The organism is Stutzerimonas balearica DSM 6083 (assembly GCF_000818015.1).
GTDB classification, from domain to species: Bacteria; Pseudomonadota; Gammaproteobacteria; order Pseudomonadales; family Pseudomonadaceae; genus Stutzerimonas; species Stutzerimonas balearica.
Genome location: NZ_CP007511.1, coordinates 854640 through 909845, shown reverse-complemented (window position 1 = coordinate 909845; position 55206 = coordinate 854640). Strand labels below are relative to the sequence as shown.

At 64.3% G+C, this 55206-nt stretch carries 58 protein-coding genes (2 of these 58 running past the window's edge); 22 read left to right on the top strand and 36 right to left on the bottom strand.

Annotation, left to right across the window (positions count from 1 at the left end; genetic code table 11):
* Positions 1 to 37: the beginning of an SdiA-regulated domain-containing protein gene (locus tag CL52_RS04105; protein WP_043218691.1), read on the bottom strand. 884 nt of this gene lie to the left of the window's left edge; 37 of the gene's 921 nt are visible here — the first part of the coding sequence; the start codon lies at positions 35 to 37; its stop codon lies beyond the left edge, outside the window.
* 218 nt (positions 38 to 255) lie between these two features.
* On the opposite strand from CL52_RS04105, the gene CL52_RS04100 reads away from it, so the two are divergent.
* From CL52_RS04100 to CL52_RS04090, 3 genes are all read left to right on the top strand, one after another.
* Positions 256 to 549: a hypothetical protein gene (locus CL52_RS04100; RefSeq protein ID WP_041103862.1), complete on the top strand. Its 294-nt coding sequence runs from the start codon at positions 256 to 258 to the stop codon at positions 547 to 549.
* 67 nt (positions 550 to 616) lie between these two features.
* Positions 617 to 1996 carry an MATE family efflux transporter gene (locus CL52_RS04095; RefSeq protein WP_043218690.1) on the top strand — a complete coding sequence of 460 codons (1380 nt, stop codon included), beginning with the start codon at positions 617 to 619 and terminating at the stop codon, positions 1994 to 1996.
* A 1-nt stretch (position 1997) separates the two neighbouring features.
* Positions 1998 to 2456, top strand: a complete 459-nt coding sequence (locus CL52_RS04090) for a DUF2214 family protein (RefSeq protein ID WP_041103859.1) — start codon at positions 1998 to 2000, stop codon at positions 2454 to 2456.
* A gap of 29 nt (positions 2457 to 2485) precedes the next feature.
* Here the strand turns inward: CL52_RS04090 and speA are convergent, their stop codons facing one another.
* The 9 genes from speA to CL52_RS20540 form a co-directional block, all read right to left on the bottom strand.
* Positions 2486 to 4399, bottom strand: a complete 1914-nt coding sequence (gene speA / locus CL52_RS04085; RefSeq protein WP_041103857.1) for an arginine decarboxylase — start codon at positions 4397 to 4399, stop codon at positions 2486 to 2488.
* Between the two features lie 109 nt (positions 4400 to 4508).
* Complete coding sequence (locus CL52_RS04080) at positions 4509 to 4880, bottom strand: translation initiation factor Sui1 (RefSeq protein WP_041104563.1); 372 nt, start codon at positions 4878 to 4880, stop codon at positions 4509 to 4511.
* 104 nt (positions 4881 to 4984) lie between these two features.
* Positions 4985 to 6076 carry a glycine oxidase ThiO gene (gene thiO, locus CL52_RS04075; protein ID WP_043218689.1) on the bottom strand — a complete coding sequence of 364 codons (1092 nt, stop codon included), beginning with the start codon at positions 6074 to 6076 and terminating at the stop codon, positions 4985 to 4987.
* Between the two features lie 63 nt (positions 6077 to 6139).
* Positions 6140 to 6556, bottom strand: a complete 417-nt coding sequence (locus CL52_RS04070) for a type IV pilin protein (RefSeq protein WP_043218688.1) — start codon at positions 6554 to 6556, stop codon at positions 6140 to 6142.
* On the bottom strand, positions 6553 to 9789 hold the full coding sequence (locus CL52_RS04065; RefSeq protein WP_043218686.1) for a pilus assembly protein: 3237 nt from the start codon (positions 9787 to 9789) through the stop codon (positions 6553 to 6555). The genes CL52_RS04070 and CL52_RS04065 overlap by 4 nt, the downstream gene beginning before the upstream one ends.
* A gap of 8 nt (positions 9790 to 9797) precedes the next feature.
* Positions 9798 to 10286, bottom strand: a complete 489-nt coding sequence (locus CL52_RS04060) for a pilus assembly PilX family protein (protein WP_043218683.1) — start codon at positions 10284 to 10286, stop codon at positions 9798 to 9800.
* Between the two features lie 4 nt (positions 10287 to 10290).
* The gene (locus tag CL52_RS04055; protein ID WP_052264514.1) at positions 10291 to 11313 is read right to left on the bottom strand and encodes a PilW family protein; all 1023 of its coding nucleotides are present in this window, start codon (positions 11311 to 11313) and stop codon (positions 10291 to 10293) included.
* Positions 11310 to 11747 (bottom strand): type IV pilus modification protein PilV, encoded by a 438-nt coding sequence (gene pilV, locus CL52_RS04050; RefSeq protein ID WP_043218680.1) that lies wholly within the window; start codon positions 11745 to 11747, stop codon positions 11310 to 11312. Before pilV ends, CL52_RS04055 begins: the two co-directional genes overlap by 4 nt.
* On the bottom strand, positions 11747 to 12244 hold the full coding sequence (locus tag CL52_RS20540; RefSeq protein WP_074519917.1) for a GspH/FimT family pseudopilin: 498 nt from the start codon (positions 12242 to 12244) through the stop codon (positions 11747 to 11749). Before CL52_RS20540 ends, pilV begins: the two co-directional genes overlap by 1 nt.
* Positions 12245 to 12376: 132 nt before the next feature.
* Here CL52_RS20540 and CL52_RS20535 point away from each other — a divergent pair, with 132 nt between their 5' ends.
* A complete protein-coding gene (locus CL52_RS20535; RefSeq protein WP_082041972.1) occupies positions 12377 to 12889 on the top strand; it encodes a GspH/FimT family pseudopilin in 513 nt (170 codons plus the stop codon).
* Here CL52_RS20535 and ispH read toward each other — a convergent pair.
* The 6 genes from ispH to murJ all read right to left on the bottom strand — a co-directional run bounded on the left by ispH (position 12886) and on the right by murJ (position 20266).
* Positions 12886 to 13830, bottom strand: coding sequence for a 4-hydroxy-3-methylbut-2-enyl diphosphate reductase (gene ispH / locus CL52_RS04045; RefSeq protein ID WP_041103839.1), 945 nt, complete (start codon positions 13828 to 13830; stop codon positions 12886 to 12888). The genes CL52_RS20535 and ispH overlap by 4 nt on opposite strands.
* Before the next feature lie 50 nt (positions 13831 to 13880).
* Positions 13881 to 14318 carry an FKBP-type peptidyl-prolyl cis-trans isomerase gene (gene fkpB / locus CL52_RS04040; protein ID WP_043218677.1) on the bottom strand — a complete coding sequence of 146 codons (438 nt, stop codon included), beginning with the start codon at positions 14316 to 14318 and terminating at the stop codon, positions 13881 to 13883.
* Positions 14311 to 14814: a signal peptidase II gene (lspA, locus tag CL52_RS04035; protein ID WP_041103835.1), complete on the bottom strand. Its 504-nt coding sequence runs from the start codon at positions 14812 to 14814 to the stop codon at positions 14311 to 14313. Before lspA ends, fkpB begins: the two co-directional genes overlap by 8 nt.
* A gap of 39 nt (positions 14815 to 14853) precedes the next feature.
* Positions 14854 to 17685 (bottom strand): isoleucine--tRNA ligase, encoded by a 2832-nt coding sequence (ileS, locus tag CL52_RS04030; protein ID WP_043218672.1) that lies wholly within the window; start codon positions 17683 to 17685, stop codon positions 14854 to 14856.
* A gap of 1 nt (position 17686) precedes the next feature.
* Positions 17687 to 18637, bottom strand: a complete 951-nt coding sequence (ribF, locus tag CL52_RS04025) for a bifunctional riboflavin kinase/FAD synthetase (RefSeq protein ID WP_043218669.1) — start codon at positions 18635 to 18637, stop codon at positions 17687 to 17689.
* 81 nt (positions 18638 to 18718) lie between these two features.
* Complete coding sequence (gene murJ / locus CL52_RS04020) at positions 18719 to 20266, bottom strand: murein biosynthesis integral membrane protein MurJ (RefSeq protein WP_041103830.1); 1548 nt, start codon at positions 20264 to 20266, stop codon at positions 18719 to 18721.
* Positions 20267 to 20483: 217 nt separating this feature from the next.
* Between murJ and rpsT the strand changes: the two genes are divergently transcribed.
* Positions 20484 to 20759, top strand: coding sequence for a 30S ribosomal protein S20 (rpsT, locus tag CL52_RS04015; protein WP_041103828.1), 276 nt, complete (start codon positions 20484 to 20486; stop codon positions 20757 to 20759).
* Positions 20760 to 20835: 76 nt separating this feature from the next.
* On the opposite strand, the gene CL52_RS04010 is transcribed toward rpsT, so the two are convergent.
* The 5 genes from CL52_RS04010 to rplU all read right to left on the bottom strand — a co-directional run bounded on the left by CL52_RS04010 (position 20836) and on the right by rplU (position 24462).
* Positions 20836 to 21294, bottom strand: a complete 459-nt coding sequence (locus tag CL52_RS04010) for a CreA family protein (protein ID WP_043218667.1) — start codon at positions 21292 to 21294, stop codon at positions 20836 to 20838.
* A 7-nt stretch (positions 21295 to 21301) separates the two neighbouring features.
* On the bottom strand, positions 21302 to 22420 hold the full coding sequence (proB, locus tag CL52_RS04005; protein WP_041103826.1) for a glutamate 5-kinase: 1119 nt from the start codon (positions 22418 to 22420) through the stop codon (positions 21302 to 21304).
* Positions 22421 to 22499: 79 nt separating this feature from the next.
* Positions 22500 to 23717, bottom strand: a complete 1218-nt coding sequence (gene cgtA, locus CL52_RS04000; RefSeq protein WP_043218664.1) for an Obg family GTPase CgtA — start codon at positions 23715 to 23717, stop codon at positions 22500 to 22502.
* Positions 23718 to 23857: 140 nt separating this feature from the next.
* Positions 23858 to 24115 (bottom strand): 50S ribosomal protein L27, encoded by a 258-nt coding sequence (rpmA, locus tag CL52_RS03995; RefSeq protein ID WP_041103817.1) that lies wholly within the window; start codon positions 24113 to 24115, stop codon positions 23858 to 23860.
* A 35-nt stretch (positions 24116 to 24150) separates the two neighbouring features.
* Positions 24151 to 24462 carry a 50S ribosomal protein L21 gene (gene rplU, locus CL52_RS03990; RefSeq protein ID WP_041103815.1) on the bottom strand — a complete coding sequence of 104 codons (312 nt, stop codon included), beginning with the start codon at positions 24460 to 24462 and terminating at the stop codon, positions 24151 to 24153.
* Positions 24463 to 24703: 241 nt separating this feature from the next.
* On the opposite strand from rplU, the gene CL52_RS03985 reads away from it, so the two are divergent.
* Complete coding sequence (locus CL52_RS03985; RefSeq protein ID WP_043218662.1) at positions 24704 to 25672, top strand: polyprenyl synthetase family protein; 969 nt, start codon at positions 24704 to 24706, stop codon at positions 25670 to 25672.
* 114 nt (positions 25673 to 25786) lie between these two features.
* Positions 25787 to 26014, top strand: coding sequence for a PA4570 family protein (locus CL52_RS03980; RefSeq protein WP_043218659.1), 228 nt, complete (start codon positions 25787 to 25789; stop codon positions 26012 to 26014).
* 15 nt (positions 26015 to 26029) lie between these two features.
* Here the strand turns inward: CL52_RS03980 and bamJ are convergent, their stop codons facing one another.
* The 5 genes from bamJ to CL52_RS03955 all read right to left on the bottom strand — a co-directional run bounded on the left by bamJ (position 26030) and on the right by CL52_RS03955 (position 30589).
* Entirely contained in the window at positions 26030 to 26647 is a 618-nt protein-coding gene (bamJ, locus tag CL52_RS03975; protein ID WP_041103810.1) for a BamJ family beta-barrel-assembly machinery protein, read from the bottom strand.
* A gap of 66 nt (positions 26648 to 26713) precedes the next feature.
* On the bottom strand, positions 26714 to 27022 hold the full coding sequence (locus CL52_RS03970; protein ID WP_043218658.1) for a DUF6482 family protein: 309 nt from the start codon (positions 27020 to 27022) through the stop codon (positions 26714 to 26716).
* A gap of 40 nt (positions 27023 to 27062) precedes the next feature.
* The gene (locus tag CL52_RS03965) at positions 27063 to 27551 is read right to left on the bottom strand and encodes a TIGR00645 family protein (RefSeq protein ID WP_041103806.1); all 489 of its coding nucleotides are present in this window, start codon (positions 27549 to 27551) and stop codon (positions 27063 to 27065) included.
* A 110-nt stretch (positions 27552 to 27661) separates the two neighbouring features.
* Positions 27662 to 27997, bottom strand: a complete 336-nt coding sequence (locus CL52_RS03960) for a PA4575 family protein (protein WP_043218656.1) — start codon at positions 27995 to 27997, stop codon at positions 27662 to 27664.
* Between the two features lie 162 nt (positions 27998 to 28159).
* Positions 28160 to 30589 (bottom strand): Lon protease family protein, encoded by a 2430-nt coding sequence (locus CL52_RS03955; protein ID WP_043218654.1) that lies wholly within the window; start codon positions 30587 to 30589, stop codon positions 28160 to 28162.
* Positions 30590 to 30807: 218 nt separating this feature from the next.
* Between CL52_RS03955 and CL52_RS03950 the strand changes: the two genes are divergently transcribed.
* Entirely contained in the window at positions 30808 to 31836 is a 1029-nt protein-coding gene (locus CL52_RS03950; RefSeq protein WP_043218652.1) for a cytochrome-c peroxidase, read from the top strand.
* A gap of 57 nt (positions 31837 to 31893) precedes the next feature.
* Here CL52_RS03950 and mscL read toward each other — a convergent pair whose 3' ends face one another.
* Entirely contained in the window at positions 31894 to 32310 is a 417-nt protein-coding gene (mscL, locus tag CL52_RS03945; RefSeq protein ID WP_043218651.1) for a large-conductance mechanosensitive channel protein MscL, read from the bottom strand.
* A gap of 220 nt (positions 32311 to 32530) precedes the next feature.
* Between mscL and CL52_RS03940 the strand changes: the two genes are divergently transcribed.
* Complete coding sequence (locus CL52_RS03940) at positions 32531 to 32800, top strand: HP1242/YdcH family protein (protein ID WP_043218650.1); 270 nt, start codon at positions 32531 to 32533, stop codon at positions 32798 to 32800.
* Positions 32801 to 32859: 59 nt separating this feature from the next.
* Here the strand turns inward: CL52_RS03940 and CL52_RS03935 are convergent, their stop codons facing one another.
* Positions 32860 to 33294, bottom strand: coding sequence for a CopD family protein (locus CL52_RS03935; RefSeq protein ID WP_043218649.1), 435 nt, complete (start codon positions 33292 to 33294; stop codon positions 32860 to 32862).
* 115 nt (positions 33295 to 33409) lie between these two features.
* Here CL52_RS03935 and radA point away from each other — a divergent pair, with 115 nt between their 5' ends.
* On the top strand, positions 33410 to 34771 hold the full coding sequence (radA, locus tag CL52_RS03930) for a DNA repair protein RadA (protein WP_043218647.1): 1362 nt from the start codon (positions 33410 to 33412) through the stop codon (positions 34769 to 34771).
* 4 nt (positions 34772 to 34775) lie between these two features.
* On the opposite strand, the gene CL52_RS03925 is transcribed toward radA, so the two are convergent.
* The 3 genes from CL52_RS03925 to glyA all read right to left on the bottom strand — a co-directional run bounded on the left by CL52_RS03925 (position 34776) and on the right by glyA (position 36974).
* Positions 34776 to 35138: a PilZ domain-containing protein gene (locus CL52_RS03925; protein WP_043218646.1), complete on the bottom strand. Its 363-nt coding sequence runs from the start codon at positions 35136 to 35138 to the stop codon at positions 34776 to 34778.
* Positions 35139 to 35162: 24 nt separating this feature from the next.
* Positions 35163 to 35624, bottom strand: coding sequence for a methyltransferase family protein (locus CL52_RS03920; RefSeq protein ID WP_041103791.1), 462 nt, complete (start codon positions 35622 to 35624; stop codon positions 35163 to 35165).
* A gap of 96 nt (positions 35625 to 35720) precedes the next feature.
* Positions 35721 to 36974 (bottom strand): serine hydroxymethyltransferase, encoded by a 1254-nt coding sequence (glyA, locus tag CL52_RS03915; RefSeq protein WP_043218643.1) that lies wholly within the window; start codon positions 36972 to 36974, stop codon positions 35721 to 35723.
* 243 nt (positions 36975 to 37217) lie between these two features.
* Between glyA and ettA the strand changes: the two genes are divergently transcribed.
* From ettA to gdhA, 6 genes are all read left to right on the top strand, one after another.
* Positions 37218 to 38885, top strand: a complete 1668-nt coding sequence (ettA, locus tag CL52_RS03910; RefSeq protein WP_041103788.1) for an energy-dependent translational throttle protein EttA — start codon at positions 37218 to 37220, stop codon at positions 38883 to 38885.
* 157 nt (positions 38886 to 39042) lie between these two features.
* Complete coding sequence (siaA, locus tag CL52_RS03905; protein WP_043218642.1) at positions 39043 to 41031, top strand: biofilm regulation protein phosphatase SiaA; 1989 nt, start codon at positions 39043 to 39045, stop codon at positions 41029 to 41031.
* Between the two features lie 22 nt (positions 41032 to 41053).
* Positions 41054 to 41596 carry a biofilm regulation protein kinase SiaB gene (gene siaB, locus CL52_RS03900; protein ID WP_041103784.1) on the top strand — a complete coding sequence of 181 codons (543 nt, stop codon included), beginning with the start codon at positions 41054 to 41056 and terminating at the stop codon, positions 41594 to 41596.
* Between the two features lie 19 nt (positions 41597 to 41615).
* Positions 41616 to 41993: a biofilm regulation phosphoprotein SiaC gene (siaC, locus tag CL52_RS03895; protein ID WP_043218639.1), complete on the top strand. Its 378-nt coding sequence runs from the start codon at positions 41616 to 41618 to the stop codon at positions 41991 to 41993.
* A gap of 10 nt (positions 41994 to 42003) precedes the next feature.
* A complete protein-coding gene (siaD, locus tag CL52_RS03890) occupies positions 42004 to 42789 on the top strand; it encodes a biofilm regulation diguanylate cyclase SiaD (RefSeq protein WP_043218637.1) in 786 nt (261 codons plus the stop codon).
* A gap of 356 nt (positions 42790 to 43145) precedes the next feature.
* Positions 43146 to 44483 (top strand): NADP-specific glutamate dehydrogenase, encoded by a 1338-nt coding sequence (gene gdhA / locus CL52_RS03885; RefSeq protein WP_043218634.1) that lies wholly within the window; start codon positions 43146 to 43148, stop codon positions 44481 to 44483.
* 233 nt (positions 44484 to 44716) lie between these two features.
* Here the strand turns inward: gdhA and CL52_RS03880 are convergent, their stop codons facing one another.
* The gene (locus CL52_RS03880) at positions 44717 to 45493 is read right to left on the bottom strand and encodes a ferredoxin--NADP reductase (RefSeq protein ID WP_043218632.1); all 777 of its coding nucleotides are present in this window, start codon (positions 45491 to 45493) and stop codon (positions 44717 to 44719) included.
* An 86-nt stretch (positions 45494 to 45579) separates the two neighbouring features.
* Between CL52_RS03880 and CL52_RS03875 the strand changes: the two genes are divergently transcribed.
* The 4 genes from CL52_RS03875 to CL52_RS03860 all read left to right on the top strand — a co-directional run bounded on the left by CL52_RS03875 (position 45580) and on the right by CL52_RS03860 (position 48835).
* Positions 45580 to 46707, top strand: coding sequence for a methyltransferase (locus CL52_RS03875; protein ID WP_043218629.1), 1128 nt, complete (start codon positions 45580 to 45582; stop codon positions 46705 to 46707).
* Positions 46704 to 47081: a MerR family transcriptional regulator gene (locus CL52_RS03870; protein ID WP_080773309.1), complete on the top strand. Its 378-nt coding sequence runs from the start codon at positions 46704 to 46706 to the stop codon at positions 47079 to 47081. Before CL52_RS03875 ends, CL52_RS03870 begins: the two co-directional genes overlap by 4 nt.
* Positions 47082 to 47139: 58 nt before the next feature.
* Complete coding sequence (locus CL52_RS03865; protein ID WP_043218627.1) at positions 47140 to 47544, top strand: carboxymuconolactone decarboxylase family protein; 405 nt, start codon at positions 47140 to 47142, stop codon at positions 47542 to 47544.
* A gap of 64 nt (positions 47545 to 47608) precedes the next feature.
* Positions 47609 to 48835, top strand: coding sequence for an MFS transporter (locus CL52_RS03860; RefSeq protein ID WP_043222928.1), 1227 nt, complete (start codon positions 47609 to 47611; stop codon positions 48833 to 48835).
* Positions 48836 to 48865: 30 nt separating this feature from the next.
* On the opposite strand, the gene CL52_RS03855 is transcribed toward CL52_RS03860, so the two are convergent.
* From CL52_RS03855 to CL52_RS03840, 4 genes are all read right to left on the bottom strand, one after another.
* Positions 48866 to 51070: a xanthine dehydrogenase family protein molybdopterin-binding subunit gene (locus tag CL52_RS03855; RefSeq protein WP_043218624.1), complete on the bottom strand. Its 2205-nt coding sequence runs from the start codon at positions 51068 to 51070 to the stop codon at positions 48866 to 48868.
* Positions 51067 to 52053 carry an FAD binding domain-containing protein gene (locus CL52_RS03850; RefSeq protein ID WP_043218622.1) on the bottom strand — a complete coding sequence of 329 codons (987 nt, stop codon included), beginning with the start codon at positions 52051 to 52053 and terminating at the stop codon, positions 51067 to 51069. The genes CL52_RS03855 and CL52_RS03850 overlap by 4 nt, the downstream gene beginning before the upstream one ends.
* Positions 52050 to 52568: a (2Fe-2S)-binding protein gene (locus tag CL52_RS03845; RefSeq protein ID WP_043218620.1), complete on the bottom strand. Its 519-nt coding sequence runs from the start codon at positions 52566 to 52568 to the stop codon at positions 52050 to 52052. The genes CL52_RS03850 and CL52_RS03845 overlap by 4 nt, the downstream gene beginning before the upstream one ends.
* Positions 52569 to 52664: 96 nt before the next feature.
* The gene (locus tag CL52_RS03840; protein WP_043218618.1) at positions 52665 to 53627 is read right to left on the bottom strand and encodes an XdhC family protein; all 963 of its coding nucleotides are present in this window, start codon (positions 53625 to 53627) and stop codon (positions 52665 to 52667) included.
* 194 nt (positions 53628 to 53821) lie between these two features.
* Here CL52_RS03840 and CL52_RS03830 point away from each other — a divergent pair, with 194 nt between their 5' ends.
* Together CL52_RS03830 and CL52_RS03825 are read left to right on the top strand one after the other, a co-directional pair.
* Entirely contained in the window at positions 53822 to 54901 is a 1080-nt protein-coding gene (locus tag CL52_RS03830) for an efflux RND transporter periplasmic adaptor subunit (protein WP_041103758.1), read from the top strand.
* A gap of 4 nt (positions 54902 to 54905) precedes the next feature.
* On the top strand, positions 54906 to 55206 hold the 5' end (the start) of the coding sequence (locus CL52_RS03825) for an efflux RND transporter permease subunit (protein WP_043218614.1). Its footprint extends 2750 nt past the window's final position; the window shows 301 of its 3051 coding nt (coding positions 1-301); it begins with the start codon at positions 54906 to 54908; its stop codon lies off the right edge, out of view.

The window sequence follows — 55206 nt, the reverse complement described above, 5'->3', positions numbered from 1 at the left end:
GGCCCGCATGTTCGCGCAAGCGTGCAATCGCCTTCATCGTTCGCTCTCCGGTTCGGTCTTGCAGCCTGCCTGTCGGCAGTTGCATTTGGATGACGCAGGCAAGACGTCCCGAGAGCGACACGCATGGCCAAGCCGAGTACGGACCCCGTCAGGCAAGGCGGGTTCCCCCGACGTGACGGAACTCGCCTGCACCGCCGTAGCCAAAGTGACGAATGGCGCTGCGCTGCAGCGTCGCGATCGTCCAGGGAGAGCAAGATGCGGGTAGAAGGCGTTTTCGAATGGCTGGGGCAGGCGATCGGTACTCTGATTCGCTACGTGGTCGAGGCGCTCAGCGGATTCTTCGCATTTTTCGCCAACGCCGGCCACGAGTTCCTCGAGGGGCTGTCCCGCACCCTGGGCATGGACCGCTCGCTGCTCAGCCTGGCGGCGCTGGTGCTGGGCCTGATGCTCTTGGCGGCGGCCGTCAGTGCCTTTGTGCGCCGCTCGTTCATCTCCGGTCTGATCTGGCTGTTTCTCGGCCTTTGGCTACTGAGTTGGCTGATCCACTGAGACGGGGCCGGCAGGGCTGAATCGCGGCGCCGGCGGCCGTATAGTAGCCGGCTGACTGGAGACCGCGATGAACCGCATGCTCGCTGCCTGGCGCCACGCCCCCACTCATCACCGGGTATGGGCGCTGGCCGCCCCGATGATTCTGTCGAACCTCTCCGTGCCGCTGGTGGCGCTGGTCGACAGCGCGGTGATCGGCCATCTGCCGCATGCCCACCAGCTGGGTGCGGTGGCGGTCGGCAGCAGCCTGTACACGCTGATGGTCTGGGTAATGGGCTTCCTGCGCATGGGCACCACCGGCTTCGCGGCCCAGGCCAGCGGCCGCGGTGACGGCGGCGCACTGCGCCAGGTGCTCCTGCAAGGGTTGCTGCTGGCTCTGCTTTGCGGGCTGGCGCTAGCCCTCGCGGCCATCCCGCTCAAGTCCTGGGCACTGCAGCTGATGCAGCCATCCACGGCGCTCGACGATCTGACCCGCGAATATTTCCATACCCGCTTGCTGGGCCTGCCGGCAGCACTGGCCAGCTACGCCCTGATCGGCTGGCTGCTCGGCGCGCAGAACGCCCGGGCGCCGCTGGCAATCCTGCTGACAACCAACCTGACAAACGTCGTGCTCGATCTCTGGTTCGTGCTCGGCCTGGAATGGGGCGTGGCCGGCGCCGCGCGCGCCTCGGTGATCGCCGAATGGAGCGGCGCCCTGCTGGGCCTGCTGCTGGCACGGCGGGTGCTGGCACGGCATCCGGGCCGCATCGATCGTGCGGCGCTACGATGCTGGTCGAGCTGGCGACCGCTACTGGCGGTCAACCGCGATATCTTCCTGCGCTCGCTGGCGCTGCAGCTGGTGTTCTTTCTGGTCACGGTGCAAGGCACCCGGCTGGGCGATGCCACGGTTGCCGCCAACGCCCTGCTGCTCAATGGTCTGCTGCTGACGGCGCACGCCTTGGACGGGTTGGCACATGCGGTCGAGGCACTCAGCGGTCACGCGATCGGCGCGCGCGCGCCACTGCAGCTGCGCCGGATCATGGTGGTGGCGTGCGGCTGGTCGGTGCTGGCGAGCCTCGCCTTCGGACTGTTCTTTCTCTTCGCCGGCGGCTGGTTCATCCGTTTGCAGACCGACATCGCCGAGGTACGCCAGCTCGCACTGCAATTCCTGCCCTACCTCGCCGCCCTGCCCCTGATCGCAGTGTGGAGCTATCTGCTCGACGGGCTGTTCATCGGCGCCACCCGTGCCCGCGAAATGCGCGACAGCATGCTGCTGGCCGTGGCCGTGGCGCTGCCGCTGGGCTGGTGGCTGCAGGGCCTGGGCAACCATGGGCTTTGGCTGGCGTTTCTCGCTTTCATGTTGCTGCGCGGGATCTTTCTCGGCACGGTAGCGTTCCGTCTGCAACAATCGGGCGCCTGGTTCCCAGGCACATGCCCATCGTCACCCGGAAAAACCGTTACAGGACACTGAAATGGCCTACGCCATCGCAGCCTATCTGCACTTTCTCAGCCTCTTTCTGTTGTTCGGCCTGCTGCTGCTGGAACACCAGTTGTTCCGCCAGCCGATCACGCTGGAGCGCGCGCGCAGCCTGTTTCGCACCGACATCCTGTTCGGCATCGCCGCCGGGCTGGTGCTGCTGACCGGCGCCGCGCGGGCGATCTTTTATGGCAAGGGCCTGGCCTATTACCTGAACAACAGCCTGTTCCACGCCAAGATCGGCCTGTTCGTCGGCGTCGCACTGCTGTCGATCTATCCGACCGTCACCTTTCTGCGCTGGCGGCCGGCCTTGCAGGCCGGGCACGCCCCGCAGGTCAGCCCGGCGACGGGCCGCTGGGTACGCCTGGTGATTCGCCTCGAGCTGCTGGCGTTGCTGTTCATCCCGCTGCTGGCGGTATTGATGACACGCGGCTTCGGTGTGCTGGCCGAATGATCGCGGCCAGCACACCCGGCCCTGGCCGCTCAGGGCGTCAGGTACGACGAGCGGGTCAAGCCCAGCCGTAACGCGTCGATGTACTGGGTCCGCTCCTTGGCGCTGAGCCGGGCACTGGCCACCTTGTCGCGGTAGTAGGTCATCAGCTCTTCCGGCGAGAGATGGACGTAGCGCAGCATGTCCTCGATGGTGTCGTGGGTCTCGATCCCGGCGTGGTAGTAGCTGCCATCCTCGCGCTGGTAGACGTTCACCGAATCGGTGTCGCCAAACAGGTTGTGCATGTCGCCGAGGATTTCCTGATAGGCGCCGACGAGGAACACGCCAAGGAAGTACTCCTCGCCAGGCCGCACTTCGTGGACCGGCATGCTGCTCTCGATACTCTGCTCGTCGACGTACTGCTTGATCTTGCCGTCCGAATCGCAGGTGAGGTCCTGCAGCACGGCGCGCCGCACCGGCTCTTCGTCCAGACGCTGCAGCGGCACGATAGGCAGGATCTGGTCGATCGCCCAGGTGTCGGGCAGGCTCTGAAACACCGAGAAGTTGCAGATGTATTTGTCGGCCAGTTTGTCGTTGAGCTCGTCCAGCACCGCACGATGCGAGCGCTGGCGCGCCTTGAGCTGGTTGTACAAGCGACGGCAGATGGCGAAGTAGCTCTGCTCGGCAAGCGCCTTCTGCGCCAGCGTCAGCCGCCCGGAGGCGTACTGCGCGCCGGCCTCGCTCAGGTAGTGCGTGGCCCGCCAGTAGGTTTCGGTGACCATTTCCGGGTCGGTCGGGCCGAGCAGATCGACCAGCGACTGCACGATATCCGGCAGTTCGTCGTAGTTGCCGACCTCCGGCACCTCGTCGTTGTGGCGCTCGATGTCGGTGACCTGCATTACCAGCACGGCGTGGTGCGCGGTCATCGCCCGGCCGCTCTCGGAGAAGATGTTCGGATGCGGCAGCCCCTGGCGGTCGCAGAATTCCTTGAGCATGCCAACCACGGTGCCGGCGTACTCGTCGATGTCGTAGTTGATCGAGCTGGCGTTGCGCGAATGGGTGCCGTCGTAGTCCACCCCAAGGCCGCCGCCGACATCGATGTACTCGACCGGCAAGCCCAGCGCGCGCAGCTCGGCGTAGTAGCGGATCGCCTCGCGGAAGCCCTGCCGGTAGTCGGCGAGATTGGCGATCTGCGAGCCCATGTGGAAGTGCAGCAGGCGAATGCCCTGATCCACGCCCGCCGCTCGGAAACGCTCGATCACCGAGAGCAGCTGCGCCGCAGAGAGGCCGAACTTGGAGCGTTCGCCGCCGGTATCGGCCCACTTCGACGATGCCAGCGAGGACAGGCGTACACGCAGGCCGACCTGCGGCATGAGCTTCAGCTCGGCGGCTTCCTCGATCACAAGGTCCACCTCGGACTCTTTCTCGATGACGATGAACACGCTGTGCCCGAGCTTCTGCCCCATCAGCGCCAGGCGGATGAACTCGCGATCCTTGTAGCCGTTGCAGACGATGGTGCCGCCCTTCGGCGCCAGTGCCAGCACTGCCATCAGCTCGGGCTTGGAACCGGCTTCCAGGCCAATCGAAACATTCTGCGTGGCAATGATGTTTTCGATCACCGCTTCCTGCTGGTTGACCTTGATCGGATACAGCGCGGTGTACCGACCGGCGTATTCGAGGCGCTCGATGTTCGCATCGAACGCACCGGTCAGCCGCCGCACGCGGTTCTGCAGGATGTCCGGGAAGCGCACCAGCAGCGGCAGCGACAGGCCGGCCTCACGCAGCTGTTCGATCAGCCGGCAGAATTCGATCGGCTCGCCCTTGGGCCCCTGCGGCCGTACCTCGACCCGGCCCTGGTCGTTGATCGCGAAGTAGCCGGCGCCCCAGTGACGTATGCCATAGACGCTGCGGCTGTCTGCTGCGGTCCATTGGCTTCCGTCGTCTTTGCGCGTACGTCTTACAGGCATCTGGGCCTCCCCTAGGAAAAATCGGCAGCGTCGGCTGGCGACGCGAGTTCAACGATTTGGACAGCCGCGACAGGCGAATCCGCGAAAGCCGTGGTGACGGCGAAGCCTATCAGCCGCCCGACTTCTTCGCCTTGAAGCCACGTTTGCCGAGCTCGTCGAGCAGCAGTTGGACGTGATCGCCCTGAATCTCGATGACGCCGTCCTTGAGTGCCCCTCCGGTGCCGCAGCGACGCTTGAGCGCGCTCGCCAGCTCCTTGAGTTCGGCCTCGGCCAGCGGCACACCGCTCACCGTCGTGACCGTCTTGCCCCCACGCCCCTTGGTTTCGCGGCGCACACGGGCGATGCCATCGCCCTCGGGCAGCTGCGCCTGCTTGCAGATGCAGGCATCGATCGGCTGGCCGCAGGCCGGGCAGTGGCGCCCGGCATCGGTCGAATAGACCAGCCCGCCCAGGCCGGCCAGCGAGGTGGTTTTTTTCGCCACGCAATTGACCTCACAGAAAGACAGCGGCCCGCCAGTGCGGGCCGTGATGCGCAAATTTACCAGCTAAGCAGCCTGTCTCGCAGCGTCGCGCGCCGCTTGCGCGCTCAAGCCAGCCGCGCAGCGGGAGCATAGGGCGCCGGGTCGATGATCGGTTCCCGCCCCTGCATCAGGTCTACCAGCAGCCGGCAGGAAGCCGGTGCGAGCACCAGCCCGTTGCGGAAATGCCCACAGTTGAGCCACAGACCGGCATGACCAGGCGCCGCACCGATATAGGGAACGCCATCGGGCGAACCCGGCCGCAGCCCGGCCCAGTGCCGGACGACCTCTGCCTCGGCCAGTGCCGGCAACAGCTCCTCGGCCGTCCGCTTCAGGCTGTCGAGTGCATCGGTCGTGGGCTGCTTGTCGAAGCCGACGTCCTCGAGCGTGCTGCCGACCAGGATATGACCGTCCTTGCGCGGGATCGCATAGCGTCGCTTGGCCAGGACCATGCTCGGCAGGAAGTCCTCCGAACATTTATAGAGGATCATCTGCCCCTTCATCGGCTTGACCGGCAGCTGCAGCCCCAGCGTGGCCAGCAGTTCCGCGCTCCACGCGCCGGCAGCGACCAGAACCTCATCGGCCCGCTGCTCGCCCTGGCTCGTGTGCACTCCCACTACCCGGCTGCCATCCAGCACGAACCCGGTGGCCCGGCAGTTCTCGACAATCCGCACGTTGGGCAGTGCGGCCAGCGCAGCGCGCAGCGACTGCAGCAGCCGCGGATTACGCACATTGGCGACGTCCGGCATGTATACCGCGCGCGCAAACCCCGGCCGGAGCGACGGAACCGCGCGGTGCACCTCGTCGATCGCTACGGCACGCAGATCGCGGCGCTGCTCGCGCGCCCAGGCAAGCGCCTGTTCCTCATCCTCAAGGTCAAGCCAGTACAGCCCCGTCCGGTAGACCTGCGGGTCAACCCCAGTCTGCGCCAGCAACTGCTCGCCCAGCTGCGGATAGAAATCCTGCGACCAGTGCGCCAACGCCGTGACCGCCTCGCTGTAGCGCCAGGGATACAACGGCGACACGATGCCGCCACCGGCCCAGGATGCTTCGCGCCCGGTACCGCCCTGATCGAGCAGCAGCACATCAGAGCCTGCCTGGGCCAGACGATAGGCCGATAGCATTCCGATAACGCCGGCACCGACAACAATGCTGTGCATTTCTTCCCCCGAAAATAAAAAAGGGCCACGAAAAGTGGCCCGTTATACATCAGCTGTAACTCCTCACCAACAATCGGCGACATCCTTGCCATCATTGTCGTTCAGGCCGCGCTCGCCGGCCTGGGTGATTTCAAAGTCACCGCAGGCATCTGAAGCCATGGAGCCGGTCCGGGTAGCCCGCAGCGTGAAGGTGGTAGCCGTTGCTGCCACAGCTCCGATTTGATAGTTCGCAGCACCACTGTCGGGGACATTTATCTGGAACACCTCCGGCGCATCGCCTCCCGAGTCAACGTAACTGTTGTTAGCCGAGTAATAGCGTTCCAGCGCCTGTGCACCGTTTAGCAACGCTGCTTTTGCCTCCGCACGCTTGCTCTTGCGAACCGACTCCGTATAGCTAGGGTAGGCGATGGCGGCAAGAATGCCGACGATCGCCACGACCACCATCAACTCGATCAAGGTGAATCCCTGCTGACGCTTCATTTGATTTGTCTCCACGACATACGGCCTGGCCTGCCGCCACTGCTTGAAAGATCGAACTGATCGATGTCGCCGGACAGACCAGAACTGTAACCGTAGTCGACGCCGTCGCCGAACAAATTACCCGGCGCATCCATCGTACCGTCCGAGAGTTTGAACCCACTTGGCGTACATTGCGCACCGCCACAACTGACGACGTCGGTCGAGTTGAAATACCGATCGCCGTTCACATCGAACAAGCTTTCAGTCAGACGACCACCGCTGAGCACATCGACACCCAGCAGCCAGCTCTCACCGCCAGACAGGCATGGGTCGCTACTCGGCAAAAAGGTGGTGAACAAGACCCGGTTCTTTGACAGCGACGGGGTAGCCACCACGCGCTCACCATCAAGCGCGGCGTTACCGACACGCAGGTTGATGTACCACCCCTGATGGGTCGACCAGTCGATGGCATTCTGGCTCAGCACCCTGTAATCCTGGCCATTGGTGCTCGTTTCATTGACGAAGGTCTGCTCCAGCAGGTTCAGCTTCGACACCGTATTGTTGCCGGACAGCCCACGATCCCAGATACCATAGATCGTTTGCAGCTCGGTATTGACTTTGTCGCCGGAGACTAGGTATTGACCGGTCCCAAACACCACTAGCCGACCGCCTTCGGGATGCTGTCGGACACGGACCTTGGCCGTAATTGGCTGCCGCGTCCCCGAGTTGCGCGCTTTGAATAACAGGCTGCTCGACCACTGGTTCGTATTACTCGAACTAAGGTCGAACTTCCAGAGATTGCCCAGCAGGTCACCGGCGTAGACGTGGGTGACGCGCCGGTTAGCGTCATAGAACGCCGTGGCGGTGGAGAGTCCGTTGGGGGCGGTGCTGCCATCAGGGTCAGTGACGGCGAGCTTCTTGATAACTTCGCCGCTCACCGAATTAACCACATAAAGCACTGCCCTGCCGGCATTGCTGTCGTGCCCATTGCCAAAGATGGTGACGTAGCGGTCACCCTGTCCGACCAGGACGCGGGCAACTGTCGGCTCGCCAAACTGGTAGCCTAGATCGTTCCACTGGTTGGTAGCGTCGTTGGTATCCGGCGCGGTACGCTCCCATTTGACATCGGCGGCATCGAAGTCCCTGTCCGTCATGTCCAAGGCAAAGATGCCGCGCCCTCCATAACCCAGCGAGCCGACCAGAAAAGTCTTCCAGCCGTTATCGTATAGATCTCCCAAGCCGAAGGATCCGTCAACGTAGAACTGGTGACTGTAGTCCGACTCAGTAAGCGCGAGGAGACCGGGTGTAGCGCCAGGGCTGATTGACCGCTTCTTGAACAAGCTGGCAGGAACGTAGGCAAAAGATTCGGCGCCCGTCGCGGCATCAAAACCGTGCAACATGCCATCATTGGCGCCGACGATCAGAAGCGAATCGCGCGACGCCTTGCCCTCAACATAAGCGAGGTAGCTGTCGGCCGGCTCGTCATCGCGCGTGGCATCGTTCGGTACGTTGTACCCGTTGTTCTGCTGGCCTACGAAGATCGGATCCGAGTTAACGATGTCCCCAAGCAACGAATCGCGGCTGCGCAGGCGCTGATCGGCATAGGGGGCTTCCAAGACGGCGCCGTCGCTACCCCCGCGCAGCCAGTTCAGGCGTTTCTGCGCATTTGCATCGCCGGTCTCGCCGCTCTTCGTCAAGCTCGCCCGCTGCGCATTGTTGAGGTTGCTCCACAGCAACTCCTGCCCACGGGTGCCTGTGAAGCTGGCGTCGTCATTAAAGGTAAAGATCCGCCGCTCGGCCGGCGTCGGAAAGATATCTCCGTCGGAAGTCGACCATGCGATACTGCCAACGGTACCGTCCATGTTCACTCGATAGGCAAGTACTTCGCCAGTCCAATCGGTGCTGTTGTAGCGAGCCTGGTAGATGAGTGCACCTTCTTGGATACGCTTGGTGTTGGCTGCTACCGCGGAGGCGGAACTGATCTGCTGACGGATGGATTGCAGCGCGCTGTTGAGCGCGCTGGTCAACTGATTGGCATTGTTCGCCGTGTAGTAAGCACCATGCCCATACTCAGCGGCGTCCTCGAGCATCTGGTTGTCGACAGCGAAGCCGACCGTATAGGTGTTGAGGTTCTGCTTCGCGTATGAGCTGTCGTTGAAGCTCTTACCAGCCAGGTCCGTGCCACTCTTAATCAAGTCGATGTCGTATGCGAATTTCGCTATATCGTCCAGGTAGAAGGTGCTCCCCTCGCCCGTTCCCTGCAGCGTCCCGTCGGAATAGGGTTGCCCGCTCGGCTCGTTCTTGCCATCCCAATCGGGGATGTTGTCCGCGCCCGCGATATCCGGATTGTCTTGATCCGGATCATCATTCGGAAACGAAGCATCGTAGGTAGGCAAGCCGTCTGTTAGCACTACGCCGAAGTTTCTTTGACAACGGTACTGCACAGGCGAAACGTAGTTCCCGGTTCCCGCCCCCTGATAACGACTCAAGCCACGAAAGTAGCGAGTTACTTCGTAATAGGTTTCCGCCAACGGCGTATTGGCTTCCGGCTGCAGCTGGTCAATGCCTGAAATCAAGCTGGAATAGCTCTGATCCGCCTGCGCCTGGGTGACACCCTGTGCGGATGAAAGAGCGGCCACCTGATTTATAATGCTCCCTCCAGGACCAGAGTTAGAGAAAACCGCGGGATTGAAGGCGGCCAACCCTATTCGCATACCACGGTTTGCAGAAACGATTGCCTTTGCCGCATCCCGCGCAACAGCCATACGATATTCATTGGGCAATACAGTGCGCAGATCGTTACCATCATCACCGTCATTAGTATAAGTATTGTAAATATACGCAAGGTATTTCGACGTGTACCGAGTTCTGCCATTTCCCGCAGGATCCGGCAGCGCGTAACAGCGTCGGCCACTGCCATTGCTGGAGGCGTACAACGCACTATACCCCGCCGCACAGTTCCACTTATTCAAAGTGGACAACGAAATATTTCCATCTTCTGTTCCGCCTCCCCAGTAATAACGACCGCCACTTTCGTAAATATAGTAGGGCGGAGCGAAGCTGCTGGACTCCACGCCGAGAGGCGGAATGGCGTTGTACATACTTCCAGAGTTATCCACCAGCAGCATCACATTCGGCGGAACGCTCCCCGAAATCGACAGAGGTTCGTTTGGAAAGGGGCCTAGTGCGTATACCGGCGACGCCAGATAGAGCGTCAATGCCGTCCCTAGTGCCGAAGCTTTTAATTTGTCCATATGCATCCTTAACGACTTACTGTCGACTGCAGAACCACAACGGCGTCGCCACCCCCGCCCACGGCTCGCGCCGTCACTCGGTAAGAGTTGACGATCGGCACCTCTCCCTCGTCGCTGGGCATGAAGGTCTGGGTCGTCAGCCACTCGATGGTGTACCTGGGTGCGCTCCGCACTCCCGCAAAGCTATCGGAAACCTGCTGAGAGCGCTCGCTCCACGGATAGTTGGTCTCGACAGGACGGATACCCGTGTAGTCCGGACTGATCAGGCCATTAGTACCCGATGCGGAGAAAAGCACCCCGGCTTGCCGAAGGTGATTTTCTCCTGCCCGCAAGGCTGCTTCGGCTGCCTGAAAAGCGATGTTTCTGTCGCGTTCATTACCGGCCATTCGCTCTTGTAGAGTCGAATCTTGAATTGAGGCAACTCCGATCATTGTCAGTACGAGCAGAAAGATCAGACTGATGATCAGAGCGGAGCCACTCTGCGCTTTATTTCGCATGGTTTCACCTAACTCGATTGCGGACTGCCACGACGCTGCCGAACGTTTGCCGCAGACGACCATCGGCGGCGACGGCTGTGCCATTGAAGTTAATCGACTGCACCGCGTCGCCGGCTTTCGCCGTGACATTGTCGTCCGTGCTACTGAGCAGCAACCTGAAACGCACGCTCACAACCCGCGACCAATCCGTTACGTCATCGGCCGAACGATATTCGTTGGCGACGGGGCTGTTTGCAGTCTTGATGCCGTACTCGACTTGAAAGTCCTCTACGCCATCGACAAGCTCGGCAGGATTGGCACTAGTATCGGATCGATTAGCGAAACGACGCTGCATCCAAAGGGCTCGAACGGGAGTTCCGTCAGAAGATAATCTCGCAGTATCCCTTATGAAGAAGTCGATCTGTTCGAATGCCATTACTTCAGCATCAACGCCATAAGCCTTGCTGAGGCGATTGCTGGTGTTCAGATTATTGGCATGAGCTACGGTAGTTTTACCACCGGCTGCAGAAACGCTAGTTGCGCGAAAAATATCCGCCGACACGCAGTCTGCGATGAACAACGTGTCGCCGGCCTCTAGGCCCAGGCGATTATCAAGAACCTGAATGTTCGCATTGTCCACTGCCATGTTGCCGGTAAGCTGCAAACCAAGATTCGAGGCCTTCCGAATTGTCAGTACATCCGTGCCAACAGTCGCCCCCCAAACATTTCCAGAGGCCACGTTGTCCGCCCCGCCCATAATCTCGCCCAAGGGGTTTGTCGCATCCAGAGGTGGCGGCGAAGCAATGACGTTGATGCCGATCTCATCGATATTGCCGCAGCCCATGTAGCCCGCCATACGGCTCTCTGCGGCTATCAAGCCAACGGCGAAGCGACCGTTCTCTTGAAGTCGAGACATCGCATCCTGAACACGGTAGGTCGTCTTGCTAGAAAGGAACATCTGCATCACGGCTGCGCCGATGACGAGACTCAGCACAAGCGCCACCATGAGTTCGACCAGGCTAAGTCCCTTGCTACGGTTGTAGTTCACTGACAGTTCCTCTCGCAAAGCCTGGTGGTAAAGACGAACTGCTGGGCCGATATACCGCCGGACTTGGACTCGTCCCACTGCACGGTAATCGAATAAATGTCGCCGTTCTTGCTCACGCTGCCATTGCCGGCAGGAAGCTGACTAGCCATCGCCAATTTCCATTCGCGCAGGTCGGTGCTGGCGATACTGCTTCCGGTCGGCGCAGCATCGCTCAGCCCGATTGAGTAACTGCCTGCTAGCGCCGCCGGCGCATTGGCCCGCATACGATCAGCGATATCGTAAGCCATGAAGGTTGCGTGGGAGCGAAAGGCGGCGGTTTGGTTATAGTGGAGCGCATTGAGCTGCAGCCCAATCATGCCCAGTATTCCAATTCCCAAGACCAGCATTGAAACAAGCACCTCGATAAGTCCGAAGCCTTGGACATTCCGCTCCATTACTGACACTCCTTACGTGAGACTGCAGCGCGTCCAGTGGCATTCACACTGATTATTCGCTCGTCGCGGCACTCTAGACTCGGCATTGAATAAGCGAACTCCGCAGTGGCGCCGGCAGCGACACTGTCGAGGCGACCCTGCGCATTGAAGATAACTTCATTTACGGCCGAGGTAAGTGTCGCGCCTCCACTCAAGGCGGGAAAGACCCTTATCAGCTCGCCATTTTCAAAACTCGTGTTGCCATTCCTGTCGACCCAGATCCGCCAGCCAGCATGCCAGTTCCCGTTATTGAGGGAAGTGACTCTTACCTGCCCTCCCCGTTTTATTGACTCGCTTCGAGCCAGATTAAGGGCGTTGAGCAACAGTCCGGACTGTGTTTGTGCCCGATTCTGGCGAACCAGACTGCCAAACCCAGGCACGGCCACACTTAACACCACCGCCAGAATGGCTACCGTCACCATTAATTCGGTCAAGGTAAACCCTAGATTTCGCCGCATGCAAAACTTCCCCTTGAGATGCGCTGACAGTATTCTCTGGCCCGTTTGGAATTTCATTACGAGGCGGATGACCGGAGGCGAAAGCCTGACGACCGGAAGTTCGCCGCCAAACCAACCTACAGGCAGGACGCCATGCATACATCAAAGGGACTTAGTCTCGTAGAGTTACTTGTCACACTTTCGATAATCAGCATCGTTGCGCTAATTGCGGTACCTGGCACAAGCAAACTCAGGCGCGAGCAGCAGCTTGCCGGCTCGCTGTCCGCGCTGCGGGGAAGCTTGGCCTATGCAAGACAGGAGGCGATTCGTACCGGCGGCAGCGTGTCAATGACACCGATGCGCAACCAGTGGCACTACGGCTGGCGCATTTTCCACGACACGAATAATGACGGTATTTGGCAAGCTTCCGAGCGAGTACTCAGAGAGCTGGCACCGCTCGGAACGGGAGTCTCTCTTACCGGCAACACCCCCGTGCAGAGCTATATCCGCTATACCCCCAGCGGTCGAGCTTCATTGACCAGCGGAGCGTACCAAATGGGTACCTTGGCGCTGTGCCCGAATGATGGCGGCAAGGGCTACCAGTTGCGACTGAACAATGCAGGGCGGGTATCAGTGGTTGCCGTCGACGAATGCGAAGCGCTCTAGAGCGCTTTCAAACGCAGTTCCTTCGGCATCGAAAACGTCACGTTTTCCGGCCGCCCATCCAATTCTGAGGTGGCGGTTGCCCCCCACTGCATCAGGCGCTCGATGACGCCGCGAACGAGCACCTCGGGGGCCGATGCACCGGCGGTAATGCCAACCTTTTCTGCTGTGGCAAACCAGCTGCGCTCCAGGTCCTCGGCTCCGTCTATCAAATGGGCCGGGGTGCCCATGCGCTCGGCCAATTCGCGCAAGCGGTTGGAATTGGAACTGTTGGGGCTGCCGACCACCAACAGCACGTCACATTCGGCAGCCAGTTGCTTGACCGCGTCCTGACGATTCTGGGTGGCGTAGCAGATATCGTCCTTGCGTGGCCCACCAATCGACGGGAAACGCTGACGCAACGCATCGATGACGCGACTGGTGTCGTCCATCGAAAGCGTCGTCTGCGTGACGAAGGCCAGCGCCTCGGGATTGCGTACCTGCAGACGCTCCACATCCGCCTCGTCTTCGACGAGATAGATCGCACCGCCGTTACGCGCATCGTACTGACCCATGGTGCCCTCGACCTCCGGGTGGCCCTGGTGGCCGATCAGAATGCACTCACGTCCTTCGCGGCTGTACTTGGCTACTTCGAGGTGAACCTTGGTGACCAGTGGGCAAGTCGCGTCGAAAACCTTCAGACCGCGGCTCTCGGCTTCCAGGCGCACGGCCTGGGAAACCCCGTGAGCACTGAAAATCACGATCACGTCATCCGGCACCTGGTCGAGCTCTTCGACAAACACTGCGCCGCGGGCGCGCAGGTCCTCGACGACGAACTTGTTGTGTACCACCTCGTGGCGCACGTAGATCGGGGGGCCGAACACTTCCAGCGCACGGTTGACGATCTCGATCGCGCGATCGACGCCGGCGCAGAAGCCGCGGGGGTTGGCGAGTTTGATTTGCATGGTCGTCTCGGCACGCACTGGAAAGTTCGCCGGACACGCCGGCGGGCGGGTCAGGCTGGCCTGACGTCGAAGATCTCGACTTCGAACGACAGCGCCTTGCCCGCAAGAGGATGGTTGAAGTCGACAGTCACCTGACGCTCGTCGAAGGCCTTGACCACGCCAGGCAGCTCGGTGTTCGCTGCATCATTGAAGATGACCAGCAAACCCTCGGAAAGCTCCATCTCCTCGAACTGGCTACGCGGCATGGTCTGCAGGTTCTGCGGATTGTGCTGACCGAAGCCCTGCTCCGGCTCGATACGGAACTGGCGCTTGTCGCCGGCCTTGAGCCCATAGAGCTGCTGTTCGAAGCCAGGCAGCAGGCTCCCATCACCCACCTTGAAGGTGGCTGGCTTCTTGTCGAACGTACTGTCGACCACTTCGCCATTTTCCAGGCTGAGGGCGAAATGCAGGGTGACTTGCGTGTCCGGCCCGATGCGCTGGTCAGTCATTTGCCGTTTCTCCGGTTTTATTGCCCTTGAACATGTCCAGCGCCAGCATCACGGCGCCGACGGTAATCGCGCTGTCGGCGATGTTGAATGCGGGGAAGTACCAGCGGTTCTGCCAGTGGACAAGAATGAAGTCCACCACATGCCCGAGCACCATGCGGTCGTAGAGATTGCCCAATGCACCGCCGAGCACCAGCGCCAGCGCAATGGCCAGCCAGGTCTCGCCAGGCTTCAGTCGCTTGAGCCAGACCACCAGCACCAGGCTCACGCCGATAGCGATAGCTGCGAACAGCCAGCGCTGCCAGCCGTCATGATCGGCGAGAAAGCTGAAGGCCGCGCCCGTGTTGTAGGCCAAGGTCCAGGCGAAATAACCGGGGATTACATCGGCTTTCTGATACAGGCTGAAGTTGGCCTCGAACCAGTGCTTGGTCGCCTGATCGAGCACGATCACCAGCACACTGAGCCACAGCCACGCGAGCTTGCCGAAGCGTGCGGTCATCGCCCGCCCTCCGTGACGCATGCTGTCCAGCGAGCCCGGTCACGCATAGTGGCGCACCTCACCGGCACCTTCGATATTCTCGACGCAGCGGCCGCAGATTTCCGGATGCTCAGCGTGGGCGCCAACGTCAGGCAGATGATGCCAGCAGCGTCCACACTTGGCATGCGCCGTCTTCCTGACCAGCAGCTTGAGCCCGGGCATTTCACTCTCCACCGCCTCGGCAGGCGCCTCGGCCAACGACGCGACGTCGACAGCTGAAGTGATCAGCACGAAACGCAGCTCACCGCCCAGCTTGGCCAGTTCGGTGACCAACGACGGCTCAGCGTACAGCGTCACCTCGGCCTGCAGGTTGCCGCCGATGACCTTGGCATTACGCTGGTTTTCCAGCTCCTTGTTCACCGCCGCCTTGACCGCCATGACCTTGTCCCAGAACGGCCGGCCCAGCTCGAAGCCTTCCGGCAGTTCGGCAAGCCCTTCGTACCAGGTATTGAGCATCACTGACTCGTTGCGCTCGCCCGGCAGGTACTGCCAGATCTCTTCGGCGGTGAATGCCAGGATCGGCGCGATCCAGCGCACCAGTGCCTCAGCGATGTGGTACAGCGCAGTCTGGCAGGAACGCCGCGGTAGACTGTCGGCGCCCGTGGTGTACTGACGGTCCTTGATGATATCCAGATAGAAGCCGCCCAGCTCCTGCACGCAGAAGTTGTGCACTTTCTGATAGACATTCCAGAACTTGTAGGTCGTGTAGGCCTCTTCGATCTCGCGCTGCAGCAACAGCGCACGGTCGATGGCCCAGCGGTCCAGCGCGATCAGCTGATCGTTCGGCACCATGTGCTGCGCCGGGTCGAAGCCGTCGAGATTCGAGAGCAGGAAGCGCGCGGTGTTGCGGATACGCCGGTAGGCATCGGCGCTGCGCTGCAGGATCTGCTTGGAAACCGCCATCTCGCCGGAATAGTCGGTGGCCGAAACCCACAGACGCAGGATATCGGCGCCCATACTATCGGTGATTTCCTGTGGGGCGATCACGTTGCCGAGGGACTTGGACATCTTGCGGCCGTTCTCATCCACGGTGAAACCATGGGTGAGCAAGCCGCGGTACGGCGCGTGGCCATCGATGGCGGCGCCGGTCAGCAGCGAGGAATGGAACCAGCCGCGATGCTGGTCGGAGCCTTCCAGATAGAGATCGGCACGCGGCCCCTGCTCGTGGCCCATGGGATGCGAGCCGCGCATCACGTGCCAGTGGGTGGTACCGGAGTCGAACCAGACATCGAGGGTGTCATTGGTCTTCTCGTATTGCGCCGCCTCGTCGCCAAGCAGATCGACCGGGTCGAGTTTGAACCAGGCTTCGATGCCCTCGCGCTCGACGCGCTGCGCGACCTGTTCCATGAGCTCGACGGTGCGTGGGTGCAGCTCGCCGCTTTCCTTGTGCAGAAAGAACGGGATCGGCACGCCCCAGTTGCGCTGGCGCGAGATGCACCAGTCAGGACGCCCAGCGATCATGCCGTGCAAACGCGCCTGCCCCCAGGCCGGGACGAACTCGGTCTGCTCGATGGCATCCAGCGCACGGCGACGCAGCGAACTGCCGTCGTGGGCGACCTTGTCCATGCCCACGAACCACTGCGCCGTAGCACGATAGATCAGCGGGGTCTTGTGTCGCCAGCAGTGCATGTAGCTATGCTGGATCGACTCATGCTTGAGTAGCGCGCCGACTTCGGCGAGCTTCTCGACGATCGCCGGATTGGCTTTCCAGATGAACTGGCCGCCAAAGAACGGCAGATCCGAGACATAGACGCCATTGCTCTGCACCGGGCCGAGAATGTCGTCGTTCTCCATGCCGTAGTGCTTGCAGGAGCGGAAGTCGTCCTCGCCGTAGGCCGGCGCGGAGTGGACGATGCCGGTACCGGCGCCGGTTTCCACATAATCGGCCAGATAGACCGGCGCGAAGCGCTCGTAGAACGGATGACGGAAGCGGATCAGCTCCAGCGCCTTGCCTTCGCAACGCGCGATGATTTCGCCGGTCAGGCCATAGCGCTGCAGGCTGGACTCGACCAGTTCCTCGGCCAGCACCAGCAGGCGCTCGCCGGTATCGACCAGCGCATAGACGAACTCGGGATGCACGTTCAGCGCCTGGTTGGCCGGAATGGTCCAGGGCGTGGTGGTCCAGATGACGATGCTGGCGCGCTTGGCCAGACTGGCCAGGCCGAACGCGGCGGCCAGCTTGTCGGCGTCCTCAACATCGAAGGCGACATCGATGGCATCGGATTTCTTGTCCTGATACTCGACTTCCGCTTCGGCCAGCGCCGATCCGCAATCGAAGCACCAGTTGACCGGCTTCAGCCCCTTGAAGACAAAGCCACCCTCAACCATCTTGGCCAGCGCGCGGATTTCACCGGCCTCGTTGGCGAAGTCCATGGTCTTGTAGGGGTTGTCCCAGTCACCCAGAACGCCGAGACGAATGAAGTCGGCCTTCTGCCCTTCGATCTGCTCGGCGGCATAGGCGCGGCAGCGTTCGCGGGTCAGCTCGGCGGGCTGGTTTTTGCCAAAGGTGGTCTCGACCTTGTGTTCGATGGGCAGCCCATGGCAGTCCCAGCCCGGCACGTACGGAGCATCGAAGCCAGCCAGCGTCTTGGAGCGGACGATCATGTCCTTGATGACCTTGTTCACCGCATGGCCGATGTGAATGTTGCCGTTGGCGTACGGCGGGCCATCGTGCAGGACGAACTTGGGGCGGCCCTCGCCGATCTGCCGCAGCTTCCGATACAGGTCGATGCTGTTCCAGCGCTGCAGAATCTCCGGCTCGCGCTGGGGCAGACCGGCCTTCATCGGAAATGCCGTGGACGGCAGATTGAGGGTCGCTTTGTAATCGGTCATTTCAGTCCTGACTCATGGTGGAGAGTGAAGCCCGCCAGTAATCACGGGCGGCGGCGATATCGGCGCTTATCGCTGCCTTGAGCGCCTCGAGGGAGGCGAAACGCTGTTCGTCGCGCAGCTTGTGATGAAACACGACCTGGACGCGACGGCCGTAGAGATCGGCCTGCAGGTCCAGCAGATGCACTTCCAGGTGTGGCTGACCGTCACTCCTGACGCTGGGACGCATGCCAATGTTGGCCACCCCGGGGTGCGGCGAGCCGTCGAGCACGAGGCTGACCATGTACACGCCGCTCAGTGGCGTACTACGGCGCTTGAGTTGCACGTTTGCCGTTGGGGCGCCGAGCTGGCGACCGAGTTTCTGACCGTGCACGATCCGCCCGGTCAGGCTGAACGGGCGCCCGAGCAACGCCTGGGCCGCCTGCAGATCGCCGCGGGCGAGCACCTCACGCAACCGTGTACTGCTGACCCGCTGACCGTCCACCTCGATCGTGGTCGCCGCCTCGACGCTGAACCCTTCGGCGGCTCCGGCCCGGAGCAGGAAATCGAAATCACCCGCCCGATCACACCCGAAGCGGAAGTCGTCTCCGACCTCGAGGTGCCGTACCGCCAGCCCCTCAACCAGCACCGCTTGCACGAACTCGGCGGCACTGAGCTCGCGCAGCCGCCGGTTGAACGCCAGGCAGAGCACCTGATCGATACCCTGCTGCTCGAGCAGGCACAGCTTCTCGCGCAGACGGGTGAGGCGGGCCGGCGCCTTGTCCGGCGCAAAGAACTCGCGCGGCTGCGGTTCGAATATCACCACGCAGCTGGGCAGCCCCAATTCGGCCGCACGCTCGCGCAGACGTGCAAGGATGGCCTGATGCCCCCGATGCACCCCGTCGAAATTGCCGATGGTAGCTACGCAGCCCCGATGTCGGGGGCGCAGGTTGTGAAGACCACGAACCAGCTGCATACCGCACTTCTTGCTTGAAAAGTGGCCGATTATACGCAGACCCCACCCCTGCGGACAGGCTTAAACCGGCGCTGATCGCAGTCAGTGACGCAGATGGCGAGGCCTCAAGCCCAGCAGCACGAGCCCGGCCCCGTAGGCCAGAATACCGCCGCAGACCAGCAGCGCCAGTTGCCAGGCGCGCTGCTGCCAGCCCCAGACGAACCATTCGGCCGCGGGCGGATTCAGCCAGTAGACGAAACCCACCATCGCCGCACAGCCGCCAGCCAGGCGCAAGCCGAACAGCAGCCAGCCCCGCTGTGGCCGATAGACACCGATGCGATACAGCCCCCAGAACAGCAGACCGGCATTGAGCATCGACGACATGGAGGTCGCCAGGGCCAGTCCGACGTGCTTGAGCGGCCAGATCAGCAGAAGATTGAACACCATGTTCGCGATCATGCAGGTAATCGCCACACGCACCGGCGTCTTCAAATCCTGTCGCGCGAAGAATCCAGGGGCCAGCACCTTGATCAGCATGAAGGCCAGCACCCCGAGCGAATAAGCCTGCAGCGCGTTGGCCGACTGCACCACCGCCTGCTCGGTCATCGCTCCGTAGAAGAACAACCCGGCGATAAGAGGTTCGGCAAGAATTCCCAGCGCCAGGGCGGCCGGCACACCGACGAGCAGCACCATGCGCAGCGCCCAGTCCAGCGTCGAGGAAAAAGCCTTGGGATCGTCACCGGCATGCTGACGCGACAGGCTCGGCAGAATCACCGTGCCGATCGCGATGCCGAACGCACCCAGCGGCAGCTCGGACAGGCGATCGGCATAGTAGAGCCAGGAGACGCTACCCGTTTCCAGAAAGGAGGCCAGCACCGTGTCGAGCAGCAGATTGATCTGACTGACCGAGACGCCGAACAGCGCCGGCACCATCAGCAGCATGATCCGCCGCACGCCCTCGTCGCCAAACCGCACCCGCGGCCGGGGTAGCAGGCCCAGCCGGGCGACGTAGGGAAGCTGGAAGCCGAACTGAGCAAAACCGGCGATGAACACACCCCAGGCCAGTGCCATGATCGGCTCGTCGAAATACGGCGACAGCAGGACCGCCGAACCGATCATGCAGACGTTCAGCAGCACCGGCGTGAATCCCGGCACGGCGAAATAGCCGTAACTATTGAGCACACCCGAGGTGAACGCGGTCAGCGAAATCAGCAGCAGGTAGGGAAAGGTGATCCGCAAGAGCTCGCCGGCCAGCGCCATCTTCGCCGGATCGTCATGAAAGCCCGGGGCGAAGATCATCACCACATAAGGCGCCGCCAGCACGCCGAGCACCGTCAGCGAAGCAAGCACCAACGTGAGCATGCCGGCCGTACGGTCGACCAGCTGCTTCACCTCGGCCAGGGGGCGCTTGGCCCGGTACTCGGACAGCACCGGCACGAATGCCTGGGCGAAGGCGCCCTCGGCGAACAGCCGGCGCAGGAAGTTGGGGATCTTGAAGGCAATGAAAAATGCGTCGGCGGCGGCGCCCGAGCCGAAGTAGCTCGCGACTACCATGTCACGCACCATGCCCAGCACACGCGACAGCAGGGTCATGACGCTGACCACCGCACTGGAACGCAACAGGCCACCTTTACCGGCTGTGTCGGTCATTCGTTTGACTCGGCGAGAAGAACCAGGGGGCACGCAGGCGCAGGCGCGACCGCGCGGCGCACATACGACCCACGAAGAGGGCGCGAGTTTAGCCCTGAGCCGCCTGTCCAGCCAGCGCCGTGACGCCCCGGCAGCAGGCTTGACAAGCCTCACCGGGATCGGCATGATTCGCGGCCTTATTTGCTTTGCAACCCCCACGTTTTCGAGGAGTTCGACGGTGGCCAACAGCCCTTCCGCCAAAAAACGCGCAATTCAGGCTGAGAAGCGTCGCAGCCACAACGCCAGCTTGCGCTCCATGGTTCGTACCTACATCAAGAATGTGGTCAAGGCGATCGACGCCAAGGACCTGGAAAAAGCCCGCACCGCTTACACTGCTGCCGTTCCGGTCATCGACCGCATGGCTGACAAGGGCATCATTCACAAGAACAAGGCCGCTCGTCACAAGAGCCGTCTGAATGCTCACATCAAGGCGCTCGGCCAAGCCGCTGCCTGATGGACTGATGCTCCGAAAAAACCGGCCTAGTGCCGGTTTTTTCATGCCCATCAATCAGCAGCCCTAGCTCTGCCGATTATTGCCGCCCCCATGGCAGGATCGGAATCGCCGTTACCGCATTCTGCGGACTACCCTCGATGACCCGATCGCTGTAGACGAGATACACCAGCGTGTTACGCGACTGATCGAAGAAGCGCACCACCTGCATGGTCTTGAACACCAGCGAGGTCCGCTCCTTGAATACCTCCTCGCCATCCTCGAGCTTGCCGACAAAGCTGATCGGCCCTACCTGGCGACAGGCAATCGATGCCTCGGCACGATCCTCAGCCAACCCCAGACCACCCTTGATGCCGCCAGTCTTGGCCCGCGACAAATAACAGGTCACCCCGCGCACCTTCGGGTCGTCGAACGCCTCGACCACGATTTTGTGGTTGGGCCCCAACCACTTGAATACGGTATCGACCGAGCCGATCTCCTCCGCCATGAGCGGCGCCCCAATCAGCAAACCCGCCAGACCAACGATCAGCCGTCGCATCATCACCTCAAACCAGGATCATGTTGTCGCGATGCACCAACTCGGGCTCATCAACGTAACCGAGCAATCTCTCGATCTCATCAGATGGCCGCCCGATGATGCGCGCCGCCTCGGCGGCACTGTAGTTGACCAGCCCGCGCGCCACCTCCACACCATCCGGCCCCACGCAGACAACCATCTCGCCCCGCCTGAAGCCGCCCTCCACAGCCCGCACACCCACCGGAAGCAGGCTGCCATGCGCCTGCTTCAGAGCACGCACTGCACCCGCATCCAGCGAAAGCGTGCCCCGCGTCTGCAGGTGCCCGGCCAGCCACTGCTTGCGTGCGGCGTGCCGGCTGCATTCGGGAGCCAGCAGGGTGCCCAGGCGCTCGCCCGCCTTAAGGCGCGACAGCACTTGCTCGATGCGACCACCAACGATGACCGTGTGCGCGCCGGAACGCGCCGCCAGGCGGGCTGCCCGCAGCTTGGTCTGCATGCCTCCACGCCCAAGGGCGCCGCCCGTACCACCGGCAACCAGGTCCAGCGAAGGGTCGTCCGCTCGCGCTTCGCTGATCAAGGCGGCATGCGGATTAAGCCTGGGATCGGCATCGAACATGCCATCCCGATCGGTCAGGATCACCAGCAGGTCCGCCTCGACCAGGTTGGCGACCAGCGCCGCCAAGGTGTCGTTGTCACCGAAGCGGATTTCGTCGGTCACCACGGTGTCGTTTTCATTGATGACCGGCACGACCCCCAGATCGATGAGCGTGCGCAGCGTGCTGCGCGCATTGAGGTAGCGCTTGCGGTCAGACAGGTCGTCATGGGTGACGAGGATCTGGGCCGTCTGCTGCTCACAGCGCGCAAAGCTCGATTCCCAGGCGCGAATCAACCCCATCTGCCCGACGGCGGCGGCAGCCTGCAATTCATGCACTGCCTTTGGCCGCGCCGTCCAGCCCAGGCGGCTCATGCCGGCAGCCACCGCACCGGACGACACCAACACGAGCTCCACACCAGCCGCGCGCAGGGCAACCATCTGATCGACCCAAACCGCCATCGCCGCCTGATCCAGGCCCCGACCATCAGCCGTCAACAGGGCGCTGCCGATCTTCACCACCCAGCGCCGCGCGCCGCTCACCTTGTCCCGCATTTCATGCCTTCCCCAGACGGCAAACATTCAGCTCCGGAAGCGCCCCACACAGAACCGCATGAAGCAGCGCTCACCCTCTTCAGCGCACGTAGAAGATCTCGGCGCCATCCTCGTCATCGTCATCATCGTCGAAGTCATCGTCATCGACCTCGTCGACCGCCTTCACGCCGGCGCGACGCAGCGCCCGCTGGTCGTCGAGCTCCTGCAGGCGAGCCCGCGCCTCGTCCTCGATCTGACGATCCAGCTCGGTAAGCTGCTCGGCGTAAGCCGGCTCTTCGGCCATACGCAGCGCGCGCTCATCCAGATAACGCATGATCGCCTGACTGAGCTCCTCGGTTCCCTCGCGCTCCAGGGCAGAGATGACGAACACCGGCCCCTTCCAGTCGAGACGCTCGACCACGCTGCTCACTCGCGCTTCGCGCTCATCATCGAGCAGCTGGTCAGCCTTGTTCAGCACCAACCAGCGGTCGCGCTGGGTCAACGCCGGACTGAACTTCTCGAGCTCCCCGATGATGGTTTCAGCGGCATCCGCCGGGTCGCTGCCATCGACCGGTGCGATATCTACCAGATGCAGCAGCAAACGCGTACGCGCCAGGTGCTTGAGAAAGCGGATTCCCAACCCCGCGCCCTCGGATGCCCCTTCGATCAAGCCGGGAATGTCCGCAATGACAAAGCTCTTGAAGCGCCCCACGCTGACGACACCAAGGTTTGGCACCAGCGTGGTGAACGGATAATCCGCCACCTTGGGCTTGGCCGCCGAAACCGAGCGAATGAAGGTGCTCTTGCCGGCATTTGGCAGGCCAAGAAGACCGACGTCGGCCAGCACCTTGAGTTCCAGCTTAAGGTCACGCGCCTCACCCGGCTTACCCGGCGTGGTCTGCCGTGGCGCGCGATTGGTACTGGATTTGAAGCGGGTGTTACCCAAGCCATGCCAACCACCCTGGGCAACCAGCAAACGCTGCCCGGCCTTGGTCAGGTCGCCCATGATTTCCTGCGTTGCCGCGTCGATCACGGTAGTGCCCACCGGCACCGGCAGGATCAGATCGTCCCCCTTGGCTCCGGTGCAGTCCGTGCTACCACCCTTCTGGCCGTTCGGCGCAGTGAAGCGGCGGGTATAACGGTAGTCGACCAGCGTATTGAGGTTTTCATCGGCCTCGAGATAGACCGAACCGCCATCGCCACCGTCGCCCCCGTTGGGACCACCCTTCTCGATAAACTTTTCGCGACGAAAGCTCATCATGCCGTTGCCGCCGTCGCCGGCCTTTACGTGGATCGATACTTCATCGACGAATTTCATTGGAACGCCTCCCGCCACCGGACGGGCCGAAAGAAACAGATACCAGGCGGCACGACACCCTACAGATGCTCGAGCCGACCTTCGGAAATACAAACAAAAAAGCCCCGTCGCATGACAGGGCTTTTCCAGCAACGCCGCGATTAGGCCGCGACGACGCTCACGTAGCGACGGCCAAAAGCGCCCTTCACTTCGAACTTGACCACACCTTCGACCTTGGCGAAGAGCGTGTGATCCTTACCGATGCCGACACCGACGCCCGGGTGGAACTGGGTGCCACGCTGACGCACGATGATGTTGCCAGCCTTGATGACCTGACCACCGAACATCTTCACGCCAAGGCGTTTACTTTCGGAATCGCGGCCGTTGCGGGTAGAACCGCCAGCTTTTTTGTGTGCCATGAGCTCAATACTCCTATGTAGGGATCCAGGCCCTGTTAGCCCTGGATACCGGTGATTTTGACCTCAGTGAACCACTGACGGTGGCCCTGACGCTTCATGTGGTGCTTACGGCGACGGAACTTGATGATGCTCACCTTGTCGTGACGGCCCTGGGCAACCACCTCAGCGGTAACCTTGGCACCCTCCACTACCGGAGCACCGATCTTCACGTCTTCGCCGTTACCGACCAGCAGAACGCGGTCAAAAGTGACAGCCTCGCCAGTCGGAATCTCGAGCTTTTCGATCTTGAGGAACTCACCTTCGGCAACCTTGTATTGCTTGCCGCCGGTAACGATAACTGCGTACATCTGTGTATCTCCGTTAATCCTGCTCACCCAGCGCTTTATAAGAGGAGGTATTGGCTGGCATGGCTGCATGGGGCCGGAAGGGACGCCCGTGCAATTGCGTAAGGCAGGGAAATGCCCAGGGGAAAGTTCAGGGTCCGCGATTGTACGCACGCAGGAGAGCCCACGCAAGGCCCGATATTAGCTGCCTTGACAGCCCCCGACCCGGCTCATAGCATGCCGCGCAATCTCCGAGGAGCCCCCGATGCAACCCCAGGCCTTCTACCAAGTCGTAGCGGACGATTTCGCTGCCGTTGACGGCATTATCCGCAAGCAGCTGACGTCTCGCGTGCCCCTGGTAGAAAAGATCGGGGACTATATCACCTCGGCCGGTGGCAAGCGCCTGCGCCCACTTCTGGTCCTGCTCAGCGGTAGCGCACTCGGGCATCAGGGCGACCCGTTGCGCCTGCTCGCGGCGATCATCGAATTCCTGCACACCTCGACACTGCTGCACGACGACGTAGTGGACATGTCCGGCATGCGTCGCGGCCGCTCGACCGCCAATGCACTGTGGGGCAACGCGCCCAGCGTTCTGGTCGGCGACTTTCTTTACGCCCGCTCCTTCGAGATGATGGTCGAACTCGGCTCGATGCCAGTCATGCAGATCATTTCCCAGGCGACCCGGGTCATTGCCGAGGGCGAGGTACTGCAGCTATCCAAGGTGCGTGACGCCAGCACCACCGAGGAAATCTACATGGAGGTCATTCGCGGCAAGACCGCGATGCTTTTCGAGGCCTCGACGCACAGCGCCGCCACCCTGGCCGGGGCGACGCACGAGCAGCGCGAAGCGCTACGCGTCTTCGGCGACCACCTGGGCATTGCCTTCCAATTGGTCGACGATCTGCTGGATTACCAGGGCGACGCCCAAACCCTCGGCAAGAACGTCGGCGACGACCTGGCCGAAGGCAAACCGACCCTGCCGTTGATCTACACCATGCGCGAGGGCACCGAATCCCAGGCCAGCCTGGTACGCCGCGCCATCCAGAAAGGCGGCATCGAGGATCTCGAGCACATCCGTGAGGCCGTCGAATCCTCTGGTGCGCTCGGCTACACCGCGCAGCTGGCTCGGCAGCATGCCGACCGCGCGATCGCCAGCCTCGAGCCGATCCCGCACAACCGCTACCGGGACGCACTCATCGAACTCGCCCAGTTCGCCGTAGCCCGGACCCACTGATACATCGCAAAGCACCAGCACACCGGCACACCGATGGCCGGGGGCATTTCGCACTTGCAATTTAGAAAACGATAATTATTCTCATTATCGAAATCTAATTGTGGAGGCGACGCCATGACCTACCTGATTGATGCCTGGCTTGATCGGCCGGAGCCTTATGTGAGAATCCTCGACCGCGCGACCGGCGCGGTCTGCGCGCAACTGGAAGGCGAGGCACTGGCGGAACTCTGTGCCCAGGGCGATCTGACGATCCAGGAGCTCAGCACGACAGAGCCCTGCGCGCTGAAGGAACAGGTGCGCAACCTGTTCCTGTTCTGCTACGCCCGCGCTCTGAAATCCTGAACGCGGCGCCCGGCTTCAGAGCACTTCGAGCAGTTCGACATCGAAGACCAGCACACTGTGAGGCGGGATGCTACCCACGGCCTGCGCGCCATATGCCAGCTCGCTGGGCACGTAGAGACGCCACTTGCTGCCAGCGTTCATCAGTTGCAGCGCCTCGGTCCAGCCTGCAATCACGCCACCGACCGGGAACTCTGCCGGTTGGCCACGCTGGTAAGAGCTGTCGAACACGGTGCCGTCGATCAGCGTACCGTGGTAGTGCGTCCGCACGCTGTCCTCGCGCGTCGGGCGGGCGCCCGAGCCCTCGGTGAGCACCTCGTACTGCAGACCGGAAGACAATACGACAACGCCTTCGCGCTTGGCATTCTCGCCCAGGTAGGCGCGCCCTTCTTCGGCCGCTGCCTCGGCCTTCTGCCGGGCCTCGGCCTGCATGCGCTCGCGGATCACGGCAAAGCTGGCGCTCAGCTCGGCCGCATCGACACGGCTCGCGGCGTTGGCGAAGGCATCACGAATGCCGGCGATCACCGCATCGATGCTGATACCCGGAGGTGGATTGTCACGCAGCTGGTCACCCAGCTGACGGCCAATGCCATAGCTCACACGGGTTTCGTCGGTATTCAGTTCGAGATCGGTCATGCCGGCTCCGCTTGCAGATTAAAAGGGCCGGCAGACTAGCACAGTCGCCCCGACCCGACCTCACCGCTACCAGGCCGAGCGCATGCTGAGAGGGACCCTGAGCGGCTCACCAGCCGTTGCCGGAAGGCCGCACATTTCTTCGTGCGCCGATGCATGCAACAGGTAGAAGGGCACTTCCGGCATGTCGCGCAGCAGATCACGCGCGTGCTCGACCGAACGCACATGCCAGACGCGCTCCGCTTCGTCACGCAGGCGATGCCGGACACCACCAACTTCGCGGATCTCCAGCAGATAGAAGCCACCTTCCAGTGAAATCAGCTCCAGCGATTCGACGGCGCCCACCTGGGCCAGTTCGATGAGTTGCGACAGTTGCATCCGATCACCTCCAGGCATGCGTCGGGGCGTCACGCACGATTCAATGCTTGGTGAGCTTGTCCAGGTACCCCATCGCGAACGCCGAGACGACAAAGGTCAGGTGAATGATGACGTACCACATGAGCTTGTCGCCATCGAGCTGCTGCGCATCCATGAACATCCGCAGCAGATGGATCGAAGAGATCGCCACGATGGAGGCCGCAACCTTCATCTTCAGCGAGCCGGAGTCCATTTTGCCCAGCCAATCGAGCTTCTCCTTGCCCTCGTCGATGTCCAGTTGCGATACGAAATTCTCGTAGCCGGAGATCATCACCATCACCAGCAGGCCACCGACCAACGCCATGTCGATCAGCGACAGCAGCTTGAGGATCAGGTCACCTTCGCTCAGCGCGAGCACGCTAGGCAGTATGTGCCAGATCTCCTGGAAAAATTTGATGGTCAGCGCCAGCAGCGCAAGCGCCAGGCCGAAATAGATGGGAGCAAGCAGCCAGCGCGCTGCGTACATCGCGTTCTCGAAAAAGCGTTCCATGAGGTTCCACTACAGGTCAGACGGCTGCCGGCGAGTATACGCAGCGCCAACTGGCAGACAAGCTCGGCGCCCCTACTCGAGGGCAACCCGACGAGGCCATACGCCGATGGCTATGGACGGGTTTCCCAACCGCTGAGGAAGCGAGCCTGATCGGCGTTGACCTTGCGCAGTTCGGCCTGCATGTGGAGTTGCCAGATGGCCGGGTCGGCAGCTTCCTCATAGCCCTGGCTGCGCAGGTTGCTGACGATGGCCTCGAGCACCGACTCGGCCACCCGGTGCCCGCGAAACGGCCCCTGAACCCGGATCGCAGTTGGCTGCGATCCGGACAGCCCCGCCGCGCAGAGCAGCGTCCAGAGCCCATTACCCCCGGCAACCGGGCGAATGATGCATTCGATACGGGTCACCAGACCCAGGCATTGGCGATTCAAGCAAAGCGCGTGCGACATGGCGGCGGTCCTCGCGACCGGCCGGCTGCCTAGCGACTGCGGAACAGGCGACCGGCTTTTTCCTCGGAAGCTCTAAATCAGCATGGATCAAGAGCAGCAAATACTCCTAATCCGCAGACAAGTGGGCTCACCGATCGTTCCGTTTACGCCGCCATCACCTCGCTACGATGAGCCTTCCGCTGCCGGGTCGAGCTTACCTGCCTCGGGCTTTTCGTCTTCCTCCAACTCGATCTCGGCAATCTCCCGCAGCCGCTCGACCACACGCGCATTGACGCTGCCCGGGGTGAAGCGCCCCTTGTCATCGGCGATGCCTACCGCTTCGCCGACGAGCAGCGAGAGCGCCTCATCGACATGCCGAACCGCGTATACGTGGAAGCGATTGCTGCGCACCGCCTCGAGCACGCGCTCGTCGAGCATCAGCGTGGAAACGTTGGCGAAGGGAATGATGACCCCCTGCTCGCCCGACAGGCCACGCGCCTCGCAGAGCCTGAAGAAGCCCTCGATCTTCTCGTTCACGCCACCCACGGCCTGCACTTCGCCGAACTGGTTGATCGAGCCGGTAATGGCGAAGCACTGCTTGAGCGGCGTGCGTGACAGCGCCGAGATCAGCGCACAGCACTCGCCCAGCGAGGCGCTGTCACCATCGACATAGCCGTAGGACTGCTCGAGCGCGATGCTTGCGGAGATTTCCAGCGGAAACTCCTGCGCGTAGCGGCTGCCGAGGTAGCCGGTGAGGATCATCACCCCCTTGGAGTGGATCGGCTGGCCGAGGTTGACCTCGCGCTCGATGTCGACGATCCCCGAACCGCCCGGGTAGACCGTCGCGGAGATCCGTGCCGGCATGCCGAATGCCGAATCGCCAACCTCCAGCACGGTCAAGCCGTTGCATTTACCGATCGCGGCGCCCTCGGTGTCGATGAGGATCACGCCCGCGAGAATATCCTCGAGAATGCGGGCCGACACCCGGCCCGTGCGGGTCTCCTTGGCCTTCAGGGCGCGCTCGATATGGCCGACGTCGGTCACCTCGTCCTTGGCCAGCTGACGGATGAAATCCGCCTCGCTGACCAACTGGAACAGATCGCCGATGCGCGCCGACAGACGCCCCTGATGCTCGGCCAGCCGTGCGCTATAGGTGGCCAGGCGCGCGACAGCCGCAGCCGTCAGCGGCGCCATGTCTTCTTCGGACGTCCGCGTCTTGAGCAACTGGGCGAACTGCTCGAGGCTGTCCTCGGCCAGCGGTATGTCCTCGTCGAAGTCGACCAGCACGCGAAACATCTCCTGGAAGTCCGGATCCAGGTCCTGCAGCGTGTAATACAGCTGGCGCGAGCCGATGATGATGACCTTGACGTTCAGCGGAATCACTTCCGGCGTCAGCGTCACGGTCGCCAGCCGGCCGAGTTCGGCCAGCGGCGACTCCATCTTCAGCTTCCGCGACTGCAAGGCGCGCTTGAGCGCATCCCAGACGAAGGGCTCGCTGAGCAGCTTTTCGGCCTCGAGCATGAGGAAGCCACCGTTGGCGCGATGCAGCGCACCGGGGCGCAACTGGCGATAGCTGGTGTACAGCGCGCCCTGGTCGGTGTTGTATTCGATGCGGCCGAACAGGTTGTCGAAGGTCGGGTGCGGCTCGAACACCACCGGAGCCCCACCATTGGTGCCGTGACCAACGATCAGGCTCGGCGAATACTGCTCTTCGAGCAGCTGGCGGTTTTGTGCTTCCGGCCGGTTCTCGTCAACCAGCTGTTCGATCACGGTGCGCAGCAGGTTGCCCTGCACCGCTCGCAGATAATCCTCGATGCCCGGATTGCCCGCGTACTTCTCCGCCAGCGGTGCGATCAACGGCTGCAGCGACTGATTGATGGTCTCCTCATTCAGCTGGCGCAACTGGTTGCTGGACTCACGCTTCCACTGCGGCAGACTGGCCAGTTCCTCATTGAGGCGAACCTCGAGCGCGGAAATGTCATCGTGATAGCGCTCGCGCTCGACCTCCGGCAACTGGGCGAACTCCGCCTCGTCCATCGATTTGCCGTCCTTCATCGGCGTAAAGGCGATGTTGGTGCTGTCGCGGTACAGCGCGATCTCCTTTTCCAGCGCAAGCTTTTCGATCACATCCAGCGCCTTGTCGTAACGCTGGTTGAACGCGCGATCGATCGCGCTCTTCTTCTGCTGGAAGCTCGGGTGCTCGAACACCGCAGGAAAGGTCGCGAGCAGGTTGTCGATCAGCTGATTGATGTCGGCGATGAGCTGGCCCGCCGTACCTGGCTCAAGCCTGAGAGCCTTCGGCTCGCGGGGCTCGTCGAAGTTATTGATGTACAGCCAGTCGGCCGGCGTCTCGAGCCGCTTGCCTTCCGCCTTGAGGTAGCGCCGCACGAACGAAAAGCGCCCGGTCCCCGGCTCGCCCATCACGTAGACGTTGTAGCCCGGACGGGGCATCGCAACGCCAAACTGCAGCGCCTCTACGGCGCGCTCCTGGCCAAGCACGCCGAAAAAGGGTTCGAGTTCATCGGTGGTGGTGAAGCTGAACTGGCTCGGATCGAAGGGACGGGTCAGCGCATCGAGTGCCAGGCGCAGCCCGGCAGCGACAGGTTGGGACATCGGAATTCCTTGCAGGGGTGGCGCGAGGCCGCAAATCGATCCGCCATTCTGGCGAGGGTCGATACGGCTCGCAAGGTTCACGGACAGTTGGCCGGATGCGGCGCAAACATGCTGTGACATTTGCCCCGCCCGACCAGCCAGCCAAGCTTGACCCAGGTCAAGCCCGACTGCGGCGGGAAGCGGCTAGCTAGAGCCACCCAAACAAGGAGTCGTGTCTCATGCGCAAGCTAAGCGTCCTAATCGGTAGCCTCCTACTGACAGCCACTGCCTCAGCCGCCAACGATCTGCGCGAGCGGGCCAATGCGGTGTTCAAACCGATTCCCGATCAGGTCAGCGAAGTCCGTGGCAAGCCGGTCAGTCAGCCCCAGGCGGTGCTCGGCCACAAGCTCTGGTTCGATCCCCGCCTGTCGAGCAGCCATGTGATCAGCTGCAACAGCTGCCACAACCTGGCGATCGGCGGCAGCGACAACGTGCCGACGTCGATCGGCCACGGCTGGCAAAAGGGACCGCGCAACTCTCCCACCGTGCTCAACGCGGTCTTCAACGCTGCGCAATTCTGGGATGGTCGCGCCAAGGATCTGCAGGAGCAGGCCAAGGGCCCGGTCCAGGCCAGCGTGGAAATGAACAGCACGCCCGAACGCGTGGTCGCCACGCTCAAGAGCATTCCCGAGTATGTCGCCGAGTTCGAAAAGGCCTTCCCGAACGACAAGGACCCCGTCAGCTTCGACAACATGGCCTATGCACTGGAGGCATTCGAAGTCAGCCTGGTGACACCGAATTCGCCATTCGACCGCTTTCTCGCCGGTGACGACGCCGCGCTCGATGCCAAGCAGAAGCAGGGCCTTGCCCTGTTCATGGACAGTGGCTGCGCAGCCTGCCACAACGGCGTCAATGTCGGCGGCCAGGGCTACTTTCCGTTCGGCGTGATCAAGAAACCGGGTGCCGAGATTCTGCCCGAGGGCGACAAGGGGCGATTTGCCGTAACCAACACCGCGAATGACGAATACGTATTTCGTGCCGCACCGCTGCGCAACGTCGCGCTGACTCCGCCGTACTTTCACAGCGGCGAAGTCTGGGAGCTGGAGCAGGCCGTGGCGATCATGGGCGACAGTCAGCTGGGACGCGAACTCAGCGACGGCGAAGTCGGTGCCATCACCGCCTTCCTGCACAGCCTGACCGGCGAACAGCCCAAGGTGGCCTATCCCCTGCTGCCGGCGAGCACCGAAGCAACGCCCAAGCCGCTCTGATCATCGCCAAAAGGATGCACGCGCCCCGCTTGCGGGGCGCCGTCCGTCGACGGCCGTTCAGCCCTGCCGGCCGTTCTGCTCCTTGAGCAGGTCGCGGATCTCGGTCAGCAACAGCTCTTCCTTGCTTGGTGCAGGCGGAGCGGAGGGCGCTTCGGCCTCCTTGCGCTTGAGGTGATTGATTGCCTTCACCCCGAGGAAGATGGCGAAGGCCATGATGGTGAAATCGATGACGGTCTGAATGAACTTGCCATAGCCGAGGGTGACCGCCGGCGCATCGCCGACCGGCTCACGCAGCACTATTGCCAACTCGGAGAAGTCGACGCCGCCGATCAATAGGCCCAGCGGTGGAGTGATCACATCACCAACAAACGACGAGACGATCTTGCCGAACGCCGCACCGATGATGATCCCGACCGCCATGTCGACGACATTTCCCCGAACGGCAAAGGCCTTGAACTCGTTGAGAAGGCTCATCTTGAATTCCTGTTCCAGAAGGTGATTGACCGCTGCGTTGACCGGAGCGTACCGCCAAGGGTTCCCCGATCAGGCCAAGCATAGACGGCGCTCTGGCGCGCGGGCCAGAGCAGCAGGCGCAGCGAGGGGCGGCGCTGCTTCGCGGCGGCTTGATCGCGATCAAAAGCAACGGCCCAGGCAGGGCGTTATGTTAGCCACCCCTCTCATCTGGAGCGCTTCCATGCACGTTGACCATCATCCCCTGATCAAGGACTTCCCCGAAAAGCGCGAGCAGCTCCAGCGGCTGCGCCAGCAGGACACGGCGTTCGCCCGCAAGGCAGACGACTACGAGGAACTGGACAAGCGCATCTGCCGCGTCGAAGACGGCATCGACACGCTGGACGACGCAGCGCTCAATGAGCTGAAAATGCAGCGCGTCGCGCTCAAGGACGAGATTGCCCGCGACCTCAAGAAAGCCTCGGGCAGTTGCTGCGGCGGCTGCTGCGGCTGAACCGCCGTGCACTTCCGGGGCCCGCTTAGGCGGGCCCTTTCGTTTCCGCACGCCGTGCGCTAGAAGAGCCCGCCGAAGCGAAAACCGACGCCTACCCAGACGAACGCCACGGCGGTCAAGGTGATCAGCAGAATGTGCAGGCCCAGCTGAGGCAGACGCTTGCCATCGAGCCGCGGAATCAACGCCAGCCGTGCATGCAGCCCCAGAACGGCGGTCAGCCCCAGCAGCAGCAGCTTGCCCTGAATCAACCGGGCGATCGGATTGCTGTCGAGCCATTGCCCGTGCGGCAGCCAGAGGCTCGCCATCCAGAGTCCGGTCACCACCTGCACCACCAGGGCCGGCACACCGACACGCTCGTAGAGCTGCTCGAATCGCCGCACCGGCTGCGGGTCGCGCCCACGCAACGCCCCCGGCAGCACGCTGAACAGCAGCACCAGATGGCCGCCGACCCAGACGCTCGCCCCCAGCAGGTGAACAAACAGCAGATAGCGCATCGCAAAGACTCCTGTGCGTTTTGTTGACAGTCTCGCGCGGCGGCCGTGGCCTTGTAGCTGATGGCGATCAAGCCAGCCGTTATCATGCGGCTCCTTTCCTCGACCGGAGTTTCCCATGGCCAAGGCCAAGCGCATGTATGGCTGCACCGAATGCGGCTCGACCTTCCCCAAGTGGGCCGGCCAGTGCGGCGACTGCGGCGCCTGGAACACCCTGGTGGAAACGGTCGTCGAGGCCACCCCGGCTGCCTCGGGGCGTGCCGGCTGGGCCGGAGACCAGGCCAACATCAAGACCCTGGCCGAGGTCAGCGTCGAGGAAGTACCGCGCTTCTCCACGGCCTCCGGCGAACTCGACCGTGTGCTCGGCGGCGGCCTGGTCGACGGCTCGGTGGTGCTGATCGGTGGCGATCCGGGTATCGGCAAATCCACGATCCTCCTGCAGACGCTCTGCGCCGTGGCCCAGCGCTTCCCTGCGCTTTACGTCACCGGTGAGGAATCGCAGCAGCAGGTCGCCATGCGCGCGCGGCGCCTCGACCTGCCGCAAGACAAGCTCAAGGTGATGACCGAGACCTGCATCGAGTCGATCATCGCCACTGCGCGGCTGGAGAAGCCCAAGGTCATGGTCATCGACTCGATCCAGACGATCTTCACCGAGCAGCTGCAGTCCGCGCCCGGCGGTGTCGCCCAGGTGCGCGAGAGCGCGGCGTTGCTGGTGCGCTTCGCCAAGCAGAGCGGCACCGCCATCTTTCTGGTCGGCCATGTCACCAAGGAAGGCGCGTTGGCCGGCCCGCGCGTGCTGGAACACATGGTCGACACGGTGCTGTATTTCGAGGGCGAATCCGATGGCCGCCTGCGCCTGCTGCGTGCGGTGAAGAACCGCTTCGGCGCCGTCAACGAACTCGGCGTGTTCGGCATGACCGACAAGGGCCTGAAGGAAGTCACCAACCCCTCGGCGATCTTCCTCACCCGCGCCCAGGAAGCGGTGCCCGGCAGCGTGGTGATGGCGACCTGGGAAGGCACCCGGCCGATGCTGGTGGAAGTGCAGGCGCTGGTCGACACCAGCCACCTGGCCAACCCGCGCCGCGTCACCCTGGGCCTGGATCAGAACCGCCTGGCCATGCTGCTGGCGGTGCTGCACCGCCACGGCAGCATCCCCACCTACGATCAGGACGTGTTCATCAACGTAGTAGGCGGCGTGAAGGTGCTGGAGACCGCTGCGGACCTCGCCCTTATGGCCGCGGTGATATCCAGCCTGCGCAATCGCCCGCTGGACACCGACCTGCTGGTGTTCGGTGAGGTGGGCCTGTCCGGTGAGATCCGCCCGGTGCCGAGCGGCCAGGAACGCCTGAAGGAAGCCGCCAAGCATGGCTTCAAGCGCGCCATCGTGCCCAAGGGCAATGCGCCGAAGGAGGCCCCGGCAGGCCTGCAGATCATTGCCGTGACGCGCCTGGAGCAGGCCCTCGACGCCCTGTTCGAATGACCGATTAGGCGCCCAGCGCGGCGAGCTCACGCTCAAGCAGGCTGCTATCGCCCAGGTTGAGCTCGACCAGGCGACGCAGGTGAGTCATCGAATCGAGGTCGATGTGCTGGCAGGCCAGGCCGAGCAGGCCGTCATGCTCGTGCGCCGGCAACACCTCCATCTCGACCTGCACGTCGGCGGCCAGGCGGATGCTCGCCTGTAGCGGCAGATCCTTCTGCACGGCCCCGCCAACCGGGCACTCGACCAGCAGCCCCTTGAGCGACAGGTCGTGGACGCGCACCGTCCATTCTCGTTCACCCTGGCTTAACAGGGCTTCGGCCTCGAATCCGATCCGCTGAAAGCGGCGACGCTCGGAATTGTCTTGCATGGTTCTCCTCCCTGGCCCTGCCAGCTAGAGCCAGCGCCTGACGCGCCGGCAGTAGTCACGGTACTCCTCGCCGAACAGCTCGCCCAGCAGGCGCTCTTCATGCCCGATCACACCACGCTGCATCACGACGATCAGCGCGGGCAATAGCAGCCATGGCCACAGGCTGCCCCAGAGCAACGCCACGCCGCCGTAGATCAGCGTATCGGCCAGATAGATGGGATTGCGCGAGAAGCGAAAAGGTCCATCGGCGAGCAGCCGCCGCGGCGTGCCGTAGGGGTTGACGGTGGTCCGTCGCCGCAGCATCAGGAGCCCGGCCCAGAGCATCAGCAGCACACCGGCGTCGATCAGTCCCCAACCCAGATAGCGCGTCCAGAGATTGTCCGGCAGCGGGAACGGCCAAAGGCTCTCGACGCCCCAGGCGAGCGCGAGAAACAGCAGATAGATCACCGGAGGCGGGAGAATCACCCGCGAGCTGCGCTTGTGCATCGAATGCCTTCCTTGCCGACTACGGACAGTCTAGCGTTGGCACGGCGCAAAAAGCAGAAAGCCCGCTTGCGCGGGCTTTCCTGGAGCGACCGGTGATTACTTTCCGTACACCGGAAACTTGGCGCAGACAGCCGCGACCTTGGCTCGCACCGCGTCGATCACCGACTCGTCGCCCATGTTGTCGAGGATGTCGCAGATCCAGCCGGCCAGCTCGCGGCACTCGGCTTCACCGAAACCACGGGTAGTGACGGCTGGCGTACCGATACGCAGGCCGGAGGTGACGAAGGGCGAACGCGGGTCGTTCGGCACGCTGTTCTTGTTCACCGTGATGTGGGCACGGCCGAGTGCGGCGTCCGCATCCTTGCCAGTGATGTCCTGCTTGATCAGGCTGAGCAGGAACAGGTGGTTCTGCGTACCGCCGGAGACCACGTCGAAGCCACGCTCGATGAACACCTGGGCCATGGCCTGGGCATTCTTCACGACCTGCTGCTGATAAGCCTTGAACTCGGGCTGCAGCGCTTCCTTGAAGCAGATCGCCTTGGCGGCGATGACGTGCTCCAGCGGGCCGCCCTGGGCACCCGGGAAGACGGCGGAGTTCAGCTTCTTCTCGATCTCTTCGTTCTTCTTGGCCAGGATCAGGCCGCCGCGCGGGCCGCGCAGAGTCTTGTGGGTGGTGGTGGTAACGACGTCGGCGAACGGTACCGGGTTCGGGTAAACGCCAGCGGCAACCAGACCGGCGACGTGCGCCATGTCGACGAAGAGATACGCACCGACCTTGTCGGCGATCTCGCGGAAACGCGGGAAGTCGAGCTTCTGCGAGTAAGCCGAGAAGCCGGCGACGATCATCTTCGGCTTGTGCTCGACAGCCAGGCGCTCGACTTCGTCGTAGTCGATCAGACCCTGGTCGTTGATGCCGTACTGCACGGCGTTGTAGAGCTTGCCGGAGGAGGATACCGAGGCACCGTGGGTCAGGTGACCGCCGTGGGCCAGGCTCATGCCGAGGATGGTGTCGCCAGCGCTGAGCAGAGCCAGGTAAACCGCGGCGTTGGCCTGCGAACCGGCGTGCGGCTGGACGTTGGCATAGTCGGCGCCAAACAGCTCCTTGGCACGGTCGATGGCCAGCTGCTCGACCACGTCGACGTACTCGCAACCGCCGTAGTAGCGCTTGCCCGGGTAACCTTCGGCGTACTTGTTGGTCAGCACGCTGCCCTGGGCTTCCATCACCGCCGGGCTGGTGTAGTTCTCCGAGGCGATCAGCTCGATGTGGTCTTCCTGACGCTGGGCTTCCTGCTGCATGGCAGCGAAGAGTTCGGCGTCGAAGCGTTCGATGGTCAAGTCACGGCTGAACATTGGGCGTCCTCTGAGATCAGCTGGCAGTTGGGAAGAAGGCGCGGATTCTAACGCATCCGTGCAGGCTGCGGTATGAAAGCCAGTCAAGCGGCCACGAGCCACGCTCATGCCGGCGACGCCAGCTGGAACCGGGCGCGGTTTGCCCTGTCCCGAGCAATGGAGTAGCTTTGCGCGTTTGACCTGGACGGCCCTGCCGAGCCGGGTTTCCATGCTTTTTCACCACTGTCACGGGCATCTGTTTCCATGGCTCAATACGTCTACACCATGCATCGGGTCAGCAAGGTCGTGCCCCCGAAGCGTGAGATCCTCAAGAACATCTCCCTGTCGTTCTTCCCGGGCGCCAAGATCGGCGTGCTCGGCCTGAACGGCGCGGGCAAGTCCACGCTGCTGCGCATCATGGCCGGCGTCGACACCGAGTTCGACGGCGAGGCGCGGGCCATGCCGGGCATCAAGGTCGGCTACCTGCCGCAGGAGCCGCAGCTCGATCCGGCCAAGACCGTACGCGAAATCGTCGAAGAGGCCGTGGGCGAGATCAAGCAGGCCCAGGCCCGCCTCGACGAGGTCTATGCCGCCTACGCCGAGCCGGATGCCGACTTCGACGCCCTGGCCGCCGAGCAGGCCAAGCTCGAGGCCATCCTGCAGGCCGCCGACGGCCACAACCTCGAGCGCCAGCTGGAAGTCGCTGCCGACGCGCTGCGCCTGCCGGCCTGGGACGCCAGGATCGAGCACCTCTCCGGCGGCGAGAAGCGCCGCGTGGCACTGTGCCGCCTGCTGCTCTCGGCGCCGGACATGCTGCTGCTGGACGAACCGACCAACCACCTGGACGCCGACTCGGTGGCCTGGCTGGAGCGTTTCCTCCACGACTTCCCCGGCACCGTGGTGGCGATCACCCACGACCGCTACTTCCTCGACAACGTCGCCGGCTGGATCCTCGAACTCGACCGCGGCCATGGCATCCCCTTCGAGGGCAATTACTCGCAGTGGCTGGAATCGAAGTCCGCGCGCCTGGAGCAGGAAGCCAAGCAGGAGGCGGCCCACGCCAAGGCGATGAAGGCCGAGCTGGAATGGGTACGCCAGGGCGCCAAGGCGCGCCAGGCCAAGTCCAAGGCCCGCCTGCAGCGCTTCGAGGAAATGCAGTCGCAGGAATTCCAGAAGCGCAGCGAAACGAACGAGATCTATATCCCGGCCGGCCCGCGCCTGGGCGACAAGGTCATCGAGGTCAACCACCTGACCAAGAGCTACGGCGACCGCGTGCTCATCGACGACCTCTCCTTCAGCATCCCCAAAGGTGCCATCGTCGGCGTCATCGGTGGCAACGGCGCGGGCAAGTCGACGCTGTTCCGCATGATCACCGGCAAGGAGCAGCCCGACAGCGGCAGCATCGAACTGGGCGATACCGTGCAGATCGCCAGCGTCGAGCAGAGCCGCGAGAACCTCGATGGCAACAAGACCGTCTGGGAGCAGGTCTCCGATGGCCTGGACATGATCCGCGTCGGCAACTACGAGGTGCCCTCGCGCGGCTATGTCGGCCGCTTCAACTTCAAGGGCGCCGACCAGCAGAAGTTCGTCAAGGACCTGTCCGGCGGTGAGCGCGGCCGCCTGCATCTGGCGCTGACGCTCAAGCAGGGCGGCAACGTGCTGCTGCTCGACGAACCGTCCAACGACCTCGACGTGGAAACCCTGCGTGCGCTGGAAGAGGCGCTGCTGGACTTCCCCGGCTCGGCCATCGTGATCTCCCACGACCGCTGGTTCCTCGACCGTATCGCCACGCACATCCTCTCCTACGAGGACGACGCCAAGGTGTACTTCTTCGAAGGCAACTACACCGAGTTCGAGGCCGATCGCAAGAAGCGCCTCGGTGACGCCGCCGCCCAGCCGCACCGGGTCAAGTACCGCAAGCTGGCGCAGTGAGCCATGAGGGAAGCCTGCCGGGGCTTCCCTTGTTCGAACGCCATCGCCGCAGGTGATGGCGTTTTGCTGCAATAGCTGGATAATCGGCGGCCGACTCGCCCAGCTCGCGGTGCCACCGCCGCGTCTGAAAACTCGTGACGGACGAAGGGACCCCCGCATGGCGGCTCTAGGCTTGCGTGGTAAATCGTTGCTGGCTCTGCTGCTCAGCTGCCTGCTGGCGTTCGCTTTTGCCGGATTCATTGGCTACCAGGCACTCGAAGGGGTGCAGAGTCGCTTTGGCGAGGCCTATGCGAAAAACCTCGTCCAGCTCAATCGCGAGCGGGTGTTCGCCCCGGTGTCGCGCGAGCTGGCACTCGCCCAGCGCCTGGCTGGCTCGCAGATCACCCTCGCCTGGCTGCAGAACGAGCAGGATCCCGCCTGGCGCGAGCTGTTCTTTCGGGAGGCCGCAGCCTTTCAGCAAACCCTCAGCGATCACCTCTATTTCGCGGCGTCCGCCCGCGGTCAAGGCTATTACGCCAACGGCCCGGGGCAGGAGCCGAGCCAGCAGCCTCGCTATCGACTCGAACAGGGCAACCCCCGTGATGCCTGGTTCTTCCAGGCGTTACGCGAAACCACGCCCTACCAGATCAATGTCGACCGCTCCGTCGTCACCGGCGAGCTGAAGGTCTGGTTCAACGTACTGGTCCACGGCAGCGACGGCCAGGCGCTCGGCCTGGTCGGTTCCGGCCTGGACCTGAGTCACTTCGTCAAACAGTTCACCGCAGCGGACAAGAGCGGCGTCGAGTCGATGGTGCTCGATGTCTATGGCTCGATCCTGATCCACCCCGACCAGGACCTGGTCACCCTCAATGCCGCGCAGGGTCGCTCTTTGTCGACCAGCCTGCTGGGAATGTTGACCGCTCCCGAGGATGCTACCGAGGTGCGGGGCGTGATGAGCGACGCCCGGCAAGCACCCGGCGAGGTGATGATGCTCAAGGTGGCGATCAACGGCGCGCCGCGCCTGCTCGCGCTGAGCTGGATCCCCGAGCTGCAATGGTTCGTCGCCAGCGTGGTCGACCTGAGTACCGCACAGGTCATCGAGCTGCGCCCGCTGCTACCGGCCATCGCCCTGTTCGTGCTGCTGATCGTCGCGCTCATCGGCGGCGGCGCCTGGCTGGTGGAAAAGCGCGTGCTCAAGCCCCTGCGCCAGTTGCGCCGCAGCGCCCAGGCACTGGCAGCGGGCGAGTACGGAGCGCCCTTGCCGACCGATCGCGACGACGAGATCGGCGAGCTCAGCGCGGCGTTCGGCGCGATGGCCCAGCAGGTCCGTCGGCATACTCACGAGCTCGAGGATCGCGTCCGCGAGCGTACCCGTGAGCTGGAACAGGCCAACCGCGAAATGGCCGCCGCGCACAAGAAGATCGACGACTCGATCGACTACGCCAGCATCATCCAGCGCGCCATTCTGCCCAATCGACAGATGGTCAGTACGCTCGGCGAGCGGCATGCCGTACTCTGGCGACCGCGCGACGTCGTGGGCGGCGATTTCTATGTGTTCCGGGCGAGCGAAAGGGGCTGCCTGTTCGGGGTCGTCGATTGTGCCGGCCACGGCGTGCCCGGCGCGCTGATGACCATGCTCGCGCATGCGGCGATCGACCAGGCGATCGATGCCATCGGCATCGAAGACCCCGCCGCCGCGCTGAGCCGCACCGACATGATCGTGCGCGGGATGCTTCGTGAAGAGGGCATGCCACGCGGGCTGGCGACAAACATGGACCTGGGCCTCGCTTTCGTTGATCTGCAGCAGCGCGAGGTGGTCTATGCCGGGGCGAAGATTGCGCTCTACTATTGCGACGGCGAAGACGTCCGGGAGATCCGAGCCGCACGCCGGGCCATCGCCGACAAGCGGGCCGGTGAGTACCACAACAGCCGAGTCGAGTTGCGACCCGGGCGGACCTTTTACATGACCACCGATGGCTTCCTCGATCAGGCCGGTGGCGACGACGGCTTCGGTTTTGGCAACAGCCGGTTCGAGGAGTTGATCCGTCAGCACGCGCGCCTGCCGCTCGACGAGCAGGGCGAGGCATTCAGCGCAGCGCTAGAGCGTTACCAAGGCGACTATCCGCAGCGCGACGACATCACCATGCTGTGCTTTCGCTTCGATTGAACGAGTTCCACCAGGAGTCCCCATGGAACCCATCGACCTGTTCGCCATGCGCGAACACTACAACCGGCAGCAGATCCTGCTGTGCTTCAACGGCCCGATCTCGCGCAGCCTGATCGAGGAGATCGGCAACGCCCTGCGCAACTACATGCAGGCCGAGCACGCGCACCCGTCCTCGGCCATGGACGTGTTCGCCGTCTACGTCGAGATGACGCAGAACATCCGCCACTACACCCGCGGGAAGAACTGGAGCGACCAGCAGGCCGGCGCGACCGTGGTCGTCTCGCGCGATGAGCAGGGCCGCTATGTGGTTTCGGCCGGCAACCTGATCGAGCAGGCCGACGGCGAGATGCTGCTGGCCGCCGTGGCCAGCCTGGCGCAGCTGGACAAGCCGGCGCTCAAGGCCATGTACAAGGAGCAGCTGCGCAAGCCGCGCGACGAGCACGTCGTGTCCGGCGCCGGCCTAGGCCTGATCGACATCGCCCGCAAGTCCAGCGAGCCCCTGCGTGCAGCCATGCAGCCGGCCACCGACGGCCTTCACTTCATCAGCCTGAGCGCGGTCATTTGATTTTCAGAGCACGCACGATATGAACGATTTTTCCATTCCCGGCAGCCAGTCCACTCCTGCCATCCAGTCCGATTGGGCCGCCGGCACCGTCTCGATGCAGGGCGACTCCTACCCCGAGAACTCCTACGAGCTGTTTCATCAGGTGTTTGCCTGGATCGAACGCTTTCTCGCCGAAGCCGAACGCCCGCTGAGCCTCGAACTGCGCCTGCTGTACCTGAACACCAGCAGCATCAAGGCCATGATGGACATCTTCGACCTGCTCGAGGCCGCACACCAGCAGGGCCGCAGCGTCGGCGTGAACTGGTACTACGACACGCGCAACGAGCGGGTCATGGAGCTGGCCGAAGAATTCAAGGAAGACTGCACCTTTCCCTTCTCGATTCTGAGCCAAGACTGAGGGCTTTCTGATGCGCGGGCCGCAACCCCTTGAGCAGGAAATCGCCGAACTGCTGGCCGAACCGGGGCACGAGGCGCATCGACTGCACGATGCCCTGGCTCGCCTGTGGGGTGCGCACCGCGACCTGCTCGAGCGTATCGAGCGTATCGCGCGGCTGTCCGACGGCTATCAGAGCATTGCCCGCGAGCGCGAGCTGAGCATGACTGCGCGCTTCGAGAAGCAGCTGCACCGGCTGGAAAAGGTGGCACGCATTTCCGATCGCTACCAGAGCATGATGCGCGACCTGAACGTCGCGCTGAAGGAAGCCTCGACGCACGATGCCCTGACCGGCATCGCCAACCGTCGCCTGCTCACCGAAAGGCTGCGCGAGGAAAGCGAGCGGGCCCGGCGCTATACACGGCCGCTGTGCCTGGCATTGCTGGACATCGATCACTTCAAACGCATCAACGACGACTACGGCCATGAGGTCGGCGACCAGGTGCTGATCGAGATCGCCCGGGTCATGGAAGCCGAGCTGCGCGATCACGATCTCTGCGGGCGTTGGGGCGGCGAGGAATTCCTCGTGCTCATGCCCGAGACCGACGCGGAGCGTGCCGCCCTGGTGACCGAGCGCTTGCGGCGCGCGCTCGAAGCCCTGGTCGTGCGCGCCAATGACGAGCCGCTGTCGGTCACGGTGAGCATAGGCCTGGCTGAACTGCAGCGCGAAGAGAACTACTCCAAGGCGATCAATCGCGCCGATGTCGCCCTGCTGAAAGCCAAGCGCAGTGGCCGCAATCGCTGCGAGCGCGCCGACTGAGCGCACTCGGCGGCCCCTCCCCTAGCTGTCCCCCGGCTCGCCACCGAGCCACCAGGCACTCGCCTCCGACACATCTGGTAGCAAAGTGCCTTGCCGGCGCTGAGCCCCCACCGCAAACCGCGGCAAGCCGTTCCAGCACAACGTTGCGCGAGACGCAGGCGAGAGCGTGCGCGCGCCCGGCCGCCTGGCGTCCTCCACCAGTGACGCAGCAGTGTCATTTTTTGGTGCATGCGAACGCACCATGAACGAACAGGCAACCTGCAAACGCACTTTCACGGTGCAAAGACGCTTTGTTACAGTCGCCGACCCCCATTTTTCGATCGACTGCCACGCGCGGTCACGTGAGAGGCCTTTCCATGTTCGAGACCGTTGATTCCTTTCTCGCTCGCCTGAAGCAACGCGATCCGCACCAGCCGGAGTTCCATCAGGCAGTCGAGGAGGTGGTACGCAGCCTCTGGCCCTTCCTCGAAGCCAACCCGCGCTACCTGCAGGCCGGCATCCTCGAGCGCATGGTGGAGCCGGAGCGCGCGATCATCTTCCGCGTGCCGTGGGTCGACGATCAGGGCCGGGTCCAGGTCAACCGCGGCTATCGCATCCAGATGAACAGCGCCATCGGCCCGTACAAGGGCGGCCTGCGCTTCCATCCCTCGGTCAACCTCGGCGTCCTCAAGTTCCTCGCCTTCGAACAGGTCTTCAAGAACTCCCTGACGTCGCTGCCCATGGGCGGCGGCAAGGGCGGCTCGGACTTCAATCCCAAGGGCAAGAGCGACAACGAAGTGATGCGCTTCTGCCAGTCGTTCATGAGCGAGCTGTATCGCCACGTTGGCGCCGACCTCGACGTGCCGGCCGGTGACATCGGCGTCGGCGGGCGCGAGATCGGCTTCCTCTTCGGCCAGTACAAGCGCCTGGCCAACCAGTTCACCTCGGTGCTGACCGGCAAGGGCCTGGCCTACGGCGGCAGCCTGATCCGCCCGGAAGCCACCGGCTACGGCTGCGTGTACTTCGCCGAGGAAATGCTCAAGAGCCGTCACAGCAGCTTCGACGGCAAGCGCGTGGCGATCTCCGGTTCCGGCAACGTCGCGCAATATGCCGCGCAGAAGGTCATGGAACTGGGCGGCCGCGTCGTCTCGCTGTCCGACTCGGGCGGCACCCTGCACTTCCCCGATGGCCTGACAGCCGAGCAGTGGGCCTACCTGATGGACCTGAAGAACGTCCGTCGCGGCCGCCTCGAGGAAATGGGCGCCCACTTCGGCGCGACCTACCTGCCCGGCCAGCGCCCGTGGAACCTGCCCTGCGACATCGCCCTGCCCTGCGCCACGCAGAACGAGCTGGACGAAGATGACGCCCGCGCGCTGCTGAACAACGGCTGCATCTGCGTGGCCGAAGGCGCGAACATGCCGTCGACTTTGGAAGCCGTGGACCTGTTCCTCGAGGCCGGCATCCTCTACGCGCCGGGCAAGGCGTCGAATGCCGGAGGCGTGGCCTGTAGCGGCCTGGAGATGAGCCAGAACGCCATGCGCCTGCACTGGACCGCCGGCGAAGTGGATACCAAGCTGCACGGCATCATGCAGTCGATCCACCACGCCTGCGTCGCGCACGGTGAGGAAAATGGCCGGATCAACTACGTGAAAGGCGCCAACATCGCCGGCTTCGTCAAGGTCGCCGACGCCATGCTGGCCCAGGGCGTGGTCTGAAGCAGCGAGCAAGCCGCTAGCGATAAGGCAAGAGCCCCGCCGGTCACCCGGCGGGGCTCTGTCGTTTTGAGCACGCCATGCGGGCAGCGACTGGGCCTCGAACACCGACCACCGCCCGCGTGGATGGCTTCGGCCATCCACCCTACTCGCTAGGAGCGCGGCACGTACCCGGCCAACGTAGGGTGGAAAACGCGCGCAGCGATTTTCCACGCGGCGCAGATGAACAAGCCGCCCTACCAGTAATTCTCCACCGCCACCTGTCCCGGCCGTCGCGTCAGCGCCAGCTGCAGGTCCCGCGTCTTCAGGACCGCACGGGTATCCTCGATCATCTGTGGATTGCCGCAGAGCATGATCCGCGAATGCTCGGGGCTCAGCGCCAGGCCCGCGGCGCGTTCCAGTTCGCCGGTCTCGATCAGCTGCGTGATGCGCCCGTGCAGCGCACCGGGCACCTGCTCGCGGGTCACCACCGGCAGGTAGGTCAGCTTGTCGCCGAGGCCTTCGAGGTACTCACGCCGCGGCAGGTCGGCGATCAGCTGCTGGTAGGCCAGCTCGCGCTGCTGGCGCACGCTGTAGACCAGCACGATGCGCTCGAAGCGCTGCCAGGCCTCGAAGTCCTGCAGGATCGACAGGAACGGCGCGATGCCGGTGCCGGTGGCCAGCAGCCAGAGATCGCGCCCGTCCGGGAAACGATCCAGGGTGAGAAAGCCGAAGGCCTGCTTCTCGACCAGCAGCTCGTCGCCGACCGAGAGCCGGCTCAACTCGCTGGTGAACTCGCCGTCCGGCACCACGATGGAAAAGAAATCGAGAAACTCGTCGTGCGGCGCGGACACCATCGAGTAGGCGCGCCAGACGATGCAACCACTGGGCTTGCGCACACCGAGCCGGGCGAACTGCCCGGCGGTGAAGCGAAAGCCGGGGTCGCGCGTAGTGCGCAGGGTGAACAGGTTGGGCGTCAGCGTCTGCACTTCGAGCAGCCGCTGGCGGGTGAACTTCTCTTCGCTGGCGGTCATACTTCGCTCCCTCCGAGCGTCTTCGGGCCTCGCCCGTATAGCGTCTTGATACCTCTTTCCGACGTCGACAAACACCGCCAGTTCTCATGCCTATTCTGCAAACGCCCCTCGCCAGCCTCGACCTGATCCGCCAACCGGAGCAGCCCAACGAGCCGCTGCAGGCCTTCGACGCGGCCGACGAATACCTGCTGACGCAGCTGGCCGAACAGCATCTGCCGGGCGAGACCCGGGTACTGGTGCTCAACGATGCCTTCGGTGCGCTGGCCTGTTCGCTCGCCGGGCATGCGCAGGTCACCAGCTGTGGCGACTCGCATCTGGGCTGGCTGGCACTGCAGAAAAACCTTGAGCGCAATGCCCTGGCGACCGACGCAGTGCGCTTCGTACCGGCCAGCGAGACCCCCCGGGGCCCCTTCGATCGCGTACTGATCCGCGTGCCGAAGACCCTGGCGCTGCTCGAGGAACAGCTGATCCGTCTGCACGGCCAGCTCGCCCCCGGCGCCCAGGTGATCGCCGGCGCCATGATCAAGCACCTGCCGCGCGCCGCCGGTGACCTGCTGGAGCGCTACATCGGCCCGGTACAGGCCTCGCTCGCGGTGAAGAAGGCCCGTCTGCTCAGCGCCACGCCAGTCGACCAGCCGGCGCCGGTCTCGCCTTATCCGACGCGCTACCGCCTGGAGCGGCCGCCCATCGAGCTGTCCAATCAGGCCAACCTGTTCTGTCGCGAGGGCCTGGACATCGGCACCCGCGCGTTCCTCCCGCACCTGCCACGGGCCTTGGGCAACCTGCGCGTGGCCGACCTCGGCTGCGGCAACGGTGTGCTCGGCATCGTCTACGCGCTGAGCAATCCGCAGGCCGAGCTGACCCTGGTGGACGAGAGCTACATGGCGGTGCAGTCGGCGCGCGAGAACTGGCAGGCAGTCCACAGCGAACGCCCGGCCGACATCCGCGCCGGCGACGGCCTGGCCGAACAGCCCGCGGCCTCGCTGGATCTGGTCCTGTGCAACCCGCCGTTCCACCAGCAGCAGGTGGTCGGCGATTTCCTCGCCTGGCGCATGTTCACCCAGGCGCGGGCGGCGCTGGCCAAGGGCGGCGAGCTGTGGATCGTCGGCAACCGCCACCTGGGGTACCACCACAAGCTCAAGCGCTTGTTCGGCAAGGTCGAGCAGGTCGCCGCGACGCCCAAGTTCGTCATCCTGCGGGCCATCAAGGGATGAGCGAGGCGGCACCACGGCTGAGCATCGGCCAGTTCGCCGCACGCACCGGGCTGTCGGCCGACACGCTGCGCTACTACGAGAAGATCGGCCTGCTGCGCCACACCGTGCGAGACGCCAGTGGCCGCCGCGTCTACGGCGCGCGCGATGTCGAATGGGTCGGCTTCATCCTGCGCCTGAAGGACACCGGCATGGCGCTCGGCGACATCCTTCGCTACGCCGACCTGCGCGAGCAGGGCGACGCCACGCGCGCCGCCCGCCAGGCGCTGCTCGAGGCCCATGCGCAACGCTTGCAGGCGCGCCTGGCGCGTGACCGCGAGCACCTCGCCGCCCTGCAGGCGAAGATCGAGCTGTACCGCCACCCCACCGACGCTTGACCTGGAGTTCACTCCAGGGCGCAGGCTTTTCGTCATCTACCCCGCAGAGGACGAAAACATGCCCGCATCCACCCGCTACCGCGAAGGCCTGGCCACACTTGAACGCATCGACGGCGAAGCCGGCCGCAAGGTCATCGACAGCCTCCAGGCGATCGCCCCGGACCTGGCCCGCTACGTCATCGAATTTCCCTTCGGCGACATCTACCAGCGGCCCGGCCTCGACCTGGCGCAGCGCGAGCTGGCCACAGTCGCGGCACTGACCGCGCTCGGCCACTGCCAGCCTCAGCTGGCCGTGCATCTGCATGGTGCGCTGAATGTCGGCTGCACCCCCGAGCAGATCATCGAAGTGATCATCCAGATGGCCGTCTATGCCGGTTTTCCCGCTGCGCTCAATGGTATGAGCACCGCCAGGGCGGTGTTTGCCGAGCGCGGCCTGCTCGCCGACAGCGCCGCCTCCGGCTGAACGACCAAATGCGGCCGGCATGCTAGGCTGGCCGGCCCTGCCCTGCCCTGCCGGCGCCCGCCCGATGTCCACGTCCGTCAAACCACTGCTGCGTCAGCAGCGCCCCTTCATTCGCTACTGGTTCGCCCGGGTGTTCACCGCCAGCGGCTTCCAGATGCTGGCCGTGGCTATCGGCTGGCACCTGTACGAACTGACCGGCAGCGTGCTCGACCTCGGCCTCGTCGGCCTGGCCGAGTTCGCCCCGCGGCTGCTGTTCGTTCTCTGGACCGGGCATGTAGCCGACCGCTTCGATCGCCGCCGGGTCGCCGCGCTGTGCCAGGGCCTGCAGGGGCTGATCGCAGTGACCCTGGTGCTTGGCGCCGGCGGGCTGGGCGTGACCCGCGAGATGATCTTCGTGCTCGCCTTCCTGCTCGGCACGGCGCGCGCCTTCGAGGGGCCGGCGACCCAGGCGCTGCTGCCGAGCCTGGTACCGGCGGCGCTGTTCCCGCCGGCCGTCGCCGCCTCGTCATCGGCCATGCAGACCGCGACCATCGTCGCGCCGGCGCTTGGCGGGCTGCTGTTCGCCATTGGCCCGCTGTGGGTCTATGCGCCGGTAGCCGTACTCTTCACCCTGGCCTGCAGCCTGATGCTGAGCCTGCCGGGGCGCCCGGCGCCAGCGAAGCAGAGCGGCCCGGCGATGGACAACCTGCTGGCCGGCATGCGCTTCATCCGCAGCCGCCCGGACATCTTCGGCGCCATCTCGCTGGACATGTTCGCCGTGCTGCTGGGCGGTGCCACCGCGCTGCTGCCGGTATTCGCCAAGGACATCCTGCTGACCGGCCCGTCCGGCCTCGGCCTGTTGCGCGCGGCTCCGGCCGCCGGTGCGCTGCTGATGTCGCTGTGGCTGGCGCGCCACCCGATCAACCGCCAGGTCGGCCGGGTGATGTTCGCCGCGGTCGGGGTGTTCGGCCTGGCGACCATCGCCTTTGGCCTGTCGACCTCGTTCTGGCTGTCGCTGGGGGTGCTGGTGGTGCTCGGCGCGGCGGACATGATCAGCATGGTGATTCGCGGCGCCTTCGTGCAGCTGGAGACGCCCGACGCCATGCGCGGCCGGGTCAGCGCGGTCAACGGGCTGTTCATCGGCGCCTCCAACCAGCTCGGCGAATTCGAGTCCGGCCTGACCGCACACCTGTTCGGCACCGTGCCGGCGGTGGTGATCGGCGGCGCCGGCACGCTGCTGGTCACCGGCGCCTGGATGAAGCTGTTCCCGACGCTGGCCAACCGCGACCGGCTGCACCGCGAGCCCGACTGAGCGGCGCGGGCAACGCCCGTGCGCGCTCCGCTAAAGCAGCTTGTCGAGGGTGATCGGCAGTTCGCGCACGCGCTTGCCGGTGGCATGGTAGATGGCATTGGCCACCGCTGCGGCGACCCCGACGATGCCGATCTCGCCGACGCCCTTGGAGCCCAGGTCGTTGACCACGCTGTCGTGCTCCTCGACGAAGATCACGTCGATCTCCGGAATATCGGCGTTCACCGGCAGGTGATACTCGGCCAGGTTGTGATTCATGTAGCGCCCCAGGCGATGGTCGATCAGCGTTTCCTCGTGCAGCGCCTGGCCGATGCCCCAGACCACCCCGCCAACGATCTGGTTGCCCGCGGTCTTCGGATTGACCACACGCCCGGCGGCCACCGCGCTGACCACCCGGCTGACCTTCACCGTGCCCAGCGCTTCATCCACCCGCACCTCGACGAACACCGCCGAGTGCGTGCCGGTCGCCCAGTTCTTGCGCTGCTCGCCGGGCTCGACGCGCACCTCGGCGTCCAGCGCCCCGCTGACCTCGACGATGCGCTCGAGTTCGACCGCCGAATACGGCGGGCGCTTGAGGCGCATGCTGCCGTTGCTGAAGGCGACATCGTCGATGCCGGCGCCGGTGAACGGCGAGGCCGGTGACTGCTGGGCGGCATCGAGCAGCTTCTGCCGCAGCGCCAGGCAGGCCTGGTGCACCGCGCTGCCCACCGAGGAAACGGTCGCCGAGCCACCTTCGAGCGGTGCCTGCGGCAGGCTCGAGTCCCCCAGGCGGAAGTCGACCCGCTCCATCGGCAGGCCGAGCGCGGCCGCGGCGATCTGGGTCATCGCCGTGTAGGTGCCGGTACCGATATCCGCCGTGGCGCTGCTGACCTGCAGGCGGCCATCGGCATCGATGCAGGCCCGTGCGCTGGCGGGCATCTGCAGCGCCTCCCAGACGCCGGTGGCCATGCCCATGCCGATCAGCTGGTCGCCGTCGCGCAGGCTGCGCGGGGCCGCCGGCCGGCGCGACCAACCGAAGCGCTCGGCACCCTGCGAATAGCAGGCACGCAGCTCCTTGCTCGAATAGCGCTTGCCCTGGTTGCCGTTGAGCTCGCTGTAGTTGCGCAGGCGCAGTTCCAGCGGGTCGACGCCCGCCGCATAGGCCAGCTCGTCCATCGCGCACTCGAGGGCGAAGACGCCGATCGCCGCGCCGGGGGCGCGCATATCCAGCGGCGTGTAGACGTCCAGCGAAGCGAGCCGGTAGCCCAGCTGCACGTTGTCGCAGGCGTAGAGCATGCCCGACCAGTCCACCTCGTGCTCGGTGAAGTCCTCGAAGCTCGAGGTCTGGCCGATGGCCTGGTGCGCCAGCGCCTGCAGACGGCCATCGCGATCGGCGCCAAGGCTCAGGCGCTGCAGCGTGCGTGGCCGATAGCCAAAGGTGAACATCTGCTGGCGGGTCAGCTCCACGCGCACCGAGCGATGCAGCTTGAGCGCCGCCATCACGGCCAGCGGCAGCTGGTACTGCGGGCGCAGGCCCGAGCCGAAGGCACCCCCGACGAAAGGCGCGAGCACGCGGATCCGCCCCTGCATGCCGAACACCTTTTCCAAGTAGCGCTGGCAGTTCTGCACGCCCTGGGTCTTGTCGTGCACCAGCAGCTCGCCGTCGGGCTGGTAGAACACCGTGGACGCGTGGGTTTCCATCGGGTTGTGATGTTCGACCGGGGTCTGGTACTCGCACTCGACGCGCACCGGCGCGACGGCAAAGGCACCGGCGAAATCGCCGCGCGGCTCCGGCGGCGGCTCGGGGGCCTCGTGCGCCTGCTCGCTGACGGCCAGCAGGTCGGTCTGATGCGGCTCCTGGCGGTACTCGATGCGCACCTGCGACGCCGCATGTCGCGCCAGTTCGCGCGTTTCGGCGACGACCAGCGCGAGCGGCTGGCCGTTGTACAGCACGCGGTCGTTGAACAGCGGGCGAAACGGCGAACCATCGGCGGCATCGTCGTCCTGGTAGGGCTTGTCGTAGCTGGCGACCGGCGGGCGGTTCTCGTGCGTCAGCACCAGCACGACGCCATCGAGCGCCTCGGCCTCGCGGGTATCGATGCGCAGCACCTGGCCGCGGGCGATGCTGCTGCAGACCACCACGCCATGCAGCAGGCCCGGCGTATCGAATTCGGCGGCGTAGCGCGCCTGGCCGGTTACCTTCAGCGGTCCATCGACCCGGGCCAGGGGCTGACCGACGGGTGCGGCGAGGGTATTCATCGCGGGGTTCCTCCTGCGGCTTCGCCGAGCGCGCGAACGATCGCGCGCCGGGCCAGTTCGATCTTGAAGGCGTTGCCGGCCAGGGGCTGTGCGCCCTGCAGCAGGCGCTCGGCGGCCTCGGCAAAGGCCGCCGGTTCGGCCCGGCGACCGCAGAGCAGTTGCTCGGCCTCGATCACGCGCCATGGCTTGTGCGCCACACCGCCCAGGGCGATGTGCGCGCCGCGGATCTGCTCGCCGTCGAGATCCAGCGCGGCGGCCACCGAGACCAGCGCGAACGCATAGGACGCGCGGTCGCGCAGCTTGAGGTAGGCGCTGTGGTTGGCGTAGCCCTGCGCGGGCAGCTCGACGGCCGTGATCAGCTCGCGCTCATCGAGGTTGTTGTCGCGCCAGGGTTCGTCGCCCGGCAGGCGGTGGAAGTCGGCGAAATCGATGCGCCGCTTGCCCTGCGGGCCCTGGGTATGAACCTGCGCGCCCAGCGCCGCCAGCGCCACGCAGAGGTCGGACGGATGCACCGCCACGCAGGCCTCGCTGGCGCCGAGGATCGCGTGCATGCGGTTGAGGCCGTCGCGCGCCGGGCAGCCGCTGCCCGGTTCGCGTTTGTTGCAGGGTGTCTGCGCGTCGTAGAAGTAGTAGCAGCGGGTGCGCTGCAGCAGGTTGCCGCCGGTGCTGGCCATGTTGCGCAGCTGCGGCGAGGCGCCGGCGAGGATCGCCTTGGCCACCAGCGGGTAGCGCGCCTCGATGCGCGGGTCCCAGGCCAGCTCGGCATTGCCGACCAGCGCGCCGATCAGCAGGCCGCCTTCGGGCGTCGGCGTGATCTCGCGCAACGGCAGGCGGTTGATGTCGATCAGCCGGCGCGGGTGCAGCACGTTTTCCTTCATCAGGTCGAGCAGGTTGGTGCCGCCGGCGATGAAGCGGCTGTCCGGGCCGATCAGCGCGAGCGCCTCGTCGATCGCCTCGGGGCGGTGATAGCTGAACGGCGTCATGTGTCGCCTCCCTGGCCGCGCAGGGTCGGCAGTGCGTCCTCGATGGCGGCGAGGATGTTTGGATAGGCGCCGCAGCGGCACAGGTTGCCGCTCATCTGCTCGCGCAGCTCGTCGCGGGTCCGGGCCCGGTTCTCGTTGGCCAAGCCTACCGCCGAGCAGATCTGCCCGGGCGTGCAATAGCCGCACTGAAAGGCATCGTGGCGAACGAAGGCGGCCTGCATCGGGTGCAGCGCGTCTTCGTCGGCCAGGCCTTCGATGGTGGTCACCTGCGCGCCGTCCTGCATCACCGCCAGGCTCAGGCAGCTATTGATGCGGTGGCCGTCGACAAGCACGGTGCAGGCGCCGCACTGGCCGTGGTCGCAGCCCTTCTTCGTGCCGGTCAGGCCCAGGTGGTCGCGGAGCAGGTCGAGCAGGGTGGTCCAGGGCTGGACATCGAGCTCGCGGCGTTCGCCGTTCAGCTCGAGCGTGATGTGGCAGGCGGCGGGTGCGCCTGCCTCGGGGAGGTTCTGGCTCATGGCAGCCTCACGGTCAGGTGGCTCAAGGGCGGCATCCGTGCATCTGGGGTTACGACCGGCCGCGCGCATCCATCGTTCAGCGGCTTCGTCGACCGCTCAGGCACAGCGCTGCGCAAGCGTCTCGCCGGCCCCGTTGCGAATGGCCACGACCTGCGCCATCAGCGACAGCGCGATCTCCGCCGGCGTGCGGCTGCCGATGGCCAGGCCGATCGGCCCATGCAGCCGCGCCACGGCGCTCGCCTGCAGGCCCAGCGCGAGCAAGCGCTCCTTGCGGGCCTCGCTGTTGCGCCGCGAGCCCAGGGCGCCGACGTAGAACGCCGCCGAGTCGAGCGCGGTGAGCAGCGCCATGTCGTCCAGCCGCGGGTCGTGGGTCAGTGCGACGATGGCGGTGTGGGCGTCCGGCTCGATCGCCGCCACCGCGTCGTCCGGCATGCCCGAAACGAAGCGTACCGCCGCCGGCCAGTCATGCCGGTAACCGGGCCGCGGGTCGCAGATCAGCACCTCGAAGCCGAGCCCCAGGGCGAGCTCGGCGGTGTAGCGCGACAGTTGCCCGGCACCGATCAGCAGCAGCCGCCAGGCCGGGCCGAACGGAGCCTGCAGGGTCTGGCCGTCGAAGCGCAGTTGCGTCTGGACATCGGCCGGCAGCAGCTCGACCCGGCCGCTCTGCAGGTCCAGCCGCCGCAGCACGCGCTGGTGCGCCGAACAGCGCGCAAGCAGCTCGTCGAGCCAGGCGACCGTGCGTAGCGGCTCCTGCACCAGGCGCAGGGTGCCGCCACAGGGCAGGCCGAAGCGCGCCGATTCCTCCTTGCTGACGCCGTAGGTGATGAGCTCGCAGCGCTGTCGTTCGGGCGCGTCGCCGATACGTGCCAGCAGATCGTCCTCGACGCAGCCGCCGGATACCGAGCCTTCCACCCGGCCGTCCTCGCGCAGCGCCAGCAGGGAGCCGACCGGCCGCGGCGCGCTGCCCCAGGTCTCGACCACGGTGTAGAGCCATACCTGCCGACCGTCGCCCAGCCACTGCCGGGCGCGGCGCAGGACGGCGAGATCCACGCTGTCCATTCCCACTCCTGTCTCGATCATGGCCGGCGGTTGTCGGCCTGTCTTGACTGACTGGACGCCAGGCGGGTTGGTTCGCCGTAGCCGGGCCGGGGTGTGCTGGCGTGACGAACTCCTGCCGACGAGCGGTGTTCTACAGAAGGTCCCGGACGGCCGCGCCCGCCGTCCCCGCCACGATTCGACGTCCAGGAGCCCGGATGCCCTCCTCTTCCTCCGTCCGACCGCTGCACCGCTGGCTTGCGCTGCTGCCCTGCCTGCTGGTGCTCGGCGGCTGTGCCGATGACAGCGAGCCGGCCGCGCAGCCCCCGCGGGTGGCGATCGTCGAGCCGCTGCAGCCCGCCCGCCCGGCGCCCGAACCGTTGCGTTTCGCCGGCGTGGTGCAGAGCGTGACCAGCACCCAGCTGTCGTTCGAGGTGCCCGGCCGCATCGAGCGCATCGCCGTCGACGAAGGCACGCACGTCAAGCGCGGCCAGCTGCTGGCCGAACTCGACCGCACCGACTACCAGCTGCAGCTGCGCGAGGCGAAGGCACGCCTGGCCCAGCTGGAGGCGGACCTGGCGCGCAAGCGCGAGCTGCTCGCCGAGGGCATCCTCGCCCCGGCGGCCGTCGAGCCGCTGCAGGCCAACACCGTGGCGGCGCGCGTGGCGCGCGACAGTGCCTTGCGCGACCTGGCTCGCACGCGCCTGAAGGCACCGTTCGACGGCGTCATCGCCCGCCGCCTCGTCGAGCCGGACATGGTCGTCGCGGTTGGCACCCCGGTGTTCGCCATGCAGGACAACGGCCACGTCGAGGTCGCCGTCGACCTCCCGGAAAATGCCGCGCTGAGCCTGCCGCTCGGCCCCGAGCTGGAGGCCGAGGGCCAACTGGTGATCGCCGATCTCAGCCTGCCGCTGCGCTACAAGGAACACAGCACGCAACCGCAGGAGGGCGCACGCACCTACCGCCTGATCCTGCAGGGCGACTCGCCTGAGGAGGTCAACGTGTTGCCCGGCATGGCCATGCGCGTCGAGCTGGTCCGCCCGGTGGCGCTGCAGGCACCGCTGCCGGAGCATTTCCGCGTACCACTGGCGGCGCTGCAGACCGCCAGCGACGGCAGCCACTACCTATGGTTCGCCGCCGACGGCCGCGCCCGCCGGCATCGCGTACAGCTGCAGGCGATCGAGCAGGGCGATGCGCTGGTCGCCGGCGACGGGCTCGAGGGTGGGCGCCCACTGGTCGTCGCCGGCGCCAGCAAGCTGCATGAGGGCCAGGCCATCGAAGCGCGGCAGCGGAACTGAGCCGATGGATTTCGCCCGTTACGCGATCACTCGCGCGGTCAACGTCTGGATACTGGTGCTCACCTGCCTGGTCGGCGGCGTGGTGGCGTTCTTCGAGATCGGCCGCCTGGAAGACCCCGAGTTCACCATCAAGGAAGCGGTGATCAACACCCAGTACCCCGGCGCCAGCGCGCTGGAGGTCGAGCAACAGGTCACCGAGACGCTTGAGAGCGCCATCCAGCAGATGTCGCAGGTCAAGGAGATCCGCTCGCGGTCGATGCCGGAACTCTCCGAAATCCGCGTGGAAATCCAGGATCGCTATGCCG

Coding starts and splice junctions, on each gene's coding strand:
- pilV (WP_043218680.1), bottom strand. CDS start 11,747: ATGGAGCGGAATGTCCAAGGCTTCGGACTTATCGAGGTGCTTGTTTCA.
- CL52_RS03965 (WP_041103806.1), bottom strand. CDS start 27,551: ATGGAACGCTTTTTCGAGAACGCGATGTACGCAGCGCGCTGGCTGCTT.
- CL52_RS03935 (WP_043218649.1), bottom strand. CDS start 33,294: ATGCGCTATCTGCTGTTTGTTCACCTGCTGGGGGCGAGCGTCTGGGTC.
- rpmA (WP_041103817.1), bottom strand. CDS start 24,115: ATGGCACACAAAAAAGCTGGCGGTTCTACCCGCAACGGCCGCGATTCC.
- CL52_RS03925 (WP_043218646.1), bottom strand. CDS start 35,138: ATGCAAGACAATTCCGAGCGTCGCCGCTTTCAGCGGATCGGATTCGAG.
- CL52_RS03950 (WP_043218652.1), top strand. CDS start 30,808: ATGCGCAAGCTAAGCGTCCTAATCGGTAGCCTCCTACTGACAGCCACT.
- CL52_RS03970 (WP_043218658.1), bottom strand. CDS start 27,022: ATGCAACTGTCGCAACTCATCGAACTGGCCCAGGTGGGCGCCGTCGAA.
- lspA (WP_041103835.1), bottom strand. CDS start 14,814: ATGACCGCACGCTTCGGCAAGCTCGCGTGGCTGTGGCTCAGTGTGCTG.
- siaB (WP_041103784.1), top strand. CDS start 41,054: ATGGAACCCATCGACCTGTTCGCCATGCGCGAACACTACAACCGGCAG.
- speA (WP_041103857.1), bottom strand. CDS start 4,399: ATGCCTGTAAGACGTACGCGCAAAGACGACGGAAGCCAATGGACCGCA.
- thiO (WP_043218689.1), bottom strand. CDS start 6,076: ATGCACAGCATTGTTGTCGGTGCCGGCGTTATCGGAATGCTATCGGCC.
- CL52_RS04060 (WP_043218683.1), bottom strand. CDS start 10,286: ATGCGAAATAAAGCGCAGAGTGGCTCCGCTCTGATCATCAGTCTGATC.
- siaC (WP_043218639.1), top strand. CDS start 41,616: ATGAACGATTTTTCCATTCCCGGCAGCCAGTCCACTCCTGCCATCCAG.
- gdhA (WP_043218634.1), top strand. CDS start 43,146: ATGTTCGAGACCGTTGATTCCTTTCTCGCTCGCCTGAAGCAACGCGAT.
- CL52_RS03960 (WP_043218656.1), bottom strand. CDS start 27,997: ATGTCGCACGCGCTTTGCTTGAATCGCCAATGCCTGGGTCTGGTGACC.
- CL52_RS04065 (WP_043218686.1), bottom strand. CDS start 9,789: ATGGACAAATTAAAAGCTTCGGCACTAGGGACGGCATTGACGCTCTAT.
- CL52_RS20540 (WP_074519917.1), bottom strand. CDS start 12,244: ATGCGGCGAAATCTAGGGTTTACCTTGACCGAATTAATGGTGACGGTA.
- CL52_RS04090 (WP_041103859.1), top strand. CDS start 1,998: ATGGCCTACGCCATCGCAGCCTATCTGCACTTTCTCAGCCTCTTTCTG.
- CL52_RS03860 (WP_043222928.1), top strand. CDS start 47,609: ATGTCCACGTCCGTCAAACCACTGCTGCGTCAGCAGCGCCCCTTCATT.
- CL52_RS03855 (WP_043218624.1), bottom strand. CDS start 51,070: ATGAATACCCTCGCCGCACCCGTCGGTCAGCCCCTGGCCCGGGTCGAT.
- CL52_RS03850 (WP_043218622.1), bottom strand. CDS start 52,053: ATGACGCCGTTCAGCTATCACCGCCCCGAGGCGATCGACGAGGCGCTC.
- ribF (WP_043218669.1), bottom strand. CDS start 18,637: ATGCAGCTGGTTCGTGGTCTTCACAACCTGCGCCCCCGACATCGGGGC.
- cgtA (WP_043218664.1), bottom strand. CDS start 23,717: ATGAAATTCGTCGATGAAGTATCGATCCACGTAAAGGCCGGCGACGGC.
- bamJ (WP_041103810.1), bottom strand. CDS start 26,647: ATGACCGATCTCGAACTGAATACCGACGAAACCCGTGTGAGCTATGGC.
- CL52_RS03875 (WP_043218629.1), top strand. CDS start 45,580: ATGCCTATTCTGCAAACGCCCCTCGCCAGCCTCGACCTGATCCGCCAA.
- CL52_RS03865 (WP_043218627.1), top strand. CDS start 47,140: ATGCCCGCATCCACCCGCTACCGCGAAGGCCTGGCCACACTTGAACGC.
- CL52_RS04095 (WP_043218690.1), top strand. CDS start 617: ATGAACCGCATGCTCGCTGCCTGGCGCCACGCCCCCACTCATCACCGG.
- CL52_RS03920 (WP_041103791.1), bottom strand. CDS start 35,624: ATGCACAAGCGCAGCTCGCGGGTGATTCTCCCGCCTCCGGTGATCTAT.
- CL52_RS03955 (WP_043218654.1), bottom strand. CDS start 30,589: ATGTCCCAACCTGTCGCTGCCGGGCTGCGCCTGGCACTCGATGCGCTG.
- siaD (WP_043218637.1), top strand. CDS start 42,004: ATGCGCGGGCCGCAACCCCTTGAGCAGGAAATCGCCGAACTGCTGGCC.
- ispH (WP_041103839.1), bottom strand. CDS start 13,830: ATGCAAATCAAACTCGCCAACCCCCGCGGCTTCTGCGCCGGCGTCGAT.
- murJ (WP_041103830.1), bottom strand. CDS start 20,266: ATGACCGACACAGCCGGTAAAGGTGGCCTGTTGCGTTCCAGTGCGGTG.
- ettA (WP_041103788.1), top strand. CDS start 37,218: ATGGCTCAATACGTCTACACCATGCATCGGGTCAGCAAGGTCGTGCCC.
- siaA (WP_043218642.1), top strand. CDS start 39,043: ATGGCGGCTCTAGGCTTGCGTGGTAAATCGTTGCTGGCTCTGCTGCTC.
- CL52_RS03985 (WP_043218662.1), top strand. CDS start 24,704: ATGCAACCCCAGGCCTTCTACCAAGTCGTAGCGGACGATTTCGCTGCC.
- proB (WP_041103826.1), bottom strand. CDS start 22,420: ATGCGGGACAAGGTGAGCGGCGCGCGGCGCTGGGTGGTGAAGATCGGC.
- radA (WP_043218647.1), top strand. CDS start 33,410: ATGGCCAAGGCCAAGCGCATGTATGGCTGCACCGAATGCGGCTCGACC.
- CL52_RS03845 (WP_043218620.1), bottom strand. CDS start 52,568: ATGAGCCAGAACCTCCCCGAGGCAGGCGCACCCGCCGCCTGCCACATC.
- CL52_RS03870 (WP_080773309.1), top strand. CDS start 46,704: ATGAGCGAGGCGGCACCACGGCTGAGCATCGGCCAGTTCGCCGCACGC.
- fkpB (WP_043218677.1), bottom strand. CDS start 14,318: ATGACTGACCAGCGCATCGGGCCGGACACGCAAGTCACCCTGCATTTC.
- mscL (WP_043218651.1), bottom strand. CDS start 32,310: ATGAGCCTTCTCAACGAGTTCAAGGCCTTTGCCGTTCGGGGAAATGTC.
- CL52_RS03880 (WP_043218632.1), bottom strand. CDS start 45,493: ATGACCGCCAGCGAAGAGAAGTTCACCCGCCAGCGGCTGCTCGAAGTG.
- CL52_RS03830 (WP_041103758.1), top strand. CDS start 53,822: ATGCCCTCCTCTTCCTCCGTCCGACCGCTGCACCGCTGGCTTGCGCTG.
- ileS (WP_043218672.1), bottom strand. CDS start 17,685: ATGACCGATTACAAAGCGACCCTCAATCTGCCGTCCACGGCATTTCCG.
- CL52_RS03840 (WP_043218618.1), bottom strand. CDS start 53,627: ATGGACAGCGTGGATCTCGCCGTCCTGCGCCGCGCCCGGCAGTGGCTG.
- rplU (WP_041103815.1), bottom strand. CDS start 24,462: ATGTACGCAGTTATCGTTACCGGCGGCAAGCAATACAAGGTTGCCGAA.
- CL52_RS03940 (WP_043218650.1), top strand. CDS start 32,531: ATGCACGTTGACCATCATCCCCTGATCAAGGACTTCCCCGAAAAGCGC.
- CL52_RS04070 (WP_043218688.1), bottom strand. CDS start 6,556: ATGAAGCGTCAGCAGGGATTCACCTTGATCGAGTTGATGGTGGTCGTG.
- CL52_RS04100 (WP_041103862.1), top strand. CDS start 256: ATGCGGGTAGAAGGCGTTTTCGAATGGCTGGGGCAGGCGATCGGTACT.
- CL52_RS20535 (WP_082041972.1), top strand. CDS start 12,377: ATGCATACATCAAAGGGACTTAGTCTCGTAGAGTTACTTGTCACACTT.
- CL52_RS04010 (WP_043218667.1), bottom strand. CDS start 21,294: ATGCGACGGCTGATCGTTGGTCTGGCGGGTTTGCTGATTGGGGCGCCG.
- CL52_RS03980 (WP_043218659.1), top strand. CDS start 25,787: ATGACCTACCTGATTGATGCCTGGCTTGATCGGCCGGAGCCTTATGTG.
- glyA (WP_043218643.1), bottom strand. CDS start 36,974: ATGTTCAGCCGTGACTTGACCATCGAACGCTTCGACGCCGAACTCTTC.